Annotated in this window: 52 protein-coding genes (2 of these 52 cut by a window edge); 20 read left to right on the top strand and 32 right to left on the bottom strand. The window is 62.2% G+C overall.

The annotated features are described in order from the left end of the window. The 5 genes from fdhF to PZN02_RS07605 form a co-directional block, all read right to left on the bottom strand. On the bottom strand, positions 1-2,446 hold the 5' portion of the coding sequence (fdhF, locus tag PZN02_RS07625) for a formate dehydrogenase subunit alpha (protein WP_280660984.1). It extends 437 nt beyond the left edge of the window; the window shows 2,446 of its 2,883 coding nt (coding positions 1-2,446); it begins with the start codon at positions 2,444-2,446; the stop codon falls past the left edge of the window. A 223-nt stretch (positions 2,447-2,669) separates the two neighbouring features. Further along, positions 2,670-4,226, bottom strand: coding sequence for a formate dehydrogenase beta subunit (locus PZN02_RS07620; protein ID WP_280660983.1), 1,557 nt, complete (start codon positions 4,224-4,226; stop codon positions 2,670-2,672). Next, on the bottom strand, positions 4,223-4,702 hold the full coding sequence (locus PZN02_RS07615) for a formate dehydrogenase subunit gamma (protein WP_280660981.1): 480 nt from the start codon (positions 4,700-4,702) through the stop codon (positions 4,223-4,225). Before PZN02_RS07615 ends, PZN02_RS07620 begins: the two co-directional genes overlap by 4 nt. A 241-nt stretch (positions 4,703-4,943) precedes the next feature. Next, positions 4,944-5,876 carry a LysR family transcriptional regulator gene (locus PZN02_RS07610; RefSeq protein WP_280660980.1) on the bottom strand — a complete coding sequence of 311 codons (933 nt, stop codon included), beginning with the start codon at positions 5,874-5,876 and terminating at the stop codon, positions 4,944-4,946. A 159-nt stretch (positions 5,877-6,035) separates the two neighbouring features. Then, positions 6,036-6,806 (bottom strand): SDR family NAD(P)-dependent oxidoreductase, encoded by a 771-nt coding sequence (locus tag PZN02_RS07605; protein WP_280660979.1) that lies wholly within the window; start codon positions 6,804-6,806, stop codon positions 6,036-6,038. Between the two features lie 270 nt (positions 6,807-7,076). On the opposite strand from PZN02_RS07605, the gene PZN02_RS07600 reads away from it, so the two are divergent. From PZN02_RS07600 to PZN02_RS07560, 9 genes are all read left to right on the top strand, one after another. Next, positions 7,077-7,841 (top strand): DeoR/GlpR family DNA-binding transcription regulator, encoded by a 765-nt coding sequence (locus PZN02_RS07600; protein WP_280660978.1) that lies wholly within the window; start codon positions 7,077-7,079, stop codon positions 7,839-7,841. A gap of 129 nt (positions 7,842-7,970) precedes the next feature. Beyond that, positions 7,971-9,488, top strand: coding sequence for a glycerol-3-phosphate dehydrogenase (gene glpD / locus PZN02_RS07595; protein WP_280660977.1), 1,518 nt, complete (start codon positions 7,971-7,973; stop codon positions 9,486-9,488). Between the two features lie 102 nt (positions 9,489-9,590). Next, positions 9,591-10,661, top strand: coding sequence for an ABC transporter ATP-binding protein (locus PZN02_RS07590; RefSeq protein WP_280660976.1), 1,071 nt, complete (start codon positions 9,591-9,593; stop codon positions 10,659-10,661). Positions 10,662-10,682: 21 nt separating this feature from the next. Continuing rightward, positions 10,683-11,753: an ABC transporter ATP-binding protein gene (locus tag PZN02_RS07585; RefSeq protein WP_280660975.1), complete on the top strand. Its 1,071-nt coding sequence runs from the start codon at positions 10,683-10,685 to the stop codon at positions 11,751-11,753. Between the two features lie 3 nt (positions 11,754-11,756). Further along, positions 11,757-12,623, top strand: a complete 867-nt coding sequence (locus PZN02_RS07580) for a carbohydrate ABC transporter permease (protein WP_280660974.1) — start codon at positions 11,757-11,759, stop codon at positions 12,621-12,623. 18 nt (positions 12,624-12,641) lie between these two features. Then, entirely contained in the window at positions 12,642-13,466 is an 825-nt protein-coding gene (locus tag PZN02_RS07575; protein WP_280660973.1) for a carbohydrate ABC transporter permease, read from the top strand. Next, on the top strand, positions 13,466-13,885 hold the full coding sequence (locus tag PZN02_RS07570) for a DUF2160 domain-containing protein (RefSeq protein ID WP_280660972.1): 420 nt from the start codon (positions 13,466-13,468) through the stop codon (positions 13,883-13,885). The genes PZN02_RS07575 and PZN02_RS07570 overlap by 1 nt, the downstream gene beginning before the upstream one ends. Before the next feature lie 80 nt (positions 13,886-13,965). Beyond that, positions 13,966-15,690, top strand: coding sequence for an ABC transporter substrate-binding protein (locus PZN02_RS07565; RefSeq protein WP_280660971.1), 1,725 nt, complete (start codon positions 13,966-13,968; stop codon positions 15,688-15,690). A 187-nt stretch (positions 15,691-15,877) separates the two neighbouring features. Then, a complete protein-coding gene (locus tag PZN02_RS07560; RefSeq protein WP_280660970.1) occupies positions 15,878-16,795 on the top strand; it encodes a DMT family transporter in 918 nt (305 codons plus the stop codon). 6 nt (positions 16,796-16,801) lie between these two features. Here PZN02_RS07560 and PZN02_RS07555 read toward each other — a convergent pair whose 3' ends face one another. After that, positions 16,802-17,230 carry a Fur family transcriptional regulator gene (locus PZN02_RS07555; RefSeq protein WP_153436669.1) on the bottom strand — a complete coding sequence of 143 codons (429 nt, stop codon included), beginning with the start codon at positions 17,228-17,230 and terminating at the stop codon, positions 16,802-16,804. Positions 17,231-17,364: 134 nt separating this feature from the next. Between PZN02_RS07555 and PZN02_RS07550 the strand changes: the two genes are divergently transcribed. Genes PZN02_RS07550 through PZN02_RS07535 form a run of 4 tightly spaced genes read left to right on the top strand, consistent with a single transcriptional unit; the run spans position 17,365 to position 20,925 of the window. Further along, positions 17,365-18,270 carry a metal ABC transporter substrate-binding protein gene (locus PZN02_RS07550; protein WP_280660969.1) on the top strand — a complete coding sequence of 302 codons (906 nt, stop codon included), beginning with the start codon at positions 17,365-17,367 and terminating at the stop codon, positions 18,268-18,270. Beyond that, a complete protein-coding gene (locus PZN02_RS07545) occupies positions 18,267-19,205 on the top strand; it encodes a manganese/iron ABC transporter ATP-binding protein (RefSeq protein ID WP_280660968.1) in 939 nt (312 codons plus the stop codon). The genes PZN02_RS07550 and PZN02_RS07545 overlap by 4 nt, the downstream gene beginning before the upstream one ends. Continuing rightward, complete coding sequence (locus PZN02_RS07540; protein WP_280660967.1) at positions 19,202-20,062, top strand: metal ABC transporter permease; 861 nt, start codon at positions 19,202-19,204, stop codon at positions 20,060-20,062. The genes PZN02_RS07545 and PZN02_RS07540 overlap by 4 nt, the downstream gene beginning before the upstream one ends. After that, positions 20,059-20,925 (top strand): metal ABC transporter permease, encoded by an 867-nt coding sequence (locus PZN02_RS07535; RefSeq protein ID WP_280660966.1) that lies wholly within the window; start codon positions 20,059-20,061, stop codon positions 20,923-20,925. The genes PZN02_RS07540 and PZN02_RS07535 overlap by 4 nt, the downstream gene beginning before the upstream one ends. Positions 20,926-21,041: 116 nt before the next feature. Here PZN02_RS07535 and PZN02_RS07530 read toward each other — a convergent pair whose 3' ends face one another. From PZN02_RS07530 to PZN02_RS07515, 4 genes are all read right to left on the bottom strand, one after another. Then, positions 21,042-23,060, bottom strand: a complete 2,019-nt coding sequence (locus tag PZN02_RS07530; RefSeq protein WP_280660965.1) for an acyltransferase family protein — start codon at positions 23,058-23,060, stop codon at positions 21,042-21,044. Positions 23,061-23,404: 344 nt separating this feature from the next. After that, positions 23,405-24,529, bottom strand: a complete 1,125-nt coding sequence (locus PZN02_RS07525; protein ID WP_280660964.1) for a mandelate racemase/muconate lactonizing enzyme family protein — start codon at positions 24,527-24,529, stop codon at positions 23,405-23,407. Between the two features lie 45 nt (positions 24,530-24,574). Beyond that, a complete protein-coding gene (locus PZN02_RS07520) occupies positions 24,575-26,074 on the bottom strand; it encodes an aldehyde dehydrogenase (protein WP_280660963.1) in 1,500 nt (499 codons plus the stop codon). 1 nt (position 26,075) lies between these two features. After that, positions 26,076-27,218: an iron-containing alcohol dehydrogenase gene (locus PZN02_RS07515; RefSeq protein WP_280660962.1), complete on the bottom strand. Its 1,143-nt coding sequence runs from the start codon at positions 27,216-27,218 to the stop codon at positions 26,076-26,078. A 100-nt stretch (positions 27,219-27,318) separates the two neighbouring features. On the opposite strand from PZN02_RS07515, the gene PZN02_RS07510 reads away from it, so the two are divergent. Together PZN02_RS07510 and PZN02_RS07505 are read left to right on the top strand one after the other, a co-directional pair. Then, complete coding sequence (locus PZN02_RS07510; protein WP_280660961.1) at positions 27,319-28,230, top strand: LysR substrate-binding domain-containing protein; 912 nt, start codon at positions 27,319-27,321, stop codon at positions 28,228-28,230. A gap of 128 nt (positions 28,231-28,358) precedes the next feature. Further along, the gene (locus tag PZN02_RS07505) at positions 28,359-29,246 is read left to right on the top strand and encodes a DUF6030 family protein (RefSeq protein ID WP_280660960.1); all 888 of its coding nucleotides are present in this window, start codon (positions 28,359-28,361) and stop codon (positions 29,244-29,246) included. A gap of 12 nt (positions 29,247-29,258) precedes the next feature. On the opposite strand, the gene PZN02_RS07500 is transcribed toward PZN02_RS07505, so the two are convergent. Next, positions 29,259-29,690, bottom strand: coding sequence for an Lrp/AsnC family transcriptional regulator (locus PZN02_RS07500; protein ID WP_280660959.1), 432 nt, complete (start codon positions 29,688-29,690; stop codon positions 29,259-29,261). A gap of 123 nt (positions 29,691-29,813) precedes the next feature. On the opposite strand from PZN02_RS07500, the gene PZN02_RS07495 reads away from it, so the two are divergent. Together PZN02_RS07495 and PZN02_RS07490 are read left to right on the top strand one after the other, a co-directional pair. Continuing rightward, entirely contained in the window at positions 29,814-30,917 is a 1,104-nt protein-coding gene (locus PZN02_RS07495; RefSeq protein WP_280660958.1) for a saccharopine dehydrogenase family protein, read from the top strand. An 82-nt stretch (positions 30,918-30,999) separates the two neighbouring features. Continuing rightward, positions 31,000-31,101 carry a transposase domain-containing protein gene (locus PZN02_RS07490; protein WP_280660957.1) on the top strand — a complete coding sequence of 34 codons (102 nt, stop codon included), beginning with the start codon at positions 31,000-31,002 and terminating at the stop codon, positions 31,099-31,101. A 444-nt stretch (positions 31,102-31,545) separates the two neighbouring features. Here the strand turns inward: PZN02_RS07490 and PZN02_RS07485 are convergent, their stop codons facing one another. The 7 genes from PZN02_RS07485 to PZN02_RS07455 all read right to left on the bottom strand — a co-directional run bounded on the left by PZN02_RS07485 (position 31,546) and on the right by PZN02_RS07455 (position 39,586). Then, the gene (locus PZN02_RS07485; RefSeq protein WP_136508998.1) at positions 31,546-31,950 is read right to left on the bottom strand and encodes a F0F1 ATP synthase subunit epsilon; all 405 of its coding nucleotides are present in this window, start codon (positions 31,948-31,950) and stop codon (positions 31,546-31,548) included. Between the two features lie 122 nt (positions 31,951-32,072). Continuing rightward, on the bottom strand, positions 32,073-33,587 hold the full coding sequence (gene atpD, locus PZN02_RS07480) for a F0F1 ATP synthase subunit beta (protein WP_280660956.1): 1,515 nt from the start codon (positions 33,585-33,587) through the stop codon (positions 32,073-32,075). A 23-nt stretch (positions 33,588-33,610) separates the two neighbouring features. Further along, a complete protein-coding gene (locus PZN02_RS07475; RefSeq protein ID WP_280660955.1) occupies positions 33,611-34,492 on the bottom strand; it encodes a F0F1 ATP synthase subunit gamma in 882 nt (293 codons plus the stop codon). A gap of 27 nt (positions 34,493-34,519) precedes the next feature. Beyond that, the gene (atpA, locus tag PZN02_RS07470; RefSeq protein ID WP_280660954.1) at positions 34,520-36,049 is read right to left on the bottom strand and encodes a F0F1 ATP synthase subunit alpha; all 1,530 of its coding nucleotides are present in this window, start codon (positions 36,047-36,049) and stop codon (positions 34,520-34,522) included. After that, entirely contained in the window at positions 36,049-36,615 is a 567-nt protein-coding gene (locus PZN02_RS07465; RefSeq protein ID WP_280660953.1) for a F0F1 ATP synthase subunit delta, read from the bottom strand. The genes atpA and PZN02_RS07465 overlap by 1 nt, the downstream gene beginning before the upstream one ends. 249 nt (positions 36,616-36,864) lie before the next feature. Continuing rightward, a complete protein-coding gene (locus tag PZN02_RS07460) occupies positions 36,865-37,251 on the bottom strand; it encodes an AGROH133_08824 family phage infection protein (RefSeq protein WP_280660952.1) in 387 nt (128 codons plus the stop codon). A gap of 130 nt (positions 37,252-37,381) precedes the next feature. Further along, entirely contained in the window at positions 37,382-39,586 is a 2,205-nt protein-coding gene (locus PZN02_RS07455) for a primosomal protein N' (RefSeq protein WP_280660951.1), read from the bottom strand. 179 nt (positions 39,587-39,765) lie between these two features. On the opposite strand from PZN02_RS07455, the gene fsa reads away from it, so the two are divergent. After that, a complete protein-coding gene (fsa, locus tag PZN02_RS07450; protein ID WP_280660950.1) occupies positions 39,766-40,419 on the top strand; it encodes a fructose-6-phosphate aldolase in 654 nt (217 codons plus the stop codon). A 213-nt stretch (positions 40,420-40,632) separates the two neighbouring features. Here fsa and PZN02_RS07445 read toward each other — a convergent pair whose 3' ends face one another. Further along, positions 40,633-41,547 carry a GNAT family N-acetyltransferase gene (locus PZN02_RS07445; RefSeq protein WP_280660949.1) on the bottom strand — a complete coding sequence of 305 codons (915 nt, stop codon included), beginning with the start codon at positions 41,545-41,547 and terminating at the stop codon, positions 40,633-40,635. Positions 41,548-41,699: 152 nt separating this feature from the next. Between PZN02_RS07445 and PZN02_RS07440 the strand changes: the two genes are divergently transcribed. Both PZN02_RS07440 and PZN02_RS07435 read left to right on the top strand, forming a co-directional pair. After that, on the top strand, positions 41,700-42,635 hold the full coding sequence (locus PZN02_RS07440) for a tyrosine recombinase XerC (RefSeq protein ID WP_280660948.1): 936 nt from the start codon (positions 41,700-41,702) through the stop codon (positions 42,633-42,635). 148 nt (positions 42,636-42,783) lie between these two features. Next, a complete protein-coding gene (locus PZN02_RS07435) occupies positions 42,784-43,869 on the top strand; it encodes a TraB/GumN family protein (RefSeq protein ID WP_280660947.1) in 1,086 nt (361 codons plus the stop codon). Positions 43,870-44,217: 348 nt separating this feature from the next. Here the strand turns inward: PZN02_RS07435 and PZN02_RS07430 are convergent, their stop codons facing one another. The 13 genes from PZN02_RS07430 to zapE all read right to left on the bottom strand — a co-directional run. Further along, complete coding sequence (locus tag PZN02_RS07430) at positions 44,218-44,691, bottom strand: DUF2867 domain-containing protein (protein ID WP_280660946.1); 474 nt, start codon at positions 44,689-44,691, stop codon at positions 44,218-44,220. Between the two features lie 87 nt (positions 44,692-44,778). Next, positions 44,779-46,185: a dihydrolipoyl dehydrogenase gene (gene lpdA / locus PZN02_RS07425; RefSeq protein ID WP_280660945.1), complete on the bottom strand. Its 1,407-nt coding sequence runs from the start codon at positions 46,183-46,185 to the stop codon at positions 44,779-44,781. A gap of 24 nt (positions 46,186-46,209) precedes the next feature. Further along, the gene (locus PZN02_RS07420) at positions 46,210-46,962 is read right to left on the bottom strand and encodes an SDR family oxidoreductase (protein WP_280660944.1); all 753 of its coding nucleotides are present in this window, start codon (positions 46,960-46,962) and stop codon (positions 46,210-46,212) included. Then, entirely contained in the window at positions 46,959-47,465 is a 507-nt protein-coding gene (locus PZN02_RS07415; RefSeq protein ID WP_280661421.1) for a hypothetical protein, read from the bottom strand. The genes PZN02_RS07420 and PZN02_RS07415 overlap by 4 nt, the downstream gene beginning before the upstream one ends. Further along, a complete protein-coding gene (locus tag PZN02_RS07410; RefSeq protein WP_280660943.1) occupies positions 47,462-48,100 on the bottom strand; it encodes a LysE family transporter in 639 nt (212 codons plus the stop codon). The genes PZN02_RS07415 and PZN02_RS07410 overlap by 4 nt, the downstream gene beginning before the upstream one ends. Next, entirely contained in the window at positions 48,097-48,522 is a 426-nt protein-coding gene (locus PZN02_RS07405) for a VOC family protein (RefSeq protein WP_280660942.1), read from the bottom strand. Before PZN02_RS07405 ends, PZN02_RS07410 begins: the two co-directional genes overlap by 4 nt. A gap of 14 nt (positions 48,523-48,536) precedes the next feature. Further along, positions 48,537-48,926, bottom strand: coding sequence for an MAPEG family protein (locus PZN02_RS07400; RefSeq protein ID WP_280660941.1), 390 nt, complete (start codon positions 48,924-48,926; stop codon positions 48,537-48,539). Positions 48,927-48,972: 46 nt separating this feature from the next. Next, a complete protein-coding gene (gene odhB / locus PZN02_RS07395; RefSeq protein ID WP_280660940.1) occupies positions 48,973-50,211 on the bottom strand; it encodes a 2-oxoglutarate dehydrogenase complex dihydrolipoyllysine-residue succinyltransferase in 1,239 nt (412 codons plus the stop codon). Positions 50,212-50,333: 122 nt separating this feature from the next. Then, positions 50,334-53,330 (bottom strand): 2-oxoglutarate dehydrogenase E1 component, encoded by a 2,997-nt coding sequence (locus tag PZN02_RS07390; RefSeq protein WP_280660939.1) that lies wholly within the window; start codon positions 53,328-53,330, stop codon positions 50,334-50,336. A gap of 166 nt (positions 53,331-53,496) precedes the next feature. Further along, the gene (gene sucD, locus PZN02_RS07385) at positions 53,497-54,399 is read right to left on the bottom strand and encodes a succinate--CoA ligase subunit alpha (RefSeq protein WP_280660938.1); all 903 of its coding nucleotides are present in this window, start codon (positions 54,397-54,399) and stop codon (positions 53,497-53,499) included. A gap of 6 nt (positions 54,400-54,405) precedes the next feature. Further along, positions 54,406-55,602, bottom strand: a complete 1,197-nt coding sequence (gene sucC / locus PZN02_RS07380; protein ID WP_225109844.1) for an ADP-forming succinate--CoA ligase subunit beta — start codon at positions 55,600-55,602, stop codon at positions 54,406-54,408. Positions 55,603-55,635: 33 nt separating this feature from the next. After that, positions 55,636-56,598, bottom strand: coding sequence for a malate dehydrogenase (mdh, locus tag PZN02_RS07375; protein WP_280660937.1), 963 nt, complete (start codon positions 56,596-56,598; stop codon positions 55,636-55,638). A 187-nt stretch (positions 56,599-56,785) separates the two neighbouring features. Continuing rightward, a protein-coding gene (gene zapE, locus PZN02_RS07370) for a cell division protein ZapE (RefSeq protein ID WP_280660936.1) crosses the window boundary here: on the bottom strand, positions 56,786-57,671 show its 3' portion. The gene runs 266 nt beyond the window's last position; 886 of the gene's 1,152 nt are visible here — the last part of the coding sequence; its start codon lies beyond the right edge, outside the window — the gene reads right to left on this strand; its stop codon occupies positions 56,786-56,788.

Here is a 57,671-nt window from a genome sequence, read left to right as displayed (position 1 = left end):
CGGTCTTCTCGTCGGTTGCGACGAATTCGGTGCGGATGAACTTGCCCTTGCCGCGCACAAAGCCATCGACATGCATGATCGGTGAACCAAGCGGCGCCTTTTCGTTGCAGGGCCACTGCACCGAGCCCATCTTGTCCAGATAGTCGTAGGAAACCATGGCGAAGGTCGGCGTCGTCGCCGCGATCTCATCCATGATCTCGGATGGATGGCGATAGTTCCAGTTAAGCCCGATGGCCTGGGCGAGCTTCTGCGTCACCTCCCAATCCGCATAGCCGCTCTTCGGCCGCATGACACGCCGAACGCGGTTGATCCGCCGCTCGGCATTGGTGAAGGTGCCGTCCTTTTCGAGGAAGGTCGAGCCCGGCAGGAAGACGTGGGCGTAGTTGGCCGTTTCGTTGAGGAACAGGTCGTGCACGACGACACATTCCATTGCTGCAAGACCGGCAGCGACATGCTTGGTGTCCGGATCCGACTGAAGGATATCCTCGCCCTGGATGTAGAGCGCCTTGAAGGTCCCGTCGACGGCGGCATCAAGCATGTTCGGGATGCGCAAGCCCGGCTCGTTGTTGATTGTCACGCCCCAGAGTTTCTGGAAGACGTCACGCGTCGCATCATCGGAGATGTGCCTGTAGCCGGGCAGTTCGTGCGGGAATGAGCCCATGTCGCAGGAGCCCTGCACGTTGTTCTGGCCGCGCAGCGGATTGACGCCGACACCGGGCCGGCCAATGTTGCCGGTCACCATGGCGAGGTTGGCGATCGCCATAACGGTGGTCGAGCCCTGGCTGTGCTCGGTGACGCCAAGGCCGTAGTAGATGGCGCCGTTGCCGCCGGTGGCGTACAGGCGCGCCGCGCCGCGCACCAGTTCGGCCGGAACGCCGGTATAGGCTTCGGTCGCTTCCGGGCTGTGATATGGCTCGGCGACGAATGCGGCCCAGTCCTCATATTCCGACCAGTCACAGCGCTCGCGGATGAAAGCTTCGTTGGCGAGGCCCTCGGTGACGATCACGTGTGCCATCGACGTCAGGATGGCGACATTGGTGCCGGGCTTCAGCGGCAGATGGTAGGAGGCCTCGACATGGGCGGAGCGAACGAGGTCAATCCGGCGTGGATCGATGACGATCAGCTTGGCGCCTTCGCGCAGCCGCTTTTTCAGCCGCGAGGCGAAGACTGGATGTCCGTCGGTCGGGTTGGCGCCGATGATGACGGCGACATCCGTCTGCTCAACGCTGTCGAAATCCTGCGTGCCTGCCGAGGTGCCGAAGGTCTGGTTAAGGCCGTAGCCGGTGGGCGAGTGGCAGACGCGGGCGCAGGTGTCGACATTGTTGTTGCCGAAGCCGGCGCGCACCAGCTTCTGCACCAGATAGGTCTCCTCGTTGGTGCAGCGCGACGAGGTGATGCCGCCGACAGAATCTCGGCCGTACTGATACTGGATACGGCGGAATTCGGAGGCGACGTGCGCAAAAGCCTCTTCCCAGGTGACCTCGCGCCAGGGATCGGTGATCTTCTCGCGGATCATCGGATTGAGGATGCGGTCCTTGTGGCTCGAATAGCCGTAGGCGAAGCGGCCCTTGACGCAGGAATGGCCGCGGTTAGCCTGGCCGTCCTTCCACGGCACCATCCGCACCAGTTCCTCGCCGCGCATCTCCGCCTTGAAGGAGCAGCCGACGCCGCAATAGGCGCAGGTGGTGACCACCGAATGTTCCGGCTGGCCGATCTCGATCACCGATTTTTCGGTCAGCGTCGCCGTCGGGCAGGCCTGCACGCAGGCGCCGCAGGAGACGCATTCGGAGGAAACGAAATCCTCGTTCATGCCCGCGGCAACGCGCGAATCGAAGCCGCGCCCGCCGATCGTCAGCGCAAAGGTGCCTTGTACCTCCTCGCAGGCGCGAACACAGCGCGAGCAGACGATGCATTTCGCCGGATCGAAGGCGAAATAGGGATTGGATTCGTCCTTCGGCGCCCATTTCAGATTGATCTCGCCGCCATTGTTGCGCGCCGTGACGTGGTTCGCCCCGTCATAGCCGTAACGCACGTCGCGCAGGCCCACGGCGCCGGCCATGTCCTGCAGTTCGCAATCGCCGTTGGCCGCGCAGGTCAGGCAGTCGAGCGGGTGGTCGGAGATATAAAGCTCCATCACGCCGCGGCGGACGTCCTTCAACCGCTGGGTCTGGGTGGAAACGCTGATGCCCGGCGCGACCGGCGTCGTGCAGGAAGCCGGCATGCCGGCGCGTCCCTCGATCCCGACGAGACAGAGGCGGCAGGACCCGAAGGCGTCCATCATGTCGGAGGCACAGAGTTTCGGCACCTCGATGCCGGCTTCCATCGCCGCGCGCATGATCGAGGTGCCCTCCGGCACGGTGATCTCGCGCCCGTCGATCGTTAGCGTCACCAGCTTTTCGGATTTCGAAGCAGGAGTGCCATAGTCGATTTCATGAATGAGAGACATCAATGGACCTCCTGAGAAATTGCGTTCAGGGAGAGATCACCCCCCTCTGCCCTGCCGGGCATCTCCGCCACAAGGGGGGAGAACAGGTGGGGCGTACTCTTCCCGCCTATCGGAGCGTTCCGCGCATGCAAGCGATCCTTTTGGAGCGATCGGCTCGCAGCGAGTCGATCTCCCCCCTTGTGGGGGAGATGGCCGGCAGGCCAGAGGGGGGTATAGACCGCCATCATTCCGCCGCCTCCACTGCCGGGGCCGGCGAGAAATCCTCCGGGAAATGCGTCATCGCGCTCATCACCGGATAGGGCGTGAAGCCGCCCAGCGCGCAGAGCGAGCCGAACTTCATCGTGTTGCAAAGATCGGCGAGCAACTCGCGATTCTTCTCAGGCGCGATACCGGCGGCGATCTTGTCCGCGACCTCGACGCCGCGTATCGAGCCAATGCGGCAGGGCGTGCACTTGCCGCAGCTTTCGACGGCGCAGAATTCCATGGCGAAGCGCGCCTGCTTCAGCATGTCGGCCGTGTCGTCGAAGACGACAATGCCGGCGTGGCCGATCAGGCCATCCTTGGCCGCGAAGGCCTCGTAGTCGAACGGGGTGTCGAATAGTGCGCGCGGGAAATAAGCGCCGAGCGGGCCGCCCACTTGCACCGCCTTGACCGGTCGGCCGCTCGCTGTCCCGCCGCCGATCTCGTCGACGATCTCGCCGAGCGTCAGGCCGAAAGCGGTCTCATAGAGGCCGCTATGCTTGACGTTGCCGGCGATCTGAATCGGGATCGTGCCGCGCGACCGGCCCATGCCGAAATCGCGATAGAAGGCGGCTCCCTTGTCCAGAATGATCGGCACGGAGGCGAGCGAGATGACGTTGTTGATAACGGTCGGACAGTCGAACAGGCCCTTATGCGCGGGAAGCGGCGGCTTGGCGCGAACGATACCGCGTTTGCCTTCGAGGCTGTTCAAGAGCGAGGTCTCCTCGCCACAGACATAGGCACCGGCGCCGGTCCTCACTTCCATGTCGAAGGCGTGAGCGGAACCGAGCACCGAGGCGCCAAGCACGCCGGCGGCGCGGGCGATCTCGATCGCTTGCTCCATGGCCGCGATCGCATGTGGATATTCGGAACGCGTGTAGACATAGCCCTTGATGGCGCCGGTGGCGATGCCGGCAATCGCCATGCCCTCGATCAGCACGAAGGGATCACCCTCCATGATCATCCGGTCGGCGAAGGTGCCGCTGTCGCCCTCATCGGCGTTGCAGACGATGTATTTGCGCGCGCCCGCCGCCTCGAGAACCGTTTTCCACTTGATGCCGGTTGGGAAGCCGGCACCGCCGCGCCCGCGAAGTCCGCTCTCGGTCACCTCCGCAACGATCGACGCGGGCTGCATGGCAACCGCTTTTTCGAGTCCGCGCAAGCCGCCATGGGCGCGATAGTCGCCGAGTGACAGTGGATCGATGACGCCGCAGCGAGCGAAGGTCAGCCGGGTCTGCTGCTTGAGGAACGGAATCTCCTCCGTCTTCCCCAGGCAAAGCGCGTGCGCGCCGCCAGAGAGCAGCCCGGCATCCAGAAGCGAGGCTACGTCACTGGACTTCACCGGGCCGTAGGCGATGCGGCCCTCGCCGGTTTCGACCTCGACCAGCGGTTCCAGCCAGTGCATGCCACGCGAACCATTGCGGACGATCGTGGCGGAGAGCCCGCGCGCGGCAATCCCGTCCGCCATCGCCATGGCGACGCGATCGGCGCCGAGCGCAAGTGCGGCCGCATCCCGCGGAATGTAGATCTTCACGGTCATCGGCGCGCCTCCGCAACCAGCGCCTCAAGCTCCGCGTCGTCGACCCGTCCGCGAACCTCGCCATCAAGCATTGCCGACGGCGAGCAGGAACAGAGCCCGAGACAGTAGACGGGCTCCAGCGTCACCGCGCCGTCCGGCGTCGTCTCATGGAAGTCGATGCCGAGTAGTGCCTTGGCGCGTTCGGCTAGCCGGTCTCCGCCCATCGACTGGCAGGCCTCCGCGCGACAGAGCTTCAGCACATGGCGTCCGGCGGGATGGTTGCGGAAATCATGATAGAAGGTGACGACGCCGTAGACCTCGGCGCGCGAAAGGTTTAGTTCGCGCGCAATCACCGGCAAGCACTCCTCAGGCACATAGCCGAATTCGTCCTGGATCTCGTGCAGGATCGGAAGAAGTGGACCTTCGAGCCCTTTGAGTTCACCGACAATCGCGAGCGTACGCTCAGCCACGTCTGCGCGCGGCAGCTGAATATTCACGCGAAGAGCCCTCCCGGCTCGTGGGCGCCCTACGATCAGGCCCTCCGCCCGACCGCTGCCGCACCGAATGTGTTATGTTTCGGCAGAGACCGGAGCCTCGTCGATCTCTGCCCGTTAAGCTTCGCGCGTAAGGCCGGAGGGGTCAATAATGCTGTTCCGTTGATCGATAGAAAAAATCTATCGATGCAGATCAAGCGAGGCGCAATGCGGTTTCCCGCCCCCCCCCCGCTCCCGCATCAACTTATTGAAATTGACCGCGTTCGTGCGCATGAACGTGATCTAGGGCCTTGTTGCGCTCGCCCAGAATACGGGCCTCGTGCAGGAGCGCGGAGACCAGCGGCGTGAAGGGCTCGCGGTAGGTGGCGACCAGGCCGACCGTGTGATGGACATCCGGATCGACGATCGGGATCATCCGGATATCTTCGTGAAAACCGAATGATTTCGCGACGTTATAGGGCATGATGCTCGCCCAGCGGCCAGTGCGCACGTGAGAGAAGAGCACAATCATCGAATTCGATTCGAGTGTCGGGCTAGGGATGGCGCCGGCTTCGGCAAAATGCTGATTGATGATACGGCGGTTCTGCATATCGGCGGTCAATAGACAAAGCCGAACGTTGCTGACTTCCTTCCAAGTCACGCTTTTGCGATCCGATAGCGGCGTGCCGGAGGCGGTAACCAGATGATATTGCTCGATTTGCAGCGGCACGGTGGTCACGCGGCCGAGCGGCTCGTTCTCCAGATAGGTCAAGCCTGCGTCGATCTCGAGGTTTTCCAGAAGAGTCAGGATCTGCAGCGACGTCGTCGAAAGCACCGAAAACGTCACGTCCGGATGCTTTTCCTGAAACGGCGCGGTGATCATCGGCACCATGGCAAGCGTCGTCGGGATCGCGGCCAGCCGGATATGTCCCGACAGGCCTTTACGTGCCGCGCGCATCTCCTCGCGCATGGTGCGGGTGTCGCTGACGATCCGCCGCGCCCATTCGAGCACCCGCTGACCCTCCGGCGTCAGACCCTGGTAACGCGATCCGCGATTGACGAGCATGACGCCGAGCTGGTCCTCGAGCTGGCGAATCGCCGCCGACAGCGTCGGCTGCGTGACGCCGCACTCCTCCGCCGCCCGGCCGAAATGCCGTTGGCGGGCAAGTGCGAGAAAGAACTCCAGCTTGTCGATCATGCCTGGCCTTTAGGTCGCGATGATTGGACCTGCCCCTTACCCTCGCCCCCGCGGGGAGAGGGGACTGAGACGCCGCCGCGAGTCCCCTTCTCCACGCTTGCGGGGAGAAGGTGCTGGCAGGCGGATGAGGGGAAGGAACACTTCATCCATCATTCCCGCTTAGCAGATAAGCTGGCCCCCATTCACCTCCAGCACCTGGCCGGTGATATAGCCTGAAAGGGCGTGCGAAGCGAGGAAGAGATAGGCCGGCGCGCAATCCTCGGCGGTGCCGAGCCGGCCGAGCGGGATCGTCTTGCGCGTTGCCTCGAGTTTCTCCGGCGACGAGTAGCGTTCGTGGAAGTCGGTCGCGATCGTTCCCGGCGAGACGCAATTGACGCGGATGCCCTCCGGCGCCAGCTCGCGTGCCAGTGCCTTCGAATAGGTCGCGACGAAGGCCTTGGTGGCGGAGTAGATCGACGAGCCGGCGCTGCCGCCGGTCGAGGCGGAGATCGACACGGTGTTGACGATCGCGGGATGGGTGCCCTTGCGCAAGAGCGGCAGCATTGCCCGCGTCATCTCGACGACCGACGTCTGATTGAGCTGCACGACCGTGCGATAGTCGTCGTCAGTCAGGTCTGCGGCAGGGAAGCGCCCGACCATCGTGCCGGCATTGTTGATGAGAACATCGACACTGTCGAACCGCTCCCGGACGGCATCCGCCAGGCTTTCGACGCCGCCAGCCACAAGAAAATCGGCGGCACAAAGAAACGCCCTGCCCTCGGTTGCGGCCAATTCGAGAAAATCGTGACGCTCGCGGGCGACCGTCCTGCCCATGTGGACGAGGACATGCGCGCCACAATCGAGAAATTGCCGCGCAACCTCCAGCCCGATACCCCGGCCACCGCCGGTCACCACCACGTTCATGCCCTTGAACAAGGCCGGATGAAACATGCCTTCCCCCTCTAACCCCACGATCCCAGTCCGGACCACAAGCGCCGATCAACAGTCATAAAGCTGGAGCAGAATGCGGGAGAAAAAGCGCCCAACGTCTCGTCCCCTGCCCTGACAGACCAACAGGCTCGCCCATCCACCGCCGGATTGCAACATGGGCGCGTCAGCGATTGCCGCGAAACCAGCGTCGCGCAAAAAACGCCGACTTCTGAAATTGCAACGCTTTCGTTTTTGCATATTATGAAAAAAAACGAAACCGAGGGAGCGGGAATGTATCTCAGCGGGCGGCAAGCGGAAATCCTGGACCTGGCAAAAACAGAGGGGCGCGTGCTCGTCGAGGAGCTTGCCCAGCGCTTTTCGGTGACGCCACAAACGATCCGCAAGGATCTCAATGATCTCTGCGATGCAAGGGTGCTGAACCGCATTCACGGGGGTGCGATCTTCCCGAGCGGCAAGGAAAACGTCAAATACGACGCGCGCCGCCAGATCGCCGCGACCGAAAAGCAGGCGATTGGCCGTGCCGCCGCCGCGCTCATCCCCGACAACGCCTCGCTCTTCATCAATATCGGCACCACTACCGAAGCGGTGGGAGAAGCGCTGCTCGACCACAAGGAATTGATGGTCATCACCAACAACATCAATGTTGCCAACAGGTTGCGCGTATTCCCCTCGATCGAGGTGGTGATCGCGGGTGGTGTCGTGCGCGGTTCCGACGGCGGCATCGTCGGCGAGGCCGCTGTCGACTTCATCAAGCAGTTCAAGGTGGATTTCGCCGTCATCGGCGCCTCGGCGATCGACCACGATGGCGCACTTCTCGATTTCGATTACCGGGAAGTGAAAGTCGCCCAGGCGATCATCGCAAATGCGCGGCACGTCATTCTCGTTTCGGACTCCACGAAATTCGAACGAACCGCTCCGGTCCGGATCGGCCACATCTCCCAGGTCCAGACTTTCATCACCGACCACTGCATCATTGAAAACGTTCGGAAAATATGTGCCGAGCAGGACGTTCGGCTGATCGAGACCGATGCCTGACTCGGGACGCTTTGCGCGCCTGTGGCATCGGGAAACATTCGTTTGACATTCGATATATTTTCGTTTTAACTGATTTCACTTTCGCAGCCGCATCAATTTGTGCATTGCGAAATGCGGAGGGGAAATACAGTGTCAGAGCAGACGATCTTCGACGTCTTCGTCATAGGCGGCGGCATCAACGGATGCGGCATTGCGCGTGATGCGGTCGGTCGGGGTTATTCCGTCGCGCTGGCCGAAATGAAGGATTTCGCCTCCGGCACATCGTCCGGCTCCACCAAGCTTATCCACGGCGGTCTGCGCTATCTCGAATATTATGAGTTCCGCCTGGTCCGCGAGGCGCTGATGGAGCGCGAGATATTGTGGGCGATGGCGCCGCACGTCATCTGGCCGATGCGATTCGTCCTGCCCTTCCACAAGGGCGGCATGCGCCCCGCCTGGCTCATCCGCCTCGGCCTGTTTCTCTATGATCATATCGGCGGCCGCAAGCTGTTGCCCCCGACCCGCACGCTAGACATGACCCGCGACCCGGCGGGATTGCCACTGAAGCGGCTTTTCACCAAGGCATTCGAATATTCCGACGGCTGGGTCAACGATGCGCGCCTGGTGGTGCTGAACGCTCGCGACGCGGCCGATCGCGGCGCACGGGTCATGCCGCGCACCCGGGTTGTCTCCGCACGCCGCAACGACGGGCACTGGGCAATCGAAACGGAAAATATGGTGACCGGGGCGCGCGGAGCCCTGCGTGCCCGCATGCTCGTTAACGCCACCGGTCCTTGGGTGGATCGGGTGCTCGCCGACGCGATCGGCAAGAACGACGTGCACAATGTCCGCCTCGTGCAGGGCAGCCATATCGTCGTGAACAAGAAGTTTGACGATCCGCGCGCCTATTTCTTCCAGAACCCGGACGGGCGGATCATCTTCGCCATTCCCTACGAGAACGATTTCACGCTGATCGGAACGACGGACCACGATTTCATTGGTGATCCCGCTGGTGCGCGCATCAACGACGCCGAGATCGACTATCTCTGCAAGGCGGCGAGCGAATATTTCACTGATCCTGTAACGCGCGACGAAATCGTCTGGACCTATTCGGCAGTGCGACCGCTGTTCGACGACGGCGCCAGCAAGGCCCAGGAGGCGACCCGCGATTACGTGCTGCGCGTCGAAGGCCAGAACGGCCAGGCGCCGCTCTTGAACGTCTTCGGCGGCAAGCTCACAACCTATCGGCGGCTGAGTGAGTCCGCGCTGGAAAAAATCGGCGAGGCGATCGGGGCCAAGGGCCGGAAATGGACAGCCGGGTCGAGCCTGCCGGGCGGCGATTTTCCCGCTGCCGGCTACGACGCCGAGGTCGCCAGCCTCAAGGCGCGCTACCCTTTTCTCGCCAATTCACACGCGCGCCGGCTCGTGCGGCTCTACGGCACGCGGGCGGCCCGGCTTCTCGGCAAGGCGGCGAAGGAGGCCGACCTCGGAAGACGTTTCGGAGCAGACCTTTACGAAACCGAAGTCAATTGGCTGATCGAGCAGGAATGGGCGCGGCGCGCGGAGGACGTGCTGTGGCGCCGTACGAAACTGGGACTGAAGCTCTCGCCAGCGGAGGCCGCGGAGCTGGAGGAATATATGCAGGGCGCGGCCAACGCTGCCGCCTAGATCACGATATGCGGGCGGAAAAACGAAAACCCTTTTTCTCATCCCGCTCTGATACCCTGCAATTGAGACTGCCGATGGCTGGGTGGAACACCGGAGAATTCGATGCTTGAAATGAAGAACATATCCAAGGTCGTGGGCGGGGAGACGCATATCCACCCGACCGACCTTGTGCTGGAGAGGGGGTCGCTCAATGTGCTGCTCGGCCCCACCCTCTCCGGCAAGACGTCGCTGATGCGGCTGATGGCCGGTCTCGACAAGCCCGCCTCCGGCTCGCTTCGCTTCGATGGCGCCGACGTCACCGGCCTGCCGGTGCAGCAACGCTCTGTCGCCATGGTCTACCAGCAGTTCATCAACTATCCGGCGATGACGGTCTACGACAACATCGCCTCGCCAATGCGCATCAAGGGCGCCGATAGCGCAACCGTCGATCGGGAAGTGCGCAAGGCGGCCGAACTCCTGAAGCTCACACCCTATCTCGACCGCACCCCCTTGAACCTTTCCGGCGGCCAGCAGCAGCGCACCGCGCTTGCGCGTGCGATCGTCAAGAACGCCGATCTGGTGCTGCTCGACGAACCGCTCGCCAATCTCGACTACAAGCTGCGCGAGGAACTGCGCGAGGAATTGCCCAAGATCTTCGCCGCTTCCGGCGCAATCTTCGTCTATGCGACGACGGAGCCGTCCGAGGCCTTGCTGCTCGGCGGCAATACCGCGACCATGAGCGAGGGCCGCATCACCCAGTTCGGCCGCACCATCGATGTCTATCGCCGCCCGGTCGACATCGTCACCGCGCGCACCTTCGCCGATCCGCCGCTGAATACGATCGAGCTCGTGAAGACGGGAGCGGATTTCACGCTCGATGGGAAGCCCGTGCTTACCGTCCCGGCCCACCTTTCGGCCGTTCCCGACGGTCCCTGCACGGTCGCCTTCCAGCCGCACCACCTTTCTTTCGATCCGCCAAACGGCAGCGGCAACGCGCTTACCGTCAAGACGGCAATTTCCGAGATCGCAGGCTCGGAGAGCTTCATTCACGTCGGTTTCGCCGGCGCGCGCTGGGTCATGCTCGCGCCCGGCGTTCACGACATCGAACCGGACGCGGTTCTTAAGGTCTTTGTCGATATACGCCACCTGATGGTCTTCGGGCCGGACGGTCGCGCGATCGGCGGCACGGCCTGAGGGAGGCGCTGGGAGGAAACCATGGCACGCATCAATCTAGAACATATCCGCCACGCCTACGGCGCCAAGCCGAAGTCGGAAGCCGACTACGCGCTGAGGGAAGTGCATCACGAATGGAACGACGGCGGCGCCTATGCGCTGCTCGGCCCTTCCGGCTGCGGCAAGACCACGCTGCTCAACATCATTTCCGGCCTCATCAACCCGTCGGAAGGCCGCATCCTCTTCGATGGCCGGGACGTGACGCATTTCTCCACCCAGGAACGCAACATCGCCCAGGTGTTCCAGTTCCCGGTGATCTACGACACGATGACGGTCTATGACAATCTCGCCTTCCCGCTGCGCAACCGGCACGTGCCGGAAGCCGAAGTCGACCGCCGCGTCAAGGAAATCATCGAGATGACCGGTCTCGGCGGCTGGGCGAAGAAGACCGCGCGCGGATTGACCGCCGACCAGAAGCAGAAGATCTCGCTCGGCCGCGGCCTCGTTCGTTCCGATGTCAGCGCCATCCTCTTCGATGAACCGCTGACCGTGATCGATCCCGAAATGAAATGGGTGCTGCGTTCGCAGATCAAGCGGCTGCACAAGCAGTTCAGCTTCACCATGGTCTATGTGACGCATGACCAGACCGAGGCGCTGACCTTCGCCGACAAGGTCGTCGTCATGTACGACGGCCAGATCGTCCAGATTGGCACGCCGGCCGAACTCTTCGAACGGCCGCGCCATACCTTCGTCGGCTATTTCATCGGGTCGCCAGGCATGAACGTGTTGCCGGCGAAGATCGCCGGCAACACGGCCGCGATCGGCAGCGAGAACATCGCGCTCAATTTCCTGCCGAAGATCAAGTCCGGCGCCAAGACTGAGCTCGGCATCCGTCCGGAATTCGTTTCGCTCGGACGCGAAGGCATGCCCGTCGCGATCACCAAGGTCGAAGACATCGGCCGCCGCAAGATCGTCCGGGCGCGTTTCGCCGACCTGCCGATCTCGATCGTGCTCGACGAGGACGACGAAATTCCCGCCGAGCCGCGTGTCGCCTTCGATCCGAAGGCAATCAATATCTACGCCGATTCCTGGCGCGTCGGAGAGGAGGCCTGACCCATGGAAAAGACCTGGAACAACAAGGCCTGGTTCATGGTCCTGCCGGTGTTGGTGCTCGTCGCCTTCTCCGCCGTGATCCCGCTGATGACGGTCGTCAACTATTCAGTGCAGGACACCTTCGGCAACAACGAGTTCTTCTGGGCCGGCACCGACTGGTTCGTGGAGACACTCGAATCCGACCGCTTCTGGGATGCGCTGATCCGCAACCTGATCTTCTCGGCGATCATCCTGACGATCGAGATTCCGCTCGGCATCGTGATCGCACTCAACATGCCGAAGAAGGGCATCGGCGTGCCGATCTGCCTCGTCCTGATGGCGCTGCCGCTGCTCATTCCGTGGAACGTGGTCGGCACTATCTGGCAGGTCTTCGGACGCGTCGACATCGGCCTGCTCGGACGCACCCTCGCATCGCTTGGCATCAACTACAACTATGTGCAGAACCCGCTCGATGCCTGGGTCACGCTGATCATTATGGACGTCTGGCACTGGACGAGCCTTGTCGTGCTCTTGTGCTATGCCGGCCTCGTCTCGATCCCCGACGCCTACTACCAGGCGGCCAAGATCGACGGCGCCTCGCGCTGGTCCGTCTTCCGCTACATCCAGCTTCCGAAAATGAAGCGCGTGCTCTTGATCGCCTTCCTGCTGCGCTTCATGGACAGTTTCATGATCTACACGGAGCCTTTCGTCGTCACCGGCGGTGGACCTGGCAATTCGACGACCTTCCTGTCGATCGATCTCGTCAAGATGGCGATCGGCCAGTTCGACCTCGGCCCGGCCGCGGCCCTCTCGATCATCTACTTCCTCATCATCCTGCTGCTCTCGTGGATCTTCTACACGGTGATGACCACCAGTGACGCGCAAGGCTGAGAAGGGAGGGAGGACATTATGAAGACTCAAAAGCAACCGATGTCGCAACGCCTCTCCTGGCTGGTGCCGACGATCTACATTATCTTCCTGCTCCTGCCGATCTACTGGCTGGTCAATATGAGCTTCAAGGAGACAAGCGAAATCCTCAGCACCTTTTCGCTGTGGCCGCAGAATCCGACGCTCCGCAATTACACGGTGATCTTCACCGATCCCTCCTGGTACAACGGCTACATCAACTCGATCACCTATGTCGTGATGAACACGGTGATCTCGGTCACCGTGGCGCTGCCGGCGGCCTACGCCTTTTCGCGCTACCGCTTCCTCGGCGACAAGCATCTGTTCTTCTGGCTGCTGACGAACCGGATGGCGCCGCCAGCCGTTTTCGCGCTGCCCTTCTTCCAGCTCTATTCCGCCTTCGGCCTGATCGACACGCATATCGCGGTCGCCATCGCGCACTGCCTCTTCAACGTGCCGCTGGCGGTCTGGATTCTCGAAGGCTTCATGTCCGGCGTGCCGAAGGAGATCGACGAGACGGCCTATATCGACGGCTACTCCTTCCCGCGCTTCTTCGTAAAAATCTTCGTGCCGCTGATCGCATCCGGCATCGGCGTTGCCGCCTTCTTCTGCTTCATGTTCTCCTGGGTCGAACTCCTGATCGCCCGCACGCTCACGACCACCGATGCCAAGCCGATCGCCGCCACCATGACCCGCACAGTCTCGGCGTCCGGTCTCGACTGGGGCGTGCTTGCCGCCGCAGGCGTGCTGACGATTATCCCCGGCGCACTCGTCATCTATTTCGTTCGCAACTACATCGCCAAGGGCTTCGCCCTGGGGAGGGTCTGATGGAAGCCATCGCCACACGCAAGAACCGCTGGCCCGTCGCACTTGTCGCCGTGCTCGTCGTCTATGTCGCAGTTGCGGGCCTGCTCGTTTCTACCCTGCCGGTCAAGGACGGCGAGCGCGACTGGTTCGCCCCGCTGATCCCCGGCGGCTGGATGGCCTGGTCCTTCCCGACCGCCATGTTCTTTCTGACGATCTTCGCGCTTCTGTCGCTGATGGCCGTCTGGGAATATGCCCGGCCCGGAGGCAATCCGCGCGTCGGCATCCTGCGCTTCGAAACGACGCGCGGCGACCGGCTCTTCGTCTCGCTGCTCGGATCCGCCTTCATTCAACTCGGCTGGCTGGGGCTCGTCGGCACAAACCTCTGGTGGGCGGTCGCGCTCTCTGTGGTCTATGCCATCGGCGTCTTCCGCTACGTCTGAGAACGGAATGAGGGGCGCATCGACGGCGCGCCCCTCGAGACTGCAATGAACTGCAATCGCAAAACCCAAGGGAGGAATTAATGCGACGGCATCTTCTAACGACGACGGCAGCAATGCTGCTGGCTCTCACCGGCTCGGCCTATGCCGGCATGGATGAGGCAAAGTCATTCCTGGATAAGGAAATCGGCGACCTCTCGTCGCTCGATCGCGCGGCCCAGGAAGCGGAAATGCAGTGGTTCGTCGATGCGGCGAAGCCTTTTGCCGGCATGGAAATCAAGGTCGTCTCCGAAACGATCACCACCCATGAATATGAAGCGAAGACGCTTGCCAAGGCGTTCTCCGACATCACCGGCATCAAGATCACCCACGACCTGATCGGCGAAGGCGACGTCGTCGAAAAGCTGCAGACGCAGATGCAGTCGGGCGAAAACGTCTATGACGCCTATATCAACGACTCGGATCTGATCGGCACCCATTGGCGATACCAGCAGGCCCGCAGCCTGACCGACTTCATGGCGAACGAGGGCAAGGACGTCACCAACCCGAACCTCGACATCGACGACTTCATCGGCAAGTCCTTTACCACCGCCCCGGACGGCAAGCTCTACCAGCTTCCCGACCAGCAGTTCGCGAACCTTTACTGGTTCCGCTACGACTGGTTCAACGATCCGAAGATCCAGGAAGAGTTCAAGGCCAAGTACGGCTACGACCTCGGCGTGCCGGTCAACTGGTCGGCCTATGAGGACATCGCCGAGTTCTTCACCGGCCGCGAGATCGACGGCAAGAAGGTCTATGGCCACATGGACTACGGCAAGAAGGACCCGTCGCTTGGCTGGCGCTTCACCGACGCTTGGCTGTCGATGGCCGGCAACGGCGACAAGGGCATCCCGAACGGCAAGCCGGTCGACGAGTGGGGCATCAGGGTCGACGAGAACTCGCGCCCCGTCGGATCCTGCGTTGCACGCGGCGGTGACACCAACGGCCCGGCCTCGGTCTATGCGATCCAGAAGTATCTCGATTGGATGAAGGCCTACGCTCCGGCGGCTTCCCAGGGCATGACCTTCTCGGAATCCGGTCCGGTTCCGTCGCAGGGTGAGATCGCGCAGCAGATGTTCACCTACACGGCGTTCACCGCGGACTTCGTGAAGCAAGGCCTGCCGGTGGTCAACGAGGACGGCACCCCGAAGTGGCGTTTTGCCCCGAGCCCACACGGCGTCTACTGGAAGGACGGCATGAAGCTTGGCTATCAGGATGCCGGCTCCTGGACGCTCCTGAAGTCGACACCGGACGACCGCGCCAAGGCCGCTTGGCTCTACGCGCAGTTCGTAACCTCCAAGACGGTGGACGTGAAGAAGAGCCATGTCGGTCTCACCTTCATCCGCCAGTCGACGCTCGATCATCCGAGCTTCACCGAGCGTGCACCGAAGCTCGGCGGCCTGATCGAGTTCTACCGTTCGCCGGCCCGCCTGCAGTGGTCGCCGACCGGCACGAACGTGCCTGACTATCCGAAGCTGGCCCAGCTCTGGTGGCAGGCGATCGGCGATGCTTCCTCCGGCGCAAAGACCGCCCAGGAAGCCATGGACTCGCTCTGCGCCGAGCAGGAAAAGGTGCTGCAGCGCCTCGAGCGTGCCGGCGTTCAGGGCGACATCGGCCCGAAGCTGGCGGAAGAGCACGACCTCGAATTCTGGAACGCGGAAGCCGTCAAGGCTGGCAACCTCGCTCCGCAGTTGAAGGTCGAGAACGAGAAGGAAAAGCCGATCACCGTCAACTATGACGAACTGGTCAAGAGCTGGCAGACGAACTAAGCCTCCCAAGGCAGGTGCCGTCCGAATTTTCGGGCGGCACCACGACGTCTGGAGATGCGGGGGCCGGGGCTGGAAACAGCTCCGGCTTTCGCATCCCGCAGACGCATCACATTTCGATCGGGATCGAAGCATCCATCTGTCGACGATGCTAGAAGAGCGGCATGAACTCGCTTCAAGGACTGGATCGATGGTCGCCGCCAAGACAAATATTGCCTTCGAACTGTTGTTACTTCTCGCCCTCGCCAGCCTCTGGGGCGCCTCCTACACCTTCATCAAGATCGGCGTTGAAACCATTCCGCCGGTGACGCTGATTGCCGCGCGCACCCTGCTCGCCGGCGCAATTCTTCTGGCAGTGATCGGATGGCGCGGCCTTTCGTTGCCGCGTGACACCGCCACCTTGAGGCGCTTTCTGTTCCAGGCCTGCCTCAACAGCGTCTTTCCGTTCACGCTGATCGCCTGGGCCGAGCGGACGATCGACGCCGGTGTGGCGGTGATCCTCAATTCCACCACGCCCATCTTCGCCTTCCTTCTGACGGCCCTGATCACCCGGCACGAGCCCGTTACCGCCCGCAAGTTCGTTGGCGTCATTGCGGGGCTCACCGGCATCAGCCTGATCATTGGGCTCGAAGCCTTTCGCGGCGTCGGCGATCAGCTCGTTCCGCAGCTTGCCGTTGTCCTTGCAACCATTTGCTATGCGGGCGCGGCGATCTTCGGGAAGAATTTCAAGGGGCAGGATCCGATGATACCCGCCGCGGGGTCGCTTCTCGCCGGCGCGGTTTTGCTCGTCCCGACGAGCCTGGTCGTCGATCGGCCCTGGACGCTCAACCCCTCGCCCGAATCGCTGATTGCGCTCGTCTGCCTGTCGGCCTTCTCGACGGCACTCGCCTTCGTCATCTATTTCCGCCTGATCCACACGCTCGGATCCGTCGGCACGACGGCACAGGCCTATGTACGCGTTCCGATCGGCGTTGCCATCGGAGTCCTGTTCCTTGGCGAAACTCTACCGGCAACTGCGTGGATCGGCCTCTGCTGCGTTATTACCGGCGTCGTCGCCATGACCATACCGGCGCGGCAGCGCGTGGCGGCGGCCGCAGCCAAGGGGTGATCCCTGTCAGTCCTTGCGCTTCCGGCAATAAAGCTCCAGCCGGTGGCGCACCAGGTCGTAACCGAGCTCGGCGGCGATCTCCGCCTGCAATTGTTCGATCTTGTCCGAGCGGAACTCGATCACAGCACCCGTATCGATGTCGATCAGATGGTCGTGATGCGGGGCGTCCGCCGTCTCGAATCGAGCGGTCGCGTTCTCGAAGGCATGCCGCTGTACGACCCCCTGCTGCTCCAGCGCCGACAGCGTCCGGTAAACGGTCGAAAGCGACACCGTCGCATCGATTTCCTTCGCGCGCCGGTGCAATTCGCTGGCATCGGGATGATCCTCGGCCTCGGCCAGAATCTTAAGGATTGCAGCACGTTGGCGGGTAACGCGCACGCCGCCATCCCGCAGGATTCCTTCCAGTTCCTTGATCCGATTCTTGCTTTGTCTCATCATCCGACACTAGCCAAGGGCGACCTGTTTGAAAATAGCTAGTTGCAAATGGTTCTCATTTGCATTGACTTATGCAGGTCATTCGCCTACGCATAATGCCGGATTACATCGAGGCTGGTCCTGAGGAGTGATGAATGATCGATTGCACGAGGCGCATGATATTGGCGGCAGCAGCGGCGGCGGCCGCCTTTTCCTTCATTCCCGGCGCAGCGCTGGCCCAGGAAAAATTCAAGGCGGTCACCACGTTTACGGTCATTGCCGACATGGCGCGGAATGTCGCGGGCGACGCGGCAATCGTCGAATCGATCACCAAGCCCGGCGCGGAGATCCACAATTACCAGCCGACGCCACGCGACATCCTGAAAGCGCACGATGCCAAACTCATCCTCTGGAACGGGCTGAACCTGGAGCTCTGGTTCGAAAAATTCTTCCAGAACTTCGACGACATTCCGGGCGTCGTCGTCTCCGAAGGGGTCGAGCCGATGGGGATCGCGGAAGGACCCTATAGCGGCAAGCCGAACCCGCATGCCTGGATGTCGCCCTCGGCAGCGCTGATCTATGTCGACAACATCCGCGACGCCTTCGTGAAATTCGACCCTCAGAACGCCGAAACCTACAAGGCGAATGCCGAGGCCTATAAGCAGAAGATCGAGGCGGCCATCGCGCCGATCCGGGCCGAACTCGAGAAGATCCCGGCGGAAAAGCGCTGGCTCGTCTCGAGCGAGGGCGCCTTCAGCTACCTGATCCGCGACTTCGGCATGAAGGAACTCTATCTCTGGCCGATCAATGCCGATCAGCAGGGCACGCCGCAGCAGGTGCGCAAGGTGATCGACGCGGTGCGTGCCAACAACATTCCAGTGATCTTTTCAGAGAGCACGATCTCGCCGGATCCGGCCGAACAGGTGGCGCGGGAAACCGGTGCGAAGTATGGTGGCGTGCTTTATGTCGACTCCTTGAGCGAGGCAGACGGTCCGGTGCCGACCTATATCGACCTGCTTCGTGTTACCTCCGAAACGATCGCGAAAGGTCTTTCGCAATGAACCTTCAGGTAAAGGCGCGCGCCACGCCGCCGCCGCCGGCATCAACGGACGAGGGCAGCGGCATCCGTGTCCGCGGCGCGACGGTGGCCTATCGCACCGGTCACCGGGCGCTCCGCGACGCCTCCTTCGAGATCCCGACCGGCACGATCACCGGGCTCGTCGGCGTCAACGGCAGCGGCAAGTCGACCCTGTTCAAGGCGATCATGGGTTTCGTCCGGCTGGCGCAGGGCGAAATCTCGATCCTCGGCCTTTCCGTCTCGGCGGCGCTGAAGAGAAATCTCGTCGCCTATGTGCCGCAGGCCGAGGAGGTCGACTGGAGCTTCCCGGTTCTCGTCGAGGACGTGGTGATGATGGGCCGTTACGGCCACATGAACATGCTTCGGATCCCGAAGAAGGCGGATCATGACGCGGTCGAGGCCGCACTTGCGCGTGTCGGCATGAGCGATTTCCGCAAACGCCAGATCGGCGAGCTTTCCGGCGGCCAGAAGAAGCGCGTTTTCCTCGCCCGGGCATTGGCGCAGGACGGCCGCGTCATCCTGCTCGACGAGCCCTTTACCGGCGTCGACGTCAAGACCGAGGATGCGATCATCCGCCTGTTGATCGGCCTGCGCGACGAGGGGCGGGTGATGCTCGTCTCCACCCACAATCTCGGCAGCGTGCCGGAATTCTGCGACCGCACCGTGCTCCTGAAGAACACTGTGCTTGCCTACGGACCGACGCCGACCACGTTCACCCGCGACAATCTCGAACTCGCCTTCGGCGGCGTGCTGCGTCATTTCGTGCTCGGCGGCGAGAGCCTGCACGACGATGCCGATCCCCGCCAGCTTGCCGTCATCAGCGACGACGAGCGGCCGCTCGTCATGTACGGCGCGAAGGGGCAAATGGTGCCGCAGCCGGCAAAGCCCGAAACCGAGCCCGAACCGGACGACAAATGATTGCGGCCCTCACCGAACCCTTCACCTACAGCTACATGCTCAACGCCATGTGGGTCAGCGCACTCGTCGGGGCGGTCTGCGCCTTCCTCTCGGCCTATCTCATGCTCAAGGGCTGGTCGCTGATCGGCGACGCGCTTTCCCACTCGATCGTGCCCGGGGTCGCCGGTGCCTACATGCTGGGGCTTCCTTTTTCGCTCGGCGCCTTCTTTTCCGGCGCGCTTGCCGCAGCCGCCATGCTGTTCCTGAACCAGCGCACACGGCTGAAGGAGGACACCATCATCGGCCTCATCTTCACCTCCTTCTTCGGCCTCGGCCTTTTCATGGTGTCGCTGTCGCCAACCTCGGTGAACATCCAGACGATCGTGCTCGGCAATATCCTCGCCATCACCCCGGCCGACACACTGCAGCTCGCCATCATCGGCGTCGCTTCGCTGGCAATCCTCTTCGCGAAATGGAAAGACCTGATGGTGACCTTCTTCGACGAGAGCCATGCCCGTTCGATCGGCATCAACACGACCTTCCTGAAGGTGCTGTTCTTCACGCTGCTCTCGGCCTCTACGGTCGCCGCCCTTCAGACCGTCGGCGCCTTTCTCGTCGTTGCCATGGTCGTGACGCCCGGGGCGACCGCTTATCTGCTCACCGACCGCTTTCCGAAGCTGATCACGATCAGCGTGGCGATCGGCGCGCTCACGAGCTTTGTCGGCGCCTATGCAAGCTATTTTCTCGATGGCGCGACCGGCGGCATCATCATCGTGCTGCAGACGCTGATCTTCCTTCTCGCCTTCATCTTCGCTCCGAAGCATGGGCTGATCGCCGCCCGCCGCCGTGTGTCCGAGGCCCTGGAGGTCGCACGATGATGTCGCTCGACATGCTTCTCGTCGTTTTCGAATTCGAGTTCATGCGCAACGCGCTGCTGATCTCGGTCCTGGTCGCGATCCCGACGGCGATGCTCTCCTGTTTCCTCGTCCTCAAGGGCTGGTCGCTGATGGGCGACGCAATCTCGCACGCGGTCTTTCCCGGCGTCGTCATTTCCTACATCGTCGGCCTGCCGCTCGCGGTCGGCGCCTTTGCCGCCGGCATGTGCTGCGCGCTCCTGACCGGCTATCTCAAGGAAAACAGCCGCATCAAGCAGGACACGGTGATGGGCATCGTCTTTTCCGGCATGTTCGGTTTCGGCCTGGTGCTCTACACCAAGATCCAGAGCGATGTGCATCTCGACCACATCCTTTTCGGCGACATGCTCGGCATCGGCTGGGGCGACATCCTGGAAACGGGCATCATTGCGCTTGTTGCCGCCGGCATTCTCGGGCTCAAGTGGCGCGACCTGCTGCTGCACGCTTTCGATCCCGCCCAGGCGCGCGCCGTCGGGTTGCCGGTCGGATGGCTGCACTACGGGCTGCTTGCGATCCTGTCGCTGACGATCGTCGGTGCACTGAAGGCGGTCGGCCTCATCCTCGCGATCGCGATGCTGATTGCGCCCGGCGCGATCGCCTTTCTGCTCACGCGCACATTCGGCGGCATGCTGATCGTCGCGGTGCTCGTCGCCGTCGTCGCCTCTTTCGCCGGGGTCTACCTGTCCTTCTTCATCGACAGCGCTCCCGCGCCGACCATCGTGATGCTAATGACGGTGATCTTCCTCGCCGCCTTCGCCTATTCCACCTGGAGGACGGCACGCCTGGCGGGCTCGTTGAATTCAAACCATCAGCGCTCTCATGACTAGAGCCCTTCAAGGTTAAATTGAAACAGTTCTGTTGGCTCAAACGGAGTCGGATGGTCGACCGGCCGGCGCTCTTGGTCGAAAGGCTGTTCTTGTTGCCACCGCTTTGCGCGTGACGTTCATTTTTGCGCCAAGGGTTTCGCGTCGCGGAATAGCGGGGCAAGCTGACGAGCAAGCTCTTCGCTCAACGTGCGCATATAGGTCGCCGTTACGTGATGCTTGTCGTAATAGACCTGCACATTGCCAATGACTGCAGGGCAAATTTCAGCGGTGCAGAAGTAATCGGAAAAGTCCAGGAAATGCAGGTTTTCCTTGAAGGACGCCGCGCGTGTCGGACTGATCGGAGCGAGCACCAAATCCCGCTCCACCGTGCATTTCGGCGAGAAGCGACCATTGATTTCCACGCACTCGGGAACGTCAAAGCCAAACCAGGGCGTGTCGCGCATTGCCACGACAGGAATTCCCGCGGCCACCAGCTTCTCCCATTGCCGTTGATAACCAGCGGGAACTTCCTCGATGCCATCGATCACCCGCGTGGATGTGGTGAAAATCAGATCCGGCCTTGTCGTCAACAATCGTTCCATTAGCAGTTCGTTCCACTTGGTGCACGCATCGCGATATGCGGGTGCCTCGGACGATTCCTCCGAACTCAGGACGCAACTGCTCTTGGTGTAGGTGACGATTTTCCACTCTGGATGCCGCTGCAAGACGCCCTGTAGTGCAGGTAGCCAATGCACGCTGTGCGAACCGCCAACGAGCGCCAGAGTGTGGCTTGCGTCTCTCGGTCCATAACTGCAACTGAGCAAGGTGCTGCCCAGCAGCGACTGGTGGCAACCGTCCCGATACACGTCTGCATCGTCCCACTTTGCGGTCATTGGCCCAGGATGGACGGGGATATCACTCGAACCCGCCGCGAGCCCCTTGATAGCCGAACCGGGGTAACGCTCGGGATCCACGACACGCAGCCGCTCCTCGGCCATGCTTTGAGCAGCCTCTACTCTCCAGACGAACAGGCCCGCAGCAATCACAGCAAGGGCGACAATCGCTCCGAACGCCGTTTGCAAAGGGCGCTCATCCTCCTTCCGTCGGGGAAAACGTGCCTCCACGATTCGGGTCGTGAGATAGGAGAGGACGATAGAGACGATCAGGACGATCGTGCCCTCTATTGGACCGGCCGAGGTTTGATACGTGTAGGTGAGATAGAAGACGAGGATTGGCCAGTGCCAGAGATACAGACAGTAGGATATGTCCCCAAGCCACGTGAGCGGTCGCGCACCCAGCAAACTTGCGACGCCGAACCGCAACGGCGGACCATCGCCACAAGCAAGGATCGCAGCGGCGGCGAGTGTCGGCCAGAGCGCGGCGTAGCCGGGAAAAACAGTCGATATTTCAAGCAGGATGCCGCAACTCAAAATAGCTGCCAAACCAACCCATCCGCCGATGATCCGCAGCGTTGGCGACATAATAATACCAGGCAGCAACAGGCGAGTGATCCCACCAAGCGCGAATTCCCAGATCCGTGCAAAGGTGTCGAAGTAGGCGAATGCCTGGTTTCGGGACGTGCTGTAGATCGAGTAGGCTAACGACAGCGCGAACACACATATGAGAAACACCAACAGCTCAGTGCGCGACGGCCGACGCCTTATCAAAGTAAATATGGCAACACCCGCTGCCAAAATCAGCAGGCATTGGACCTGGGCGGACATTGCCCAGTAGTGCTGGACCGGGCTCCCCACTTCGTCTCGTGCGAGATAGTCGATCGCCGCAGTCGCCAGTAGCCAATTCTCCAGATATACCGAGCTGGCCGCAATCTGATGCATCCCGGTTTGCCATCGCATTCTGGGCAGCCAAAACGGCGCCGACATTGCGATCACAGCAATCACCAAAAAGGATGAGGGTAGAATCCGACGGGCCAACTTGGTGGCAAAGAGGACGAGGTCCACGTGATGCCCGGCTTCCGCCTGGCGCGCCAGCGACCCAATAAGCAGATAGCCGGAGACGATGAAGAACACATCGACACCACCGGAAACCCGGCCGATCCATATGTGATATATCGCGACCAGAAGCGCGCCGATTGCCCGCAGGCCCTGAATGTCATCGCGCCGCGGTACAGCACGAATATTCGGCTCGACTAGCACTTCGGTTCGGCCCCGGTAAACAGGTTGGGGTTCCCGGACAGCCTCGATAGAGCCTCGAAACGCATTAGGTCTGTTGATCCGATCGCCAACCTGCGTCACTCTCGAGATCGAATTAATCAATTTTACATTAACTGTTTAAAATGCCGGACAAAGCAATGCCAAGACCGGGAACGTCCCGGAGGTGCGGATCACTTTCGGCGTTAAGTGTCACAAAGGTTGATAATTGGCTCTGTCAATCAAAATCAATGCGCACCAGCTATGACGACAGGCGTGGAATAACAGCCTCACGCCTCAAATTCGTTGTGAGATTTTGGTATGAGTGAAAGCGCAGGGCAGCCGGTGTCTCAGCCGATCCGGGTCGCCTTCAATCTCTCCTCATCGAGAACGATGCCGAGGCCGGGCGCTTCGCCAAGATCGAGCCAGCCCCTCGCATGTCGGAGCGGCACTGCCATCGGATAGTCACGGCGCTCCCCGCTCCACTCCGGATTGTCGTAAGGATATTCGAGCCAGGGCGCATCGCCGACGCCCGCCGTCAGGTGTGCGTTTGCCAGCACGCCGATACCGTTGGTCCAGGAGTGCGGCGTGAACATCACGCCCGCCTCGCGCGCCTGCCAGGCGAGCCGGCGGCATCCAGTGATGCCGCCGACCAGCGCCACGTCCGGCTGGATCACGTCGAAGGCCCGCTCCTCGATGATGTCGCGGAATTCATAAAGCTCGCGCGTCATCTCTCCGCCGGCGATGCGGACAGATGTCGCATCGCTCAACCGTCTCATGCCTTTCCGGTCGGAGCGATGCAGCGGCTCCTCCATCCAGTAGACGCCGAGCCGTTCCAGTTCCATCGCTACCGTCAACGCATCCTTGAAGGTCCAGGCAAGCGTCGTATCCCAGGGCATGCGCCAGCCCTGATTGCAGTCGACCATCAGTTCCAGCCGGGCGCCGACCCGCGCCCGGATTGCCTCCAGCGCCCGCACATCTTCCCACCAGCCGTCGCGGCCGCCGCCGGACGAGGTGAAGCGGACCTTCATCGCCGGAAAACCTTCCTCCAGATAGCTTTCTGCCTGCGCCGCCATCGCGCCGGCATCACGCAGAACGCCCGACGATGCATAAAGACGGACGCGGTCCGCCCGCCCGCCAAGCATGCGCCACACGGGCTCGCCTGTGATCTTGCCGGCCAGGTCCCAGAGCGCCAGATCCATCGGCCAGCAGCGGCCATAGTGGAAGCTGATATGCGACAGCACCTCGTAGTGCCGCTCGACATGACGCGGATCCTCGCCGATGAAAAGATCTTCGTGACCCTCGAAGCCCTTCATGAGGTCGCCGGAGCCGATCCCCTCGCGGCCCTCGTCATCGCGCACCCGGACGATCGTCGCATCGAAGTGTTTGCGCGGGCGCCCGTCCCAGCTTGCCTTGAACGGCGGATCGAGCGGCAGGCGGTGATGGGTGATCTCGATGGAAACGATCTTGCTCATGGCTCTTCCGATCCGCCTCTTTGTCTTTCACATCTCTGCAAAGACTTAGCCAAACTGCTGCCAGATGGTCTTGTAGTCGCAATATTTGTCGATCGCATGCACCGAGCGGTCGCGGCCGAAGCCGGATTGCTTGAAGCCGCCGAAGGGAGTCGCGAAATTCGATATGTCGTAGCTGTTGATCCACACAGTGCCCGCATGAATCGCCTCGGAGAAGCGATGCGCCCGGTCCATGTCACGGGTGAAGACGGCGCCCGCCAACCCGTAGATGGTGTCATTGGCGATCCTCAGCGCCTCCTCCTCCGTGTCGAAAGCAATGGCGGCGAGCACCGGCCCGAAGATTTCCCGGCGCGCGAGCGTCATGTCGTTGGTCACGTCCACGAAGACGCCGGGCGAAACATAATAGCCGCCGGTTTCGCTCATCACGCGCTCGGCGCCAAAGGCACGGCGCCCGCCATCCCTTTCGCCGGCGTCGATCATCGAAAGCACCTTGTTCATGTGCTCCTCCTCGATCAATGCTCCGATCTGCGCCGAAGGATCGAGCGGATGGCCGAGCGTGATCTCGCCTCTGGTTACCGCCTCGATCTTTTCGATCAGCGTCTCCTGCACCGAGCGCTGGACGATCAGGCGCGTCGATGCGTGGCAGGTTTCGCCGGAATTGTAGAAGCAGCCCCAGGCGGCAGCACTTGCCGCCGCATCGAGATCGGCGTCCTCGAAGACGACGAGCGGCGACTTGCCGCCCAATTCCAGCGCCACGCGCTTGACGTTCGATTGCGCGGCATAGCCCATGATCAGCTTGCCAACCTCGGTCGAGCCGGTAAAGGCGATCATGTCGACATCCATGTGCAGCGCCAGCGGCTTGCCAGCCTCCTCGCCGTATCCGGTGACGACGTTGAACACACCCGCCGGAAGCCCCGCCTCCATTGCGAGTTCCGCAAGCCGGACGGCAGAGAGCGAAGACTGTTCGGCCGGCTTCAGGACGACCGAATTGCCGGTCGCGATCGCCGGCCCAAGCTTCCAGGCGTCGATAATCAGCGGATAGTTCCACGGCGTGATCGCGCCGATGACGCCGAGAGGCACTTTCCGCACCAAGGCGCGCGCGTTCGGCCCGGTCGGCGCGATCTCGTCATAGAGTTTGTCGATCATCTCGCCGTAGTACTGGATGCAGTCTGCTGCAAGGCGGACATCGACGTTGAGAGACGCCATGATCGGCTTGCCGACATCGAGCGTTTCCAGCAAAGCGAGCTCCTCGCCATGCTGCCGGATGAGATCCGCCCATTTGAGCATGATCTTCTTCTTTTCTAGCGGCTCCTTTTTGCGCCAGATGCCGCTCTCAAACGCAGCGCGGGCAGCCGCGACCGCCGCATCGACATCGGCGGCGTTACCACGGGCTAGCCTGGCGCCCGGCTTTCCATCCATCGGCCGGAGACGCGTGAACGTCGCGCCAGACGCGGAGGCCCTGTGCGCGCCATCGATGAAATGCCGACCCTCGGGCTTCAGTTCGGCAAGGAGGCTTTCCCAATAGGCGCGCGTGTATTCCTTCGCCATCTCATTGTCCTTTCGCCAGCGCCATCATCTTCGCCGCAAAGCGGTCGATTTCGGCATCCGTCACGTCGCGAATCGTTGAGCGGCGCATGGGTCGGTTTTCCGGAGCTTTCATCTCGCGGGCGAGATCATCGACGTGAAATGCGTCGAACGCTCTCGGCAAAGCACGCGCGACGCCGCAGCGGTCCATCAGATCAGAGACGAAGGCAGGGAGATCGGCGGCCTTGTCAACGCCGCAAGCGCTCGCCGCACGGTCGAGATCGGCCGTGTCCGCCTCCACGAGCCAGCCGATCGTCGCCTCGAACCCAAGCGCCGTCGCGAGCCCGTGATGCACCGGCGCAAGCCCGGCCAAAGCATGGCTGATGTTATGCGCGATCGCCGTGCCGCAATTGTCGATGGCAATACCGGCATAGCAGGAGCCGAGCAGCACCTTGCCCCGCGCCTCCAGATTGCCGGGCTCCTTGACCGCTGTCTCCAGCGCGCCGGTAATCAGCCGCAGCGCCTCATGCGCATAGAACTGGGCGCCGCTGTGCGAATTGCGATTGGTCGCCGCTTCGAAAGCGTGGACGAACGCATCGAGCCCGCACCAGGCGGTAAGATTGGCGGGCAGGGTCACGGTCAGCGTTGGATCAAGCAGCACCAGATCGGCCTTTGTCTCGGCCCCCCAGATCCAGAGCTTCTTGCCTTCCGGTCCTGAAAAGATGTTGGTGGCGGAGGTCTCTGATCCGGTACCCGCCGTCGTCGGCACCAGGATCTTCTTCAAGGTTTTTTTGGGTAGCGGATTGGCGGCGAGCGCATAGTGCATCGGATCCTTGCCAGATGCCGCGCAACAGGCGACGATCTTGGCGATGTCGAGCGCCGAGCCGCCGCCGATGCCTACGACAAGATCGCAACCCGCAGCCGTTTCAAGCGCCGCGTGCAGGTGGGCAAGTTTCGGCTCTCCGCTGAATTCCGAGAAGAGGCGGGCGCGGATGCCCTCCTGCTCGAGGGCATTCGTAACACATTCGCTCAAACCGGATTGCGCGAGAAAGACATCGATAACGATGATCGCGCGTTTCACGCCAAGCGTCCTTGCGGCGAGGCCAAGGGTCTGATGAATATTCTCTCCGAAGCGAATTTCCGGAATGAACGACATGGAGAACTGCAAGGTCGTGCTCCCGGCTGGCCTGCGTCGCGGCTTTACCCTGCAACACGATCTGATATTTTCAAACCCGGTGAATTTTCGGCCTTTTTGATAACCTGAAGTCATGGAAAACCGTCTGCTCGATCGCATTCCGCTGGAAGCCTTCCGCGTCTTCGATGCCGCGAGCCGGCACATGAACTTTTCCCGCGCCGGTCGCGAGCTCAACATCACCCAGGCGGCCGTCAGCCGTCGCATCAAGACGCTTGAGGATCACCTTGGAAGTCCACTCTTCAGCCGTCGCGGCAAGAACCTGGAACTGACACCGCAAGGCGAGAGGCTTTTCCAGCGAGTCCGCGCCTCGCTCGACTATCTCGAGGAAAGCCTAGAACCTTTCCGCGGCGCTTCCGGCCAGACGATCTCGATCGCCGCCAGCGGCTCGGTCTCCCACCTCTGGCTCGGTACGCGATTACGTGAATTCGGCAAGGAGAACCCCGGTATTTCCATCCGTCTCTTGACAACCGACAGCCCCTCCGAACTTGCCTCGGAAAACAACGACCTCGTCATCCTCTACTCAACCGGAGACCACCCGCGCTGGTCGCTGACCCTGTTGATGGCCGAGGAGTTGGCACCGGTCGCCTCGCCCGACTATCTCGCCGCCCGGAGCCTTCAAGCGGCCGAGCTGCAACCCGAGGCCATAGCCGCCCTCGATCTCATCGACTACGACCGCTTCAACGCTCACTGGATTTCGTTCCAGAAGTGGTTTGAGCGGATCGAGCCCTCCCGGCACGGCGCAAGGCCGCGTCCGAAATATACGTTCTCGACCTATGTGATGGCGATCGATGCGGCCCTGCGCGGCGACGGCGTGGCGCTCGGCAGCCTTGGGCTGGTGCGGGAACATCTCAACGATGGCCGACTGGCGATGCTCGGCCAACGCAGCCTCGCCTCCGGCTACGGCTATTATCTCGGCCTGCCGCGCAACCGGCCGTCGACGGACGAGGTGCTTCGACTCCATGCCGCGCTGAGCAGGCCGGCATGAACGGCGTGCTTCACATGAGCCGGCAACCCCGGCTCTCTGGAACTTTGGCTGCGTGCGTTGCGAGGCTGGCTCCGCGCTGCTCGGCTTGCGTCGGTCGGGCATCCTTCAAGGCGGGGCGCTGACATCGGATGGAGAAGAAGCAGAAAGGCCGTTCCGGCATCGCTTTTTTCTTCCTTGCCGTGGGACTCGTCTTCACCGCGATCCTCGCGACCGTTCTCCTTGCCAACGAACAGCGCAACCTGAAACAGCTCCTCACGGCCGCCGGCTTGCCGACGACGTTCTTGGAGACGGCGAAACAAGCAGAGGAGACGAAGCAAGCCAGGCCGGCGAGCGAGGTCCTCGGGAAACCGGAGGCGCCGCGTATGTTGCTGCCGGCCCGGACCTTTGAAAACCTGGACACGCCGGAGCAACAGTTTTTGCGCGAGATCCGCAGCGACCCGCGCGCGCTTTGCGAAGGCTTGCGCGACGTGGGCTTTCGTGAACTCGAGTGGAAATCCGCCGAGAGCGGCCGGTGGGAATGCTCGTCGCTCATCCCGCTTGCCCGGCCCGGCGAAGACAACCCCTCGTCGATCTTCATTTTCGTCAAAGGCAGCGGCGAAGACGAGATCACCTCGTTCCGCGTGAAGCTGAACATCGAACGGCCTGAGGACACACAGGCCGTCACCAGCGCCGCCGCCAAAGCCGCCTCGGTCTTCCTGACGCAGGTCCGCTGGGCGGACAGCGAAAGCATCGCCTTGCGGATCCAGGCGCTCAAGGAATTCGACCTCAAACGGTTTGGCAGCCGCATCCAGTTCAAGCAGGAATCGGGTGACGTTCCCCGCTACAATTTCCTCGCTAACCAAGCGGCGCGAACACGGCCGAAGAGTATCGCCGAACTCTTTTTCGATCGCGGCAAATGGCTCACCCCTGGCGACGGTTCGGCTGTTTCCTTCGTGCGCGGGCCGGCGGCCTGGAACGCGCCTGACGCCATGCCCGACAACGCCTCTCCATCAGCGGATGAGCAATCAGGGCGCTGAACCCACCACCGCTCAGCGGTCGATGCGGGTCGAAAGGATGATCGACGACAGTGTTTTTTCGACCCCGTCGATTTCACCGATCCGGTCGATCAGCAGGTCGAGTTCGCTGATCGAGGCCGCCGCCACAACAGCGATGAGATCAAAACTGCCGCTGACGGAATGGAGCGTGCGGATCTCCCGGATCGCGCCGAGCTCCGGCGTAACGCGGCTCAGCGCCCGCGGCGCGATGGTGATCAGCACATGCGCCTTCACCAGGCCTTTCTCGTAGTTTTCCGAAAGCCGCACGCCATAGCCGGCAATGACTCCCTCGCGCTCCAGCCGTTCGATTCGCGCCTGCACCGTCGTGCGCGAAAGGCCGAGTCGGCGCGCAATCGTCGCCGTCGGCATGCGCGCATTCTCGCTCAGGATGGCGAGGAGTTCACGGTCCTTCTCGGTCACTTTCATATCGTCGGTCCATTTTGGCGAATTGCCGATAATAGACCGGCGATTTAGCCACATCGACGCTTCAAATCAACTTAGCATCGCGAGAAAATAGAATACGAATAGGCTCATACCCTGGGGAAAAGAATGAAAGACATCGTTGTCATCGGCGCCGGCAAGATCGGCTCTACAATTGCTCGCATGCTGGCACATACCGGAGACTATCGCGTCTGCGTTGCCGACCGCAGCGCCGAGCAATTGCAACAGGTGGAAAAGCACGAGGCCATTTCGACCGCGATCATCGACATCGCCGACGGAAAAGCCCTCGTCGGTCTACTGACCGGCAAGTTCGCCGTGTTGAGCGCCGCGCCGTTCCACCTGACGGTCGCCATTGCCGAAGCCGCTGCAGAAGCCGAGATTCACTATCTCGACCTGACCGAGGATGTCGAATCGACCCGCCAGGTCAAGGCGATCGCGGCACAAGCGAAGACGGCCTTCATTCCGCAGTGCGGCCTTGCGCCGGGCTTCATCTCGATCGTCGCCAACGATCTGGCGAAGCGCTTCGAGACGCTGGAGAGCGTGCGCATGCGCGTCGGCGCGCTGCCGCAATATCCGTCCAACGCTCTCAACTATAACCTGACCTGGAGCACAGACGGCGTCATCAACGAATATATCGAGCCTTGCGAAGCGATCGTCGAAGGTTCGCTGATCGAAGTTCCGGCGATGGAAGAGCGCGAGGAATTCTCGCTCGACGGCGTCACCTACGAGGCCTTTAACACCTCCGGCGGCCTCGGCACTCTCTGCGAAACGCTTAAGGGCAAGGTCCGCACGCTGAACTACAAGACGATCCGCTATCCGGGTCACGCCGCCATCTTCAAGGCACTCCTGAACGACCTTGGCCTGCGTCATCGCCGCGAAGTGCTGAAGGATATTCTGGAGAACGCCCTGCCGACCACCACGCAGGACGTCGTCGTCATCTTCGTCACGGTTTCCGGCTTCCGCGAAGGCCGCCTGGTTCAGGAAACCTACGCCAACAAGGTCTACAGCGGTGTCGTCGCCGGACGCATGCAGAGCGGCATCCAGATCACCACGGCCGGCAGCATCTGCGCTGTCCTCGACCTGCTCGCCGAAGGCAAGATCGCGACGAAGGGCTTCGTCCGCCAGGAAGACATCGCACTCGACACCTTCCTCGCCAACCGCTTCGGTCGCTACTACGCGCAGAAGCACGAGACGGAACGCGCAGCGAGCTGAGCTTTTTGCTGCAATCGAGAAGACGGAAATGCCCGGACATGCGCTGGGCATTTTGCTTTCGGGCCGAAGTGGATCAACCCGAATGCCGAGAGGGGCCTATCTTCGCGGCGACGTCATCACCCGCATCGCCGACCATCCGGTCAACAGGGTCGACGAATTATTGCCATGGACGATGCGCCGTTAAGATCGATAGTAGCTGCCGCGCCTCTTCCTAGGGTTTCGGATTCTACGCCGGATTGACAATGACCACGGCCAAACACGCGGCTAGGACCGGGTGGATTGCTGGCCATTTGAACAGCAGTGCCAAGATGGCACCCGCGTAAATCGCGAGCGCCAAATAGAAAGCGATGGAAAATGGCCCGGCACACGAGCTGCTTCACCGGACGTTACGGCACGCGAGCGCAAGAGACGCCGCTGTGGTCTCATTGTGAGACGCCCGCCGAGCACAGCATCTGGTTCCCGAGAAAAATGAAATAGGCGGCGCCGCGCCTCGCGGCCGGGAGGAAGCGCCATCACGAACGCTTCGCGACGCCTGAGAGAAATATTTCGCGTCGGCCTTGCCGAGCGCACGAAAAACCCCGCTCGAGGCGGGGTTCGATAGGCATTATCCCTTGTCGGGATGTCCCTTTCAGGCCGGGATGACGATCTCCCCGAGCTTCGTCAGTTCGGCGATAAATTGCTCGAGACGAGTTTTCTTCTCGTCGCCCGCGCCTTCCAGTTCGGCGCGAACTGCGTCGATGCGGTTTTCCAGCACCGTCCGATCGAGTTCATCGACGTGGACGGCGGACTCGGCGAGCAGCGTGCAACCGGTCGGCAGGATGTCGGCGAAACCGCCGAAAACCGCAAAGCGCTCGGTCTTGCCGTCAGCCATCTTCACGGTAACCACGCCCGGCTTGACGGTCGTCATCGTCGGCGCGTGATTGGCCATCACGGTCATCTCGCCCTCGGTTGCCGGGATGACGACCTCCGTCACCTTTTCCGAAAGCAGCAGGCGCTCGGGGGAAACAAGCTCAAAATTGAAACTGTCGGCCATGACCATTCACTTCTGGTGCGCGCGCCACCCGTTGGCAGCGGCTGTGGCATGTTCTCCGCCGCTCTTGGCGGCAGAATGAAAACCGTGGCGCGAAATGTTCACGCCACGGTTTACGATGCAAATCAGGCAGCTTCGGCAGCCAGCTTCTTGGCCTTCTCGATGGCTTCCTCGATGGAACCGACCATGTAGAAGGAAGCTTCCGGCAGGTGATCGTACTCGCCGTTGACGAGGCCCTTGAAGCCCTTGATCGTGTCTTCGAGTGCGACCAGCTTGCCCGGCGAACCGGTGAAGACTTCAGCGACGAAGAACGGCTGCGACAGGAAGCGCTCGATCTTGCGGGCGCGGGCAACCGTCAGCTTGTCCTCTTCGGAAAGTTCGTCCATGCCGAGGATGGCGATGATGTCCTGAAGCGCCTTGTAGCGCTGCAGCGTGCCCTGCACCTTACGCGCAACTTCGTAGTGCTCTTCGCCGACGATCATCGGGTCGAGCATGCGCGAGGTCGAGTCGAGCGGGTCCACGGCCGGGTAGATACCCTTTTCGGCGATCGAGCGCGACAGAACGGTCGTTGCGTCGAGGTGGGCGAACGAGGTTGCCGGCGCCGGGTCGGTCAAGTCGTCGGCCGGAACGTAGATGGCCTGAACCGAGGTGATCGAGCCCTTGGTCGTCGTGGTGATACGCTCCTGCATCGTGCCCATGTCGGTCGCGAGCGTCGGCTGATAACCCACGGCCGACGGGATGCGGCCGAGCAGAGCCGAAACTTCGGAGCCTGCCTGCGTGAAGCGGAAGATGTTGTCGACGAAGAACAGAACGTCCTGGCCCTCGTCGCGGAACTGTTCGGCCACCGTCAGACCGGTCAGCGCGACTCGGGCACGGGCACCCGGCGGCTCGTTCATCTGGCCGTAGACCAGCGCAGCCTTGGAGCCTTCGCCGCCGCCGTGCTTGTTCACGCCCGATTCGATCATTTCGTGGTAGAGGTCGTTGCCTTCGCGGGTGCGTTCGCCGACGCCTGCGAAGACCGAGTAACCACCGTGCGCCTTGGCGACGTTGTTGATCAGTTCCATGATCAGAACGGTCTTGCCGACGCCTGCGCCACCGAAGAGGCCGATCTTGCCGCCCTTTGCATAGGGAGCGAGCAGGTCGACGACCTTGATGCCGGTGACGAGGATCTGCGCTTCCGTCGACTGCTCGACATAGGAGGGTGCTTCCTGGTGGATGGCGCGGCGTGCCGACGTTTCCAGCGGGCCGGCTTCATCGACCGGCTCGCCGATAACGTTCATGATACGGCCGAGCGTTTCCTTGCCGACCGGAACCGCGATCGGAGCGCCCGTATCGGTGACCGACTGGCCGCGAACCAGACCTTCGGTCGAATCCATCGCGATCGTGCGGACGGAGTTTTCGCCGAGATGCTGCGCGACTTCGAGAACGAGGCGGTTGCCCCTGTTGTCGGTTTCCAGCGCGTTCAGGATCTTCGGAAGCTGACCTTCCTCAAAAGCGACGTCGACGACGGCGCCGATAACCTGCGTGACGCGACCGACAGCGCCGGTAGCCGCAACGACTGTCTTGGCGGGAGCTGCCTTACGCGGTGCAGCGGGCTTCTTCGCCGCTGCGGTTTCTTTCGGGGTAGCTGCCTTAGCCATAATTCTTACCCTCTTTCGTAACCTTAGAGCGCTTCCGCGCCAGAGATGATTTCAATGAGTTCCTTGGTGATCTGCGCCTGCCGCTGACGGTTGTAGTTGAGCGTCAGCTTGTTGATCATCTCACCGGCGTTGCGCGTCGCACTGTCCATGGCGCTCATCTTGGCGCCCATTTCCCCAGCGACATTCTCGAGCAGAGCCCGGAAGATCTGCACCGAGATGTTGCGCGGAATGAGATCGGTCAGGATAGCGCCCGCGTCCGGCTCGTATTCGTAGATCGCCGAAGCAGCCGTGGCGTCCGCGGAAACATCACCGGCCGCAGCCGGGATGAGCTGCTGCGCAGTCGGAACCTGCGAAATGACGGACTTGAACTCGGAGTAGAACAGCGTGCAGACATCGAACTCGCCCTTCTCGAAGAGCCCGATGACCTTGTGCCCGATCTGATCGGCGTTTTCGAAACCGATCTTCTTGACTTCACGCAGGTCGACACGGTCGATGATGAGCGACGCGAATTCGCGCCGCAGCATGTCGAAGCCCTTCTTGCCGACGCAGATGATCTTCACGGTCTTGCCGGCAGCGAGCAGCTTGCGCACATGGTCGCGGGCAAAGCGCGCGATCTGCGAGTTGAAGCCGCCGCAGAGGCCGCGTTCCGCCGTGCAGACGATCAGCAGATGCGTGTCGTCCCTGCCGGTTCCCGCCATCAGCTGCGGTACGCTCTCGTCCGCGCCAACCGCCTGGGCGATATTGGCGAGAACGGTAGCCATGCGCTGCGAATAAGGCCGGGCGGCCTCGGCCGCCTCCTGCGCACGCCGAAGCTTCGCCGCGGCGACCATCTTCATCGCCTTGGTAATCTTCTGCGTCGCCTTGACGGAGGCGATCCGGTTTTTCAGATCCTTAAGTGAAGGCATCCGTTGTCCGTCCTAAATGAAATCCGCTCAGGCGAAAGACTTGGCGAAGGTGTCGATAGCAGCCTTCAGCTTGCCCTTGGTGTCGTCGGAAATCGCCTTTTCCGTGCGGATCGTTTCCAGCACGTCCTTGCCTTCCGAACGCAGGTAGGAAAGCAGGCCCTGCTCGAACTTGCCGACCTGGTTGACCGGCAGCTTGTCGAGGTAGCCGTTGACGCCGGCGAAGATCACCGCCACCTGCTCTTCCGTCTTCAGCGGCGAGAACTGCGGCTGCTTCAGGAGTTCAGTCAGGCGAGCACCGCGGTTCAAGAGGCGCTGCGTTGCAGCATCGAGGTCCGAGCCGAATTGCGCGAACGCCGCCATTTCGCGGTACTGCGCGAGTTCGCCCTTGATCGAGCCTGCGACCTGCTTCATCGCCTTGATCTGCGCCGAGGAGCCGACGCGCGAGACCGACAGACCGACGTTAACGGCCGGACGGATGCCCTGGTAGAACAGGTCGGTTTCAAGGAAGATCTGGCCGTCGGTGATCGAGATCACGTTGGTCGGGATGAACGCGGACACGTCGTTGCCCTGCGTCTCGATAACCGGCAGAGCCGTCAGCGAGCCGGCACCACTGTCTTCGTTGAGCTTTGCAGCGCGCTCCAGCAGGCGCGAATGCAGGTAGAAAACGTCGCCGGGATAGGCCTCGCGGCCCGGCGGGCGGCGCAAGAGCAACGACATCTGGCGGTAGGCGACAGCCTGCTTGGAAAGGTCGTCATAGCCGATCAGCGCGTGCTTGCCGTTATCGCGGAAGTATTCGCCCATCGTGCAGCCGGCGAACGGAGCGAGATACTGCATCGGAGCCGGGTCGGAGGCGGTAGCAGCAACGATGATCGAGTACTGCAGCGCGCCACGCTCTTCGAGAACCTTGACGAACTGAGCGACGGTCGAGCGCTTCTGGCCGATAGCGACGTAGACGCAGTAGAGCTTGTCCTGTTCCGGGCCGTTGTCGTGGATCGGCTTTTGGTTCAGGAAGGTGTCGAGGATGATCGCGGTCTTGCCGGTCTGGCGGTCGCCGATGACGAGCTCGCGCTGGCCGCGACCGACCGGGATGAGGGCGTCGATCGCCTTAAGGCCGGTCGACATCGGCTCGTGAACCGACTTACGCGGAATGATGCCCGGCGCCTTGATGTCAACGCGGGAGCGCTGCTTGGCGTTGATCGGGCCCTTGCCGTCGATCGGGTTGCCGAGCGCGTCGACGACGCGGCCAAGCAGTTCCGGACCAACCGGGACGTCCACGATGGCGCCGGTCCGCTTGACGGTGTCGCCTTCCTTGATGTCACGGTCGGAGCCGAAGATAACCACACCGACGTTGTCGGCTTCGAGGTTCAGCGCCATGCCGCGAATTCCACCCGGGAATTCGACCATCTCGCCTGCCTGAACGTTGTCGAGGCCGTAGACGCGGGCGATACCGTCACCGACGGAAAGCACCTGGCCAACTTCGGAGACTTCTGCTTCCTGGCCGAAATTTTTGATCTGATCTTTGAGAATTGCGGAAATTTCCGCGGCGCGGATATCCATCAGCCGACCTCTTTCAGTGCAAGCTTAAGGGTAGAGAGTTTGGTGCGAAGGGAGGTGTCAATCTGGCCGGAACCGACCTTGACGATCAGACCTCCAAGAATAGACGGGTCGACGGTGACGTTGACCGCCACGTCTTTGCCGGTGACGCCCTTGAGCGTCGCCTTCAATTCAGTTTCCTGCGCCTGTGTCAGCGCATGCGCCGACGTGACGTCGGCGGAAATCTCGCCGCGGTGGCGCGCAGCAATCAGGCGGAATGCCTTGATAATGCCCGGCAGCGCAAAGAGGCGGCGGTTACGGGCGACGACCTTGAGGAAGTTGCCGACCAGACCGGAAATACCAGCCTTCTCGGCGACCGCGGAAATGGCCTTGAACTGGTCCTCGGCAGAAAAGACGGGGCTCACGATCAGGCGCTTGAGATCATCGCTGCCGTCGATCAGCGCCTGGACGCGATTAAGATCGGCACCGACCGCATCGATCGAACCTGCCTCGAGAGCGAGCTCGAAGAGCGAGGACGCATATCTTTCTGCAACACCGGAAATAAGCTGGGATGTGTCTGCCACGGGCACAAGCTTCTCTCAAATTCATCCAAGAACGTCAGCTGCGGCGAACCGTTGACTTAACATCTTGAATTTGCTGCAATAACTTGCAGGATATCGAGGCCGTTCCGACCCAGTTCCCCCGCAATTCGCGGTTCGTCTAGCATAGGATGTTTGGACTCGCAACACGCCAACGGCAGGAATGCGGCATAAGTCGACCCCGTGGGGCGAATTTTGCCGTAAATCCCGAACGCAACGTTGAAACCGCGTCTACACGCCTCAGATCAGCCCGAAAACGTAAGCAAGCGGCAGGATCGCAAGCACCGCCTGAATGGCAAGGGCGATCCAGTTGAAAAGTGTCCCACCATTGTCGCTCATTATCGACAGGATGCGGCCAAACGCAGCGAGCGCGAAGGCAGCGCCGACGGCAAGATAGACCATCGGCTGGCCGAGCAGGATGGCGCCGAGGCCGAGACCGACATGCATGCCGCCCATAGTGGAGCGCGCTTCCGCAAGCCCGCCGCGGCGCCCTTCGGCAATGCCGATGCCGGCTGCACGAAACGCAACACGCGGTGCAAAGAGCATGACAAGGCCGATGAGGGTCGCGGCCGCCGCCGCGCAAAATGCCAGAAACTCCCCGGTTTCCGTCGGAATGTAGAACTCCATGCCGTCCCCGCTGATGGAATCATCCCCGTTGGCGTCGCGCTCGCGTGATTCCTCGCAGACGCAGCACCGGGGGAGGTCTAGCGCATGTCGGCGCCGATGTGAATCCGCTCCGTTGCGTTCGAACCATCGATCACAGAAAACTCTGCGGATCGATGTCGAGCTGCACGCTGATCGATCCCCTCTCCTTGGGCCCGCCGGCAATCATCGCCTTGACGAAGGCCTGCATGTCGCTGTTGCGCCGTCCGTGGACGAGCAGGCGGAAGCGGTGGCGACCACGGATAAGCGCAAGCGGCGCCTCGGCCGGACCGAGGATCGAGATGCCGTCGACACGCGGGGCGGCCATACGCAAGCCGCGCGCATGGCTTTCGGCGTCGTTGCGCGTGTCGGCCGACACGATGATCGAGGCTAGCCGGCCGAAGGGCGGCAGGGCGGCGCGTTCCCGCTCGTTGATCTCGCGCTCGTAGAAGGCGTCCGAATCACCCGAGACGATCGCCTGCATCACCGGGTGCTGCGGCTGGTAGGTCTGCAGCAGGCCAAGGCTCTTCAGGCCCGTCCGCCCGGCGCGCCCCGTCACCTGCGAGAGCAGCTGGAACGTCCGCTCCGCCGCCCGCGGATCGCCATTGGCGAGACCGAGATCGGCGTCAACGATGCCGACCAGCGTCATCATCGGGAAGTTATGGCCCTTGGCGACGAGCTGCGTGCCGATAACGATGTCCGCCTCGCCACGTGCGATCGCCTCCAGTTCCAGCCTCAGCCGTTTGACACCCATCAGGTCGGACGAGAGCACAATCGTCCGGGCCTCGGGAAAATGCCGCTCGACCTCCTCGGCAATACGCTCGACCCCGGGGCCGCAGGCGACCAGATGATCGAGCGTGCCGCATTCTGGGCAGGCTTCCGGCGTCCTTTCGGAGTAGCCGCAGTGATGGCACTGGATCTGGCCGCGGAAGCGGTGCTCGACGAGCCAGCTCGAGCAGTCCGGGCACTGGAACCGATGGCCGCAGACACGGCAGAGCGTCAAGGGCGCGTAGCCGCGCCGGTTCAAAAACAAGAGCGCCTGTTCGCTGCGGCCGATCGCCTTGCCGATCTGGTTGAGGAGCACCGGCGAAAGAAAGCCACCGCGTTCGGGCGGATGGCGGCGCATGTCGACGACGCCGAGATGCGGCAGCGCCGCATCGCCGAAGCGCGTCGGCAGGTGGATCGGCCTGTAGCGGCCCATCTCGCCGTTAACGCGGCTTTCGACGGACGGCGTTGCCGAGACGAGCACGACCGGAAAGCCACTGATCCGCCCGCGCACCACGGCCATATCGCGGGCATTGTAGAAGACGCGGTCCTCCTGCTTGTAGGCGGGATCGTGTTCCTCGTCGACGATGATCAAGCCAAGATCCTCGAAAGGCAGGAACAGCGCCGAGCGGGCGCCGGCAACGACACGCACCTGGCCCGTCGTCACCTGCCGCCACACCTTCTCGCGCGTTCGCGGTGCGAGGTCCGAATGCCATTCCGCCGGCTTTGCACCGAAGCGGTCCTGGAAGCGTTCGAGGAAACTTGCGGTAAGCGCGATTTCCGGCAGCAGGATCAGCACCTGCTTGCCGGCACGCAAGGTCGCGGCGATCGCCTCGAAATAGACCTCGGTCTTGCCGGAGCCGGTAATGCCGTCGATGAGCGAAACGGAGAATCTTCTCTCTTCCACTGCCGCCAGCAGATCGGCCGCGGCGCTTTTCTGCGCGCCCTCCAGCCGGGGAGCGGCGAAACACGGATCGGGCGGGGCGACAACGGGTGGCGGCGGCATGAAGACGGTTTCGAACACGCCCCGCGCGGTAAGTCCGTCGACGACGCTGGAAGAAACGCCCGCCGCATGCGCGAGCCCAGACCGCGTCCAGGAAAAACCGTCGCTTGCCGCCGCAATGACCCGTTCGCGCGCCGATGTCATACGCTCCGGCCGTTGGTCCGTCAGCCGCAGCGCTTCCACCATCGGCTCCGGATCGAATGCCGTCGGCGCACGCAACGCCATGCGTGCGACGAGGCCGGGCGGTGTCACCGTATAGGCCGCCACCCAATCGAGAAAGGCCCGCATGTCGCCCGTCAGCGGCGGGCAGTCGAACACCTTCTCGATCTGCTTCAATTTCTTCGGATCGACCGCACCATCGTCGGCACCGTCCCAAACGACGCCCACGACGAAACGCGGCCCCAGCGGCACCTGCACGATCGATCCCGGCTCGACCGCCATGCCATCCGGCACCACATAGGAATAGGCCCTCGGCGCCGGCATCGGCACCAGGACGGGCACAATGCGGCGGTCGAATACGGCCCCGAATAAATCGGTTGAATCAAGAGTCATTTTGCCGTGACCTTGCCACCGCTTTCAGTTAAAGAAAACTGCGCAGCGAACCGCTGCCTTGTGGATAGCAGGGTTTGTCACGGTTCCATCAGAGTTTCAACGCGCGGTTTCTGCCCGCGGATTTTCCGGCCGGCAGATATGCGCCCCAACGGCAATCATGCCCCAAGGGAGACACCTCCATGAAATTTTTCGTTGATACCGCCGATGTGAAGGAAATCCGGGAACTGAATGACCTCGGCCTGCTCGACGGCGTCACCACGAACCCGTCGCTCATCCTGAAGTCGGGCCGCGACATCGTTGAAGTCACCAAGGAAATCTGCTCGATCGTCGAGGGACCGGTTTCTGCGGAAGTGACGGCAACCGAATACAGCGAGATGATGAAGGAGGCGGCCGCCCTTTCGAAGATCGCCGACAACATCTGCATCAAGGTCCCGCTGACGCTTGACGGCCTCAAGGCCTGCAAGGCGCTGACCTCGGACGGTCACCAGACGAACGTCACCCTCTGCTTCTCCGCCAACCAGGCGCTGCTTGCCGCCAAGGCCGGCGCTACCTTCGTCTCGCCCTTCATTGGCCGCCTCGACGATATCGCCTTCGACGGCATGGACCTCATCCGTGAAATCCGCCACATCTTCGACAACTACGGCTACGAGACGGAAATCCTCGCCGCCTCCGTGCGCACGGTCAACCACGTCAAGGAAGCCGCTCTCATCGGCGCCGACGTCGTCACCGCACCGCCGGCAACGCTGAAGGCGCTCGTCAAGCACCCGCTGACGGACAAGGGCCTGGAAATGTTCCTGGCCGACTGGGCAAAGACCGGCCAGAAGATCGGCTGATCGGCGACTGGAATCTAGAAGGGGCCTCGCAGCGATGCGGGGCCTTTTTAATTGGTCTATCCATCGCGGTTGGTGCCGCTTGCCCCTCACCCGCCCTTCCCCGCAAGCGGAGCGAGGGGATTTTCAGCGGCGCCGCGAAGCTCCTTCGCCCCGCTTGCGGAGAAGGTGGCCGGCAGGCCGGATGTGGGGCGGACATGGAGAGAGCCGTGCCGTTCAGATCTGGCTGACCGACGGCTGGAACACGGCATCGCTATCGGCCGCGAGGTTGAAGACTGTATGTCTTTCCAGCGCACGCGTGACCTCTGCCGGATCGCCGTCGAGCGCTTCGGGCGCGATCAGATTGCCGACGCGAAAATCGAAAAGGTCGCCCTTCTTGTTCAGAAGTTCATGGAACACCGTCATGTCGCGCAGTTCCGTCGACCATTTGGCGAACCAGTAGAAGAGACCGGAATTGCGCGCGCCCATATGCACCGGCAGAATCGGCAGACCGTACTTGCGCGCGAAACCGACGGCGGAGCTTTTCCATGGACGTTCGTTGAGGCGCCCATCGGCCCAGTAGGCGATACGGCCCGAAGGGAAAAGCACGGTTGCCTTGCCCTCTTCGATGGCGCGATTGGTGACCTGCAACGTTTCGCGGGCCTTGAGCTTGCTCTTGTATTCTTCGCGCCATTCGACCGGGATGACCATCTCGACGAATCGCGGATTGACCCTGATCGCGTCGCGATTCGCAAAGAACATCATGTCCGGTCGGCGGGACTTCAAAAGATCGAAGACCGCTATGCCGTCGGCAATGCCGGTCGGATGATTGCTGACAAGGAGAAAGCCGCCTTTTGCCGGGATGCGCTCGGCCTTGTCGACGCGAATGTCGAGCGAAAGCAGCGAGCTCAAGTGCTCGAACGCCTGAAAGCCCTGCATGTTGGCGACCGCATCGGCGAATTCGATCGCCTTGCGATAGTTGAGCAGCGTGTAGAGAAAGGGGCGCATCACCGGCCACAACGGATGCCGGACGATCTTCTTGCCGCGCTCGGCAATCAGCGTGTCGACGATATGGCCGGGCTGCCCTTGTGAAACCAGGGCAATGGCCTCAGCAAAGTGCGCGAATCCGTCCCCCATATCCCGTCTCGCCATAGTCTCATCCGCGTTTGCTGATCGACCATCGCAGTTCAATATGATCGAACAATGACAAATTCCAAGGGTGCGACAGCAAAAAGAAGTGCGTTAGCAAAAACATAAGACGCCCGGCGACATTGTGTACGGCACACGAAATCGCCGGAGCGACGATGAACGAGCTTCTTGTAATTGGTCACCCCGAAGTCATGGCGGAACGCCAGCGCTGGCTGGCGAGTCTCACGAAGGAGCGCCGCCTGTCCGCAAAGACGGTCGAGGCCTATGAGCGCGACACCCGGCAGTTCCTGACTTTCCTGACGGGCCATCTCGCCGGGCCGCCGCGCCTGGAGGATATCCGCAGTTTGCGTCCGGCCGATCTGCGCGGCTTCCTTGCACAGCGGCGCAAACACGGTGCGGGCGCGCGCACGCTGGGACGCGGGCTTGCGGGCCTGCGCTCTTTCCTGCGTTATCTGGAGAAAAATGGCCTTGCCAACGCCGCGGGCGCTCAGGCTGTGCGCTCGCCGAAGCAGCCGAAATCCCTCCCGAAACCGTTGACAGACCGCGACGCGCTGAAGGTCGTTACGGCGGACGCGCAGCTTGCGGAAGAACCGTGGATCGCCGCCCGCAATGCGGCCGTTCTGACGCTTCTCTACGGCTGCGGCCTGCGCATATCGGAAGCGCTCGCGCTTACGCCCAATGATTTTGCCGGCGCCAGCTCATCGCTGCGTGTCAGCGGCAAGGGCGGCAAGACGCGAATCGTCCCGCTCATTGCCGCCGCGACCGAGGCCGTGGCCAACTACACCAGGATTTGCCCCTACCACCTCGCCGCTGATGTACCGCTGTTCCGCGGTGCCCGCGGCGCCACGCTTCAGCCGGCCATCATACAGCGCGAGATGCAGAAACTGCGCGCCGCCCTCGGTCTTCCAGATTCGGCAACACCACACGCCCTGCGTCATTCCTTCGCCACGCATCTTCTCGCCGGCGGTGGCGACCTGCGCACCATCCAGGAGCTGCTCGGCCATGCCAGCCTCTCGACGACACAGGTCTACACAGGCGTCGATTCGGCGCGCCTCCTGGAAATTTACGATCGCGCCCATCCACGTGCCTGAAATTCGGCGAAGTGCCGGATTAACCAAGCCCGTTAAGGAACCCGTGATCACCGCAGCGTAGGGTTCGAGAAAGCAGTTCCAGGATGTGCGGCGGTCTTCCGTCCGGAATTGTGCCATTTCGAGTAGAACTGTGCAGAATCGGTGCCCGATGATGACGTTTCCGATCTCAAGACCCATTCGCAATCTTGCCGACAGGCTTGCAGATAGCGCCCCGTGGCTGATCGCGTCCCTGCATCTTCTGATGCTCGCGAGCCTGATCGCCGCACTGCTTTCTATTTCGGATGCGCGCGCTGCCGAAGAGTCCGCCTGCGGCGGCAGCAACATCTTGACGGGACTGGAACAGTCGGACCCGACGCGCTTCGCCGCGCTGCGCCGGGAGGCCGACGCGGTACCGAACGGAAAGGGCCTCCTCTGGAAAATCGAAGCCCAAGGATTGGCCCCCTCCTGGCTGCTCGGCACCATGCACGTCACCGACCCACGCGTCTTGGCGATGCCGGAAGGTGCGGTCGACGCCTTTGCCAAGGCGGCAATTGTCATCGTCGAATCGGACGAAATCGTCGACGACAAGAAGGCGGCGGCGGCAATCATGATGCACCCGGACCTCACCATGTTTGCCGGCGACAAGACGATCAACGACTTTCTCAAGCCGGAAGATCGCGTGCGGCTGGAAACCGGTCTTAAGGAACGGGGCATTCCGCTGCCACTCGTCGCCAAGATGAAACCGTGGATGATTGCAAGTTTCGTCGCGCTTCCGGCCTGCGAGATCTCGCGCAAAGCCGGCGGCGCCTCCTTCCTCGATAAGAAGCTGGCGGAGGACGCCGTCAGGGAGGGGAAGACGCTGAAGGGCCTGGAGACGCTGGTCGAGCAGCTTTCGGCAATGGACTCGCTGCCTGTCGAACTCCACCTGCAGGCGCTGATCGAGACGTTGGCGCTCGGCAAGACGATTGACGATGTCATGGCGACGACGACTGATCTCTATCTTTCCGGCGACACCGGAATGATCATGCCGATGATGAAGTCCGTTTCCTCGCAGACTGCGGCAAAGGACTTCGGTTTTGCCGATTTCGAGCAGCGCATCATCATCGACCGCAACAAGATCATGGCGACACGTGCCGAACCGTTCCTGAAGGGCGGCAACGCCTTCATGGCCGTTGGTGCGCTGCACCTATCCGGCGCGGAAGGTCTGGTCGAGCTCCTACGTCAACGCGGCTTCACCGTCACGCCGGTAAACTAGAGCCCTTCAGGTTTAAATGGAAACAGTTCTGTTGGCTCAAATGGAGTCGGATGGTCGACCGGCCGGCGCGCGGCGTAGCCAAAGCATACGGCCAAGCCGGCCGGCCGATCAGGCGGCCCGTTTCAGCCAACCCGGAGGGCCGGGCATTTTTCCGCCAGGCTCAGAGGCGATCGGCTCGGACGTACATCCGGGTACGCCCCTTCGCCAATCGCCTCTGCCCTGACGAAAACCTGCTCCGGCAGAACTGCTTCCATTTAACCCTGAAGGGCTCTAGGAGCGGGATGAGGAAAAGTGTGCGCGGTTTTCCGCCCGCATTCCCGCGTCTCAACTTATTAGAATCGCTCGCGTTCAGCGCCGTTCGTTCAGCCCGGCCAACAATGCTGGGACGATTGTCTTGTGGAACGGCGTGACAAGCGCGAGATAGATGCGGCCGAATAAATTTCGGCGACGCACCAGGGTCGTGACGCCGACCACCTGGCTGTCGGCCGGACCTTCGCGGACGTCCACGATAATGCGAAAATCCAAATGCCGGTCGTCGAAGCCGAGAACGGCCTTGCGCTTGTCATCGAGCAAAACCGGAAAAAATCCGATCAGACCGCGATCCGCGGCTGGTGCAGCGGTCTTCAGCCCGACGGGTGACACGATGCGGTTTCGAAGTGCCAGAAAGGCGCGGACCCAGGCCGGCAGTTGGCCAAGCATGCGCCGGGCCGCCTCGCCCGCCGTCAGTTGCTCATTCAAAATGAGAAGCTCGTAGCGATCCGCCCAGTCGGCTTCGGGCAATATCGCGTTCGGAAGGTGAGCGGCGACGCTTCGCGGTCTCATGAACGATCCTCATATCGGTCCGTTCATGTTCGCGCCGCGTGGCAGCGCATGGCAGGGGGCCGCTTGTCGCAGCCCCCCGGCCAATTGTCACATGTGGATCGGCTTGAAGAAGGTGGCGAGCGCCGCTTCCTTGACCGCTTCCGACATGGTGGGATGGCCATGGCAGGTGCGTCCGAGGTCTTCCGACGAACCGCCGAATTCCATCAGCACGGCGATCTCGTGAATCATTTCGCCGGCACCGAAGCCGACGATATGGCCGCCGAGCACGCGGTCGGTTTCCTTGTCGGCCAAGATTTTGACGAAACCATCCGTCTGGAGCATCGCGCGGGCGCGGCCATTGGCGGTGAAGGGGAACTTGCCGACCTTGTAAGCAACGCCTGCGGCCTTGAGTTCTTCCTCGGTCTTGCCGACCGAAGCCACTTCCGGCTGGGTGTAGACGACGCTCGGAATGACGTCGTAGTTCACGTGACCGGCCTGGCCCGCGATGATCTCCGCCACGGCCACGCCTTCGTCCTCCGCCTTGTGAGCCAGCATCGGACCGCGCACGACGTCGCCGATCGCGTAGACGCCGGTGATGCTCGTCTGGAAGTGACGATCGATCTCGATCCGGCCGCGCGAGTCGAGCACGACACCTGCCTTCGCGAGACCCATATTCTCCGTGCAGGGCTTGCGGCCGGTCGCGACCAGTACGACGTCCGCGTCGAGCGTGGTCGACTCGCCGCCCTTGACCGGCTCGAAAGTGACTCTCGCGCCACTGCCGGGCTTCGCAACGCCTGTCACCTTGGCGCCGAGCTTGATGTCGATGCCTTGCTTCGTCAGCATCCGGTGGAGCTGCTTGCCGACCTCTCCGTCCATGCCGCCGAGAATCGTGTCGAGGAATTCGACCACCGTCACCTTTGCGCCGAGGCGCGCCCAGACCGAGCCGAGCTCGAGGCCGATGATGCCGCCGCCGACGACGATCATGCTCGCCGGCACCTTTTCGAGCTCGAGAGCGCCGGTCGAGGAGAGGATGACCTTCTCGTCGAACTCGAACTCGACACCCGGAATGCCGGCGACCTCCGAGCCCGTGGCGATCACGATGTTCTTTGCTTCGAGGACCTGCTCCTCGCCCTTGTCGTTGGTGACGGAAACCTTGCCCTGCCCCAGGACCTTGCCCAGGCCCTGGAAGCCGTCGATCTTGTTCTTCTTGAACAGGAACGAGACGCCGTCGACATTCGACTTCACGGTCGCGTCCTTGTGGGCCATCATCTTCTGAAGGTTGAGCTTCGCGCTTGCGACTTCGACGCCCAGTGCCTCCAGGCCGTGCTGCGCGTGATGGAACATCTCGGAAGCGTGCAGCATCGCCTTGGAAGGAATGCAGCCGACGTTGAGGCAGGTGCCGCCATACGTGCTGCGCTTTTCGACCACGGCAACCTTCATGCCCAGCTGCGCCGCCTTGATGGCGCAGACATAGCCGCCGGGGCCGCTTCCGATAACGATGAGATCATAAGCCATTTGATAATCCTTGTTTCAGGGCGGCTAGCGACCGCCGCTGACGTTGAGAATTGCCCCCGTCACATAGGTCGCCTTATCCGACAGGAGATAGAGAATTGCATCGGCAACTTCGCCGGCCGTGCCGGGGCGTTGCACAGGGATCGAGGGCGCCATGTCGCGGGCGCGGTCCGGCAATCCGCCGGAGGCGTGAATGTCCGTATCGATAATGCCGGGGCGCACCGCATTTACGCGAATGCCCTCCGCCGCCACTTCACGCGCCAGGCCGACGGTGAACGTGTCGATCGCGCCCTTTGCGGCGGCATAGTCGACATATTGCCCCGGTGCGCCGAGCACGGCCGCGATGGAGGAAAGATTGACGATCGAACCGCCGCGCCCGCCGTGACGCGTCGACATCCTGAGCACCGCTTCCGCCGCGCAGCGGATGGAACCGGTCACGTTGACACGGAACATGCGGTCCAGCCGTTCCGGCGAAATCTCGTCGATGCGTTGTGGCGGACCGACGATGCCGGCATTGTTGACGAGCCCGTCGAGGCGGCCGAAGGCGGAGTCGACCACGGAGAAGATCGCCTTCACGCCGGCTTCAGAACCGACGTCTCCCTCGACGGCGATTGCGGCGCTGCCCGCCGCCTCGACCGCACGCACCACCTCTTCCGCGGCCTGCCGGTTGGAGGCGTAATTGATGGCGACGCGCCAGCCTTCGCTTGCCGCTGCGATGCAGGCGGCGGCACCTATTCCGCGGCTGCCGCCCGTGACGAGAAGGACGCGCCCGTGGCTCATCCGGCGCATCCCTTGAACTCAAAGATGTCGGAGCTGTCGGCGTTCGCCTTGCCCTCGCCCCAGGCGCTCGACGTGCGCAGCGACGGGCCGAAACCGGGGAGCAGGATCTGTTCGGCAGCCGGCGCGTCCTCCGCCTGAAGCAAGCCGATGCGGCCGGCCCTGTCGACCGTATAGATCACGCCCTCCCAGACGGTGCAGGCCTCAAGCTCCGCGCCGGTGACGTCGCCTGTCGGGCAATCATGCATGACGATCCCGTTCGCACGCAGCGGCTCGCCGGATTGCATCACGACGCCGTCGAGCGACAGACGGGTCTTGCCGAACTTGACCTTGAAGTGATTGCTGGTGACGGCGCTTTCCGAGCCGACCGGCTCGAACCGCAACTCGTAGCTGCCAGCAGGGTCTGCGTAGATCGCACGCGCCTGGATGCACTCGTCCGCAAGGGCGGGTGCGGCGGCCAAGACGGTCGCGAGCGAAGCGAGGAGAGCGTTCCGGCCCGTCATCAGGCAGCCTTCTCGGTCGCTAACTTCAGCCCGAGCCCGATGAAGACCACGCCGCTTGCCCGGTCGATCCACTTGCTCGCCCGGGTGAAGGCAGCCCGCATGCGCGGCGTCGTCATGAACAGGCTGACGCCGATGAACCAGAGGATCAGGCAGCTTGCCATGACGAGGCCATAGCCGAACTTGACCATCATCGGCGTATGGGCGCTGACGACCGTCGAGAAGATCGACAGGAAAAAGAACACCGCCTTCGGGTTGAGCGCATTGGCGGCAAAGCCGAGGCCAAAGGCCTTTGCCGCCGACTGCTCTCTGCCCGCCCTTACCTCTCCCGCATCGACCGCAATCTCCGTCTGGCCGGCGCGCAGCGCCTTGATGCCGATATAGACGAGGTAGGCGACGCCGCACCACTTGACGATGTTGAACAGATAGATCGACTGGGAAATGATCAGCCCCAGGCCGAGAATGGTGTAGGTAACGTGAAACATCAGCGACGTGCCGATGCCGAAGGATGTGATGATGGCCTGACGGCGCCCATGCACCAGCGACTGCCGTATCACCATGGCGAGGTCGGCACCGGGCGAGACGATGGCGAACGAGAAGATCGCCATCAGCGATGCGAGTTCGATCAGATAGTGGCTCATGATTTTGCGACCGGTGCGTTGAGGGCCCAGATGTGGCCGAATGGATCCTGGATGCGCGCATAGCGTGCTTGCCAGAACGTATCCTGCGGCTCCATCACTGTCGATGCCCCGGCGGCGATCGCCCTGGCATAGGCCTGGTCGACATCTTCCGGTTTCGCCAGATTGATGTTGATCGCAACGCTCGCGCCACCTGCCGTCTTGGGCGAACTGATGCTCATCTCGTATTCCGGAAACTCGTCATGCAGCATGATCTCGCCCCCGAAGAGGGCGAGATTGGCGTGCATGACGCGTTTGCCGTCCTCGGCCATCTGGTGAAACGTGTTAACGGCGCCGAATGCCTTTTCGTAAAAGGCGATGGCGGCAAGGCCGTCCTTGACGCAGATATGAGCCTGGATAGGTGGAATATTCGGTGCGGATGCCATGCTTCGTCCTCCTTCTAGATCGCGATGCCTGCAAACATCAGGGCAAGTCCGATAGCGGACACACCCCACACTGCCGAGCGAACCAGACCCAGACCACCGACATAGATCGGCAGGTAAGCCGCCCTCGCCCAGAACCAGATCGCCGCTCCCCAGCCGGTCAGCGGTCCGCCGCGTCCGGTGAACTCCGCCACGACGACGAGTACGATGAAGATCGGATAGGTCTCGTGGAAATTGCGGAGCGCCCGCGTCGCGCGTGCCGTAAAAACATCCGGCGGCGGCTGAACGTCCCGGTTGGGATCCGCCTCGACGAGGCCGTTCTGCAGGCGATAGGCGCCCGCCTGCGCCATCATGTAGACGAAGGCGAGCAGGGCGCTCCACAGGAGGTAGCTCAGTTCCAACGACATCCGCGCATCCCACGAGAAGAAGCGGGGGCTCTCGCCCCCGCCTGTCTTAGAGATCGAGCACCAGGCGTTCCGGATCTTCAAGGCTCTCCTTGACGCGCACCAGGAAGGTGACCGCTTCCTTACCGTCGACGATACGGTGATCGTAGGAGAGAGCGAGATACATCATCGGGCGGATGACGACCTGTCCGCCGATCGCAACCGGGCGGTCCTGGATCTTGTGCATGCCGAGAATGCCGGACTGCGGCGCGTTGAGGATCGGCGAAGACATCAGCGAGCCGTAGACACCGCCGTTGGAGATCGTGAAGGTGCCGCCCTGCATGTCGGCCATCGACAGCGCGCCATCGCGAGCGGCCTTGCCGAGGCGGCCGATTTCCTTCTCGATCTCGGCGATCGACATCTGGTCGGCATCGCGAACGACCGGCACGACAAGGCCCTTGTCGGTACCGACAGCGACGCCGATGTGGCAGAAGTTCTTGTAAATGACGTCGGTGCCGTCGATCTCGGCGTTGACCGCCGGCAATTCCTTCAGCGCATGCGTGACAGCCTTGGTAAAGAAGCCCATGAAGCCGAGCTTGACGCCGTGCTTCTTCTCAAAGATGTCCTTGTACTTGTTGCGCAGGCTCATCACCGCGCTCATGTCCACCTCGTTGTAGGTGGTGAGCATCGCGGCCGTGTTCTGTGCGTCCTTGAGGCGCTTGGCGATCGTCTGGCGCAGCCGTGTCATCTTGACCCGTTCTTCGCGGACGGCATCCTCGGCCGGCGCCGGCGCACGCGCCTGGACTTTCGCCGGTTCGGCGGCAGGGGCCGAAACGCCCTTGGCGAGAGCGGCGATCACGTCACCCTTCAGCACCTGGCCACGCTTGCCAGAGCCGTCGATCTGGTCGGCGGCGAGATTGTTTTCCGCGATAAGCTTGGCGGCAGCCGGAGCCGGCGGCATCGACGTCGGCGCCTGCTGCGCTGGCGCGGCGGCTGGCTGCGGGGCCGGAGCGGCAGCCGCGGGTTCAGGCTTTTTCTCGGCCGGAGCCGGAGCAGCAGCGGCGGCACCGGCGCCTTCGGCGATCTGGCCGAGCAACGCGCCGAGGCCGACGGTCTCGCCCGCCTGCGCTACGATTTCGGAGAGCGTGCCGGCTGCCGGTGCCGGCACTTCGATCGTTACCTTGTCGGTCTCGAGTTCGAGGATCGGTTCGTCAGCCTTGATCGCATCGCCGACCTTCTTGAACCAGGTGCCGACGGTCGCTTCGCTGACGGATTCGCCGAGAGTGGGAACGCGGATTTCTGTTGCCATGATTTTTGTTCCGTTGATCAGATATCTGTTTCTAGCTCTTTGAGTTACGCACTTCCGGACGGAAAACCGCTACGCACTTTTCCTGGAAGTGCTCCAGCGATTGGCAGACCGTGGGGAGCCTATCAGCCCCCCAGCGCGTCCTCGAGGAAGGCGGCAAGTTGCGCCATGTGCTTAGACATCAGGCCGGTTGCCGGCGAAGCGGCGGCCGGACGGCCGGTGTAGCGCACCCGCTGATACTTGGCGTCGATATGGGCGAGCACCCATTCGAGATAGGGATCGATGAACGACCAGGCGCCCATGTTCTTCGGCTCTTCCTGGCACCAGACCATTTCCGCATTGCGGAAGCGGCTGAGTTCGTTGATCAGAGCCTTGGCCGGGAACGGATAGAGCTGCTCGACGCGCAGCAGGTAAATGTCGTCGACACCGCGCTTCTCGCGCTCCTCGAGCAGGTCGTAATAGACCTTGCCCGAGCACATCACGACGCGACGGATCTTCGAATCCTTCTGCAGTTTGATCGGGCCGTCCTTGATGACCTCCGCATCGTCCCAGAGCAGCCGGTGGAAGGAACTCTCGCCCGCCATTTCGGAGAGGCTGGAGACCGCCCGCTTGTGCCGGAGCAGCGACTTCGGCGTCATCAGGATCAGCGGCTTGCGGAAATCGCGCTTCACCTGGCGGCGCAGGATGTGGAAGTAGTTGGCCGGCGTGGTGACGTTGGCGACCTGCATGTTGTCTTCCGCGCAGAGCTGCAGGAAGCGTTCCAGGCGCGCGGAGGAGTGCTCCGGCCCCTGGCCTTCATAGCCGTGCGGCAGCAGGCAGACGAGGCCGGACATGCGCAGCCACTTGCGTTCGCCGGACGAGATGAACTGGTCGAAGACCACCTGAGCACCGTTGGCGAAGTCGCCGAACTGGGCTTCCCACAGCGTCAGTGCGTTCGGACGGGCAAGCGAATAGCCATATTCGAAGCCGAGCACCGCCTCTTCCGAGAGCATCGAGTTGATGACCTCGTAGCGAGCCTGGGTCGGCGACAGGTTGGCGAGCGGAATGTAGCGCTCCTCCGTCTGCTGGTCATAAAGAACCGAGTGACGCTGCGAGAACGTGCCGCGCTCGCAGTCCTGGCCCGAGAGGCGGATCTTCGTGCCCTCGGTGACAAGCGTGCCGAAGGCGAGCGCTTCCGCCATTGCCCAGTCGATGCCCTCACCGGTCTGCACCATGCTGGCACGGTTTTCCATGAAACGCTGGATCGTGCGGTGGGCGTTGAAGCCAGCCGGGATCTCGGAAATCTTGCGGCCGACTTCCTTCAGCTGCTTCATCGGTACCGAGGTCTTGCCGCGGCGCTGCTCATCCTGGTTGTCGGCCGTGCGCAGGCCCGACCAGGCTCCATCGAGCCAATCGGCCTTGTTCGGCTTGTAGGACTGGCCGGCCTCGAACTCCTGCTCGAGATGGGCGCGCCAGTCCGCCTTCATCTTCTCGACCTCGCCCTCGGTCATGAGACCTTCGGCGATCAGCCGTTCCGAATAGAGCTGGACGACCGTCTTATGGGCGCGGATGGCCTTGTACATCCTCGGCTGCGTGAATGCCGGCTCGTCGCCCTCGTTGTGGCCGAAGCGGCGGTAGCAGAACATGTCGACGACGACCGGCTTGTGGAACTTCATCCGGAATTCGGTCGCGACCTTGGCCGCGTAGACGACGGCTTCCGGGTCATCGCCGTTCACGTGGAAGATCGGCGCTTCGATCATCTTCGCCACGTCCGACGGATAGGGCGAGGAGCGCGAGAAGGCCGGGTTCGTGGTGAAGCCGATCTGGTTGTTGATGATGAAGTGCACGGTACCGGCGACGCGGTGGCCGCGCAGGCCAGAGAGGCCCAGGATTTCTGCGATGACGCCCTGGCCGGCGAAGGCAGCGTCGCCATGCAGCAGGAGCGGCATAACCTTTACGCGTTCGCGCAGCGGAATGATGTCGCCCTCGAACACCGTCGCCATCTGGTCCTGCTTGGCGCGTGCCTTGCCCATGACGACCGGGTTGACGATCTCGAGATGCGACGGGTTCGCCGTCAGCGACAGGTGCACCTTGTTGCCGTCGAATTCGCGGTCGGAGGAAGCGCCGAGGTGATATTTGACGTCGCCAGAACCTTCCACGTCATCGGGCGCATAGGAGCCGCCCTTGAACTCGTGGAAGATGGCGCGATGCGGCTTGGCCATCACCTGGGAAAGAACGTTGAGGCGGCCGCGGTGGGCCATGCCGAGCACGATTTCCTTGAGGCCTTCCTGACCGCCGCGCTTGATGATCTGCTCCAGCGCCGGGATCAGCGACTCGCCGCCGTCGAGGCCGAAACGCTTCGTGCCCTTGTACTTGACATCGATGAACTGCTCGAAGCCTTCGGACTCGATAAGCTTCTGCAGGATCGCCCTCTTGCCCTCGGGCGTGAATTCGACGCCCTTGTCCGGACCTTCGATACGGGCCTGGATCCAGGCCTTCTCCTCGGGGTTGGACATATGCATGAATTCGACGCCCATCGTCGAACAGTAGGTCCGCTCGAGGATTTCGACCATTTCGCGCACGGTCGCGTATTCGAGGCCGAGCACGTTGTCGATGAAGATCTTGCGGTCGAGGTCCTTCTCTTCGAAGCCGTAGGTCTTTGGCGAGAGCTCTTCGTAGTCCTCGACCGGGTCGGCAAGGCCGAGCGGATCGAGCTTGGCGTGCAGGTGGCCGCGCATGCGGTAGGCGCGGATCATCATGATGGCGCGGACGGAATCGCGCGTCGACTGATGAACCTCCGCCTCGCTGACCGGGACACCGGTGACGGCAGCAGCTTCCTCGACCTTGGCCTTGACCTTCTTTTCGATAACTTTCTCAACGACGCCCCAGTCGCCGTCGAGCGCGGACACGAGTTCGCCATTGGCGGCGATCGGCCAGTTGCTTTTTTTCCAGGAGGCGCCCTTGGCGGCCTTCACAACGTCTTCCGGCCGGTCGGCGAGCGCCTTGAAGAAGGATTGCCATTCGGACGAAACGGAGGACGGATCCGCTTCGTAACGCGCATAGAGCTGCTCGATATAAGCAGCATTGGCGCCATCCAGAAACGATGTGAGCTGGAATTGCTCGTTGGCCTCTTGCCTTGTCATGGTCTTTCGCGAACCCCTGGTTCGCCTCCTGACTGAAGTTGGGATGCCGGGTCTTCCCGGTCGTTCATCTTTATTCGGCGCTTTTACTGCACCAAGCTTGCGTCATTAATTGGATCCGGCTTGGGGCCGGCAGACTGCGCCGGCCCCAAGCCTCGCTTTCGGAATCTCAGCCCTTCAGGACCTCGACCAACGTCTTGCCGAGGCGTGCCGGCGACGGCGAGACGCGAATACCGGCCGATTCCATCGCCGCGATCTTGTCTTCCGCGCCGCCCTTGCCGCCGGAGATGACCGCGCCGGCATGGCCCATGGTGCGGCCGGGAGGGGCCGTACGGCCGGCGATGAAGCCGACCATCGGCTTCTTGCGGCCGCGCTTGGCTTCGTCCTTCAGGAACTGCGCCGCGTCCTCTTCGGCCGAACCGCCGATTTCACCGATCATGATGATCGACTTGGTCTCGTCGTCGGCGAGGAACATTTCCAAGACGTCGATGAACTCGGTACCCTTGACCGGGTCGCCGCCGATGCCGACGGCGGTCGTCTGGCCGAGGCCTTCGTTGGTGGTCTGGAAGACGGCCTCGTAGGTGAGCGTACCGGAGCGCGACAGCACGCCTACCGAGCCCTTGCGGAAGATGTTGCCCGGCATGATGCCGATCTTGCATTCGTTCGGGGTGAGCACGCCCGGGCAGTTGGGGCCGATGAGACGCGAGGAGGACCTCTCCAGGCGCGCCTTGACCTTCACCATGTCGGCGACCGGGATGCCTTCGGTGATGCAGACGATCAGCGGAATTTCCGCGTCGATCGCTTCGATGATCGCGGCGGCAGCGCCCGCCGGCGGAACATAGATGACCGATGCATTGGCGCCGGTCGCGTCACGGCCTTCGGCAACAGACGCGAAGATCGGGAGTTGCTCGCCCTTGGCGCCGGTCCAGGTCTCGCCACCCTTCTTCGGGTGGATACCGCCGACCATCTTCGTGCCGTTATAGGCGAGCGCCTGCTCGGTGTGGAAGGTACCGGTCTTGCCGGTCAGGCCCTGAACCAGGACCTTGGTGTCTTTGTTGATCAGGATGGACATGAAACCTCAGGCTCCCTTCACGGCTGCAACGATCTTCTGGGCGGCATCGTCCAGATCATCGGCGGAGATGACGTTGAGGCCCGATTCATTGATGATCTTCTTGCCAAGTTCGACATTCGTGCCTTCGAGGCGGACGACGAGCGGCACCTTGAGACCCACTTCCTTGACGGCGGCGAGCACGCCTTCGGCGATGACGTCGCACTTCATGATGCCGCCGAAGATGTTGACGAGAATGCCCTTCACGGCCGGATCGGCAGTGATGATCTTGAAGGCATGTGTCACCTTCTCCTTCGAAGCGCCACCGCCGACATCGAGGAAGTTCGCGGGTTCGGCGCCATAGAGCTTGATGATGTCCATAGTCGCCATGGCAAGACCGGCGCCGTTGACCATGCAGCCGATGTTGCCGTCGAGCGCGACATAGGCGAGGTCGTGCTTGGAGGCTTCGATTTCCTTCTCGTCCTCTTCCGTGGTGTCGCGCAGAGCGACGACGTCCTCGTGGCGGAAGAGCGCGTTGCCGTCGAAGGAGACCTTGGCGTCCAGCACGCGCATGCGGCCGTTCTTCATGACGATCAGCGGGTTGACCTCGAGCAGGCTCATGTCCTTCTCGACGAAGGCCTTGTAGAGGATCGGGAAGAGCTTTTCAGCATCGGCCCGTGCCTCGCCCTCAAGCTTCAGCGCGTCGGCGAGCGTCTTCAGGTTTTCCGCAGTGACGCCCTTGTCCGGATCGATCGCCACGGTGACGATCTTCTCCGGCGTGTGCTCGGCAACCGCCTCGATGTCCATGCCGCCCTCGGTCGAAACCACGAAGGCAACCTGGCCGACCGAGCGATCGACGAGGATCGAAAGATAGAGTTCGCGGTCGATGTCGGCGCCGTCCTCGATATAGAGGCGGTTGACCTGCTTGCCGGCCGGACCGGTCTGCTTGGTCACCAGCGTGTTGCCAAGCATCTCCTTGGCATTGGCGACGACCTCGTCTACGGACTTCGCGAGCCGCACGCCACCCTTGGCGTCGGGGCCGAGTTCCTTGAACTTGCCCTTGCCGCGACCACCAGCGTGGATTTGGCTCTTCACCACGTAGAGCGGTCCCGGCAGCTTCTTAGCAGCAGCTTCCGCTTCGTCGGCGGAGAAGATCGCGACGCCTTCGGCGACCGGCGCGCCATAGCTCTTCAAGAGAGCCTTGGCCTGATATTCATGAATGTTCATGGAGTTGTTCCTGTCTGATTGGCCGGATGGCGGTTACTTCAGGCTGGGTGCGATGCTGATGCAAGCCTCGCAAAGGCCTGCGACCGCCGCCACCGACTTGTCGAAGGCTTCCTTCTCGCCCTTGTTGAGGTCGATCTCGATGATGCGCTCGACGCCGCCGGCGCCAATGATCGTCGGCACGCCGACATACATGTCCTTGACGCCGTACTGGCCGGAAAGATGGGCCGCGCAGGGAAGCACGCGCTTCTTGTCCTTGAGGTAGGCTTCCGCCATCTCGATCGCGGAAGCAGCCGGCGCATAATAGGCCGAGCCTGTCTTCAGGAGGCCGACGATTTCGGCGCCGCCGTCACGGGTGCGCTGGATGATTTCCTCGAGGCGGTCCTTGGTGACCCAGCCCATCTGAACGAGATCGGTCAGCGGAATGCCGGCAACGGTCGAATAGCGGGCGAGCGGCACCATCGTGTCGCCGTGGCCGCCGAGCACGAAAGCCGTGACGTCCTGGACGGACACGTTGAATTCCTGGCTGAGGAAGAGGCGGAAGCGCGAGGAGTCGAGAACGCCGGCCATGCCGACGACCTTGTTCTTCGGCAGGCCCGAGAACTTCTGCAGCGCCCACACCATGGCGTCGAGCGGGTTGGTGATGCAGATGACGAAGGCGTTCGGCGCATATTTCTTGATGCCGGCGCCGACCTGCTCCATCACTTTCAGGTTGATGCCGAGCAGGTCATCGCGGCTCATGCCCGGCTTGCGCGGCACGCCGGCGGTGACGATGCAGACGTCAGCACCTTCGATCGCAGAATAGTCGCTCGCGCCCGTGAGCGATGCATCGAAACCTTCGACCGGCGACGACTGTGCGATATCGAGGCCCTTGCCCTGAGGAATGCCGTCGGCAATGTCGAAAAGGACAATGTCGCCCAATTCCTTCAAGCCGGCGAGATGTGCCAGCGTGCCACCAATCATCCCTGAGCCGATAAGTGCGATCTTGTTGCGCGCCATGAAAGTGCTTCCTTTGTGATCCCAAAATGATCGAGGCCTGAAACGCGGCAAAACGCCAAACCTTCGCGGAAAGCCCTTAAACGGCAAATGGTAAAATATCAATGCATACTTTTTGACAGAGCAAATTCAATCGGTTAGATCATAAAACTCTTACGTAAACGTAAGAAAGTATGTCGCCGTTGCGTCATCAAACGGTCATTCTTGCCGGATGTTGCGCCGCATATTCCTTGCTCTGCATCTCGATCAGGCGCGACACGGTGCGATCGAACTCGAAGCCTTCGGTTCCCTTCTTCGCGGTCAACAGGTGCTGCGGCTCGGCCGCAGCGGAGGCGAAGAGGCGGGCGCCCTGATCGTAAAGGGCATCGACGAGGATGATAAATCGCTTGGTCTCGTTGCGCAGGTGAGGTCCCAGATGCGGGACGTGGTCGAGGAAGATCGTGCTGTATTGCGTCAGGATGGCGAGATAGTCGGCAGCACCGAGCGGCTGCGCGCAAAGGTCGGCGAAAGTAAACCGGGCGCTTCGGCCGGACGCCGACGGCACGTGGATCTTGCGCCCCTTGCGGCTGATCTCCGCCGGTGCTTCCGGTGCCCCGTTGGTCTCGACGTACCAGGCGCGCGCCATCGCCGCCTCCGCCTCCGGGCCGAGCGGTGAAAGCCAGACCGGATTTCCGTCGGTCTTCTGCAGGCGGTAATCCGTCTCGGTGTCGAGCGAGATGATCTCCGTATTCGCCTTCAGAAGATCAATGAAGGGGAGAAAAAGGCCACGATTGAGGCCATGACGATAAAGATCGCTCGGCTCGACGTTCGAGGTCGCGACGAGGACGCATCCCTTGGCGAAGAGTTCGCCGAAGAGGCGCGCCAGAATCATCGCATCGGCGATGTCGCTGACAGAAAATTCATCGAAGCACAGGAGCCGGGCCTCGCCAAAGAGCTCGGAGGCCACCGGCGGGATCGGGTCGGCCTGCTTAGTCTCGCCATTCTTGAGTTTCTGGCGATGCTTGTAGATGCGCTCGTGCACATCCGCCATGAACTCGTGGAAATGCGCCCGACGCTTGCGCTGGATCGGCACGGCG

It is taken from the genome of Sinorhizobium garamanticum, from assembly GCF_029892065.1.
Lineage (GTDB): Bacteria > Pseudomonadota > Alphaproteobacteria > Rhizobiales > Rhizobiaceae > Sinorhizobium > Sinorhizobium garamanticum.
Note: the sequence above shows the minus strand (reverse complement) of the source record. Positions and strands in the feature narration are given on the sequence as shown.

Coding starts and splice junctions, on each gene's coding strand:
- PZN02_RS07405 (WP_280660942.1), bottom strand. CDS start 48,522: ATGGCATCCGCACCGAATATTCCACCTATCCAGGCTCATATCTGCGTC.
- PZN02_RS07560 (WP_280660970.1), top strand. CDS start 15,878: ATGGTCGCCGCCAAGACAAATATTGCCTTCGAACTGTTGTTACTTCTC.
- PZN02_RS07570 (WP_280660972.1), top strand. CDS start 13,466: ATGGAAGCCATCGCCACACGCAAGAACCGCTGGCCCGTCGCACTTGTC.
- PZN02_RS07590 (WP_280660976.1), top strand. CDS start 9,591: ATGCTTGAAATGAAGAACATATCCAAGGTCGTGGGCGGGGAGACGCAT.
- PZN02_RS07540 (WP_280660967.1), top strand. CDS start 19,202: ATGATTGCGGCCCTCACCGAACCCTTCACCTACAGCTACATGCTCAAC.
- fsa (WP_280660950.1), top strand. CDS start 39,766: ATGAAATTTTTCGTTGATACCGCCGATGTGAAGGAAATCCGGGAACTG.
- PZN02_RS07400 (WP_280660941.1), bottom strand. CDS start 48,926: ATGTCGTTGGAACTGAGCTACCTCCTGTGGAGCGCCCTGCTCGCCTTC.
- PZN02_RS07510 (WP_280660961.1), top strand. CDS start 27,319: ATGGAAAACCGTCTGCTCGATCGCATTCCGCTGGAAGCCTTCCGCGTC.
- PZN02_RS07455 (WP_280660951.1), bottom strand. CDS start 39,586: ATGACTCTTGATTCAACCGATTTATTCGGGGCCGTATTCGACCGCCGC.
- PZN02_RS07410 (WP_280660943.1), bottom strand. CDS start 48,100: ATGAGCCACTATCTGATCGAACTCGCATCGCTGATGGCGATCTTCTCG.
- atpA (WP_280660954.1), bottom strand. CDS start 36,049: ATGGATATCCGCGCCGCGGAAATTTCCGCAATTCTCAAAGATCAGATC.
- PZN02_RS07490 (WP_280660957.1), top strand. CDS start 31,000: ATGCCGAGAGGGGCCTATCTTCGCGGCGACGTCATCACCCGCATCGCC.
- sucC (WP_225109844.1), bottom strand. CDS start 55,602: ATGAACATTCATGAATATCAGGCCAAGGCTCTCTTGAAGAGCTATGGC.
- PZN02_RS07565 (WP_280660971.1), top strand. CDS start 13,966: ATGCGACGGCATCTTCTAACGACGACGGCAGCAATGCTGCTGGCTCTC.
- PZN02_RS07585 (WP_280660975.1), top strand. CDS start 10,683: ATGGCACGCATCAATCTAGAACATATCCGCCACGCCTACGGCGCCAAG.
- PZN02_RS07545 (WP_280660968.1), top strand. CDS start 18,267: ATGAACCTTCAGGTAAAGGCGCGCGCCACGCCGCCGCCGCCGGCATCA.
- mdh (WP_280660937.1), bottom strand. CDS start 56,598: ATGGCGCGCAACAAGATCGCACTTATCGGCTCAGGGATGATTGGTGGC.
- PZN02_RS07475 (WP_280660955.1), bottom strand. CDS start 34,492: ATGCCTTCACTTAAGGATCTGAAAAACCGGATCGCCTCCGTCAAGGCG.
- PZN02_RS07495 (WP_280660958.1), top strand. CDS start 29,814: ATGAAAGACATCGTTGTCATCGGCGCCGGCAAGATCGGCTCTACAATT.
- PZN02_RS07525 (WP_280660964.1), bottom strand. CDS start 24,529: ATGAGCAAGATCGTTTCCATCGAGATCACCCATCACCGCCTGCCGCTC.
- PZN02_RS07575 (WP_280660973.1), top strand. CDS start 12,642: ATGAAGACTCAAAAGCAACCGATGTCGCAACGCCTCTCCTGGCTGGTG.
- PZN02_RS07520 (WP_280660963.1), bottom strand. CDS start 26,074: ATGGCGAAGGAATACACGCGCGCCTATTGGGAAAGCCTCCTTGCCGAA.
- sucD (WP_280660938.1), bottom strand. CDS start 54,399: ATGTCCATCCTGATCAACAAAGACACCAAGGTCCTGGTTCAGGGCCTG.
- PZN02_RS07605 (WP_280660979.1), bottom strand. CDS start 6,806: ATGTTTCATCCGGCCTTGTTCAAGGGCATGAACGTGGTGGTGACCGGC.
- PZN02_RS07500 (WP_280660959.1), bottom strand. CDS start 29,690: ATGAAAGTGACCGAGAAGGACCGTGAACTCCTCGCCATCCTGAGCGAG.
- PZN02_RS07445 (WP_280660949.1), bottom strand. CDS start 41,547: ATGGCGAGACGGGATATGGGGGACGGATTCGCGCACTTTGCTGAGGCC.
- PZN02_RS07600 (WP_280660978.1), top strand. CDS start 7,077: ATGTATCTCAGCGGGCGGCAAGCGGAAATCCTGGACCTGGCAAAAACA.
- PZN02_RS07430 (WP_280660946.1), bottom strand. CDS start 44,691: ATGAGACCGCGAAGCGTCGCCGCTCACCTTCCGAACGCGATATTGCCC.
- PZN02_RS07620 (WP_280660983.1), bottom strand. CDS start 4,226: ATGACCGTGAAGATCTACATTCCGCGGGATGCGGCCGCACTTGCGCTC.
- PZN02_RS07435 (WP_280660947.1), top strand. CDS start 42,784: ATGATGACGTTTCCGATCTCAAGACCCATTCGCAATCTTGCCGACAGG.
- atpD (WP_280660956.1), bottom strand. CDS start 33,587: ATGGCTAAGGCAGCTACCCCGAAAGAAACCGCAGCGGCGAAGAAGCCC.
- PZN02_RS07535 (WP_280660966.1), top strand. CDS start 20,059: ATGATGTCGCTCGACATGCTTCTCGTCGTTTTCGAATTCGAGTTCATG.
- PZN02_RS07485 (WP_136508998.1), bottom strand. CDS start 31,950: ATGGCCGACAGTTTCAATTTTGAGCTTGTTTCCCCCGAGCGCCTGCTG.
- PZN02_RS07390 (WP_280660939.1), bottom strand. CDS start 53,330: ATGACAAGGCAAGAGGCCAACGAGCAATTCCAGCTCACATCGTTTCTG.
- odhB (WP_280660940.1), bottom strand. CDS start 50,211: ATGGCAACAGAAATCCGCGTTCCCACTCTCGGCGAATCCGTCAGCGAA.
- PZN02_RS07505 (WP_280660960.1), top strand. CDS start 28,359: ATGGAGAAGAAGCAGAAAGGCCGTTCCGGCATCGCTTTTTTCTTCCTT.
- PZN02_RS07555 (WP_153436669.1), bottom strand. CDS start 17,230: ATGAGACAAAGCAAGAATCGGATCAAGGAACTGGAAGGAATCCTGCGG.
- PZN02_RS07440 (WP_280660948.1), top strand. CDS start 41,700: ATGAACGAGCTTCTTGTAATTGGTCACCCCGAAGTCATGGCGGAACGC.
- PZN02_RS07550 (WP_280660969.1), top strand. CDS start 17,365: ATGATCGATTGCACGAGGCGCATGATATTGGCGGCAGCAGCGGCGGCG.
- PZN02_RS07580 (WP_280660974.1), top strand. CDS start 11,757: ATGGAAAAGACCTGGAACAACAAGGCCTGGTTCATGGTCCTGCCGGTG.
- lpdA (WP_280660945.1), bottom strand. CDS start 46,185: ATGGCTTATGATCTCATCGTTATCGGAAGCGGCCCCGGCGGCTATGTC.
- PZN02_RS07460 (WP_280660952.1), bottom strand. CDS start 37,251: ATGGAGTTCTACATTCCGACGGAAACCGGGGAGTTTCTGGCATTTTGC.
- PZN02_RS07610 (WP_280660980.1), bottom strand. CDS start 5,876: ATGATCGACAAGCTGGAGTTCTTTCTCGCACTTGCCCGCCAACGGCAT.
- PZN02_RS07420 (WP_280660944.1), bottom strand. CDS start 46,962: ATGAGCCACGGGCGCGTCCTTCTCGTCACGGGCGGCAGCCGCGGAATA.